The sequence below is a fragment of the Pseudomonas sp. 2995-3 genome, from assembly GCF_002742565.1.
GTDB lineage: Bacteria > Pseudomonadota > Gammaproteobacteria > Pseudomonadales > Pseudomonadaceae > Aquipseudomonas > Aquipseudomonas edaphica.
On the sequence record NZ_LJSB01000180.1, the window covers coordinates 1 to 57,671 of the forward strand.

The following is a 57,671-nucleotide window of genomic DNA, read 5'->3' on the forward strand; positions in this document are numbered from 1 at the left end:
GAAGACCTTTTGGTTACTTTTGGCTGGGCCGGCATTCCGGGCGTTTGCCAAAAGTGACCCGCTGTAAGAGCGGAACCCTACTCAGCCGTTACCGCAGCAACGGATATGTACACCAGCAAACCACCCCCCACCCCCATCAAACACTACCAACAAAAATCAATCCCGCGCCAGTGCCTCAATCGGGTCCAACCGCGCCGCATTCCGTGCCGGCACAAAACCAAACACAATCCCGATCAACGTCGAACACGCAAACGCCGTCACAATCGACCCCACGGAAAACACCATCTCCCACTCCTTCACAAACAGCGAAAACAGATACCCAATGGCGTAAGACAACGAAATCCCAAAACCCCCGCCGATCAAACACACCATCACCGCCTCCACCAGAAACTGCTGGCGAATATCCGACTGCCGCGCCCCCACCGCCATGCGAATCCCAATCTCACGGGTGCGCTCAGTCACCGACACCAGCATGATATTCATCACCCCAATCCCCCCCACCAACAACGAAATCACCGCAATCAGCGACAACAGCAGCGCCAGGGAGCGGCTGGTTTTCTGCACCGTCTGCATGATGCTATCAAGGTTATTGGTGAAAAAATCCTTGGTCCCATGCCGCTGCAGCATCAGCTTGTTAACGTTGTCTTCCACCACCTTGCTCGGCTGCCCATCCTTGATACGCACGGTAATGCTGTCCAGATGCCGCTGCCCCAACAGCCGCCCCGCCGCCGTTTCATAAGGTACCCACACGTTCAACGCCTTACTGGCAGCGAACATGTTTTTATTGTCAGCCGTCACCCCGATCACCGTACACGGCAGGTTCCCAACCAAAATCACCTGCCCCAGTGGGTCCACGTTCGGCCCGAACAGGCGATGCCGAGTGTTGTGGTCAATCACCACCACCTGCGCCTGACGCCGCGCATCACTTTCACTGAAGGCAATCCCGGCTTCGAGCTTGAGCCCTTTCACTTTGAAATACCGATCACTGACGCCATTCACCTGCGCATCCAGGTCGATATTGCCAAAGCGCAGCAACAGGTTGCGCCCTACCACCGGCGTGGCGCTGTCGACGTAATACAGTTGATTCAACGCATCCACATCCGACGGCATCAACGTCTCGATGGCCGACGCACGACTGTCGCCGAAACTGGTGCCGGAAAAGATATCGATGGTGTTGCTGCCAATCGCCTGGATGTCCTTGAGCACATAACGCTTGGCCCCCTCGCCGATCGCTGAAATCGACACCACCGAGGTAATGCCGATGACAATACCCAGCATGGTCAGCAAGGTACGCATGCGATGGGAAATCAGCGCGACCCAGGCCATATTGAAGGCCTCCTTGAACAACCCCAGGCTCGCCACCAGGCGCCGAGCGCCGCTGCGCTTGGGCTCAATCGGCGCTTCGCTGGGCAACTCCAGCCCCACACTGTCATTGGACTTGTCGCTGACTATTTCACCATCGCACACCTCGACAATCCGCTGGGCGTTCGCCGCCACCTTGGGGTCGTGGGTGACGATAATCACCGTGTGCCCGGCCGCGTGCAGCTCGGCGAGGATGCGCATCACCTCCTTGCCGCTGTGGGTGTCGAGGGCGCCGGTGGGCTCGTCGGCGAGGATCACCTCACCGCCATTCATCAAGGCCCGGGCGATACTTACGCGCTGTTGCTGGCCACCGGAGAGCTGGCTCGGGCGGTGGGTGGTGTGCCCCGCCAGGCCAAGGCGCGTAAGCAGGTCGCGCGCGCGGCTGTGCCGTTGGCTCTCGGGCGTACCGGCGTAGATCGCCGGCATTTCCACGTTATGCAAGGCGCTCAAGTGCGCGAGCAAATGGTAGCGCTGGAAGATAAACCCGAAGTAATCCCGGCGCAGTTCCGCCAACTGTTCATCGCCCAGCGAGCGGGTCTCAATGCCGTTGATCTTGTAGCTGCCGGCGGTGGCGTAGTCCAGGCCGCCGAGGATATTCATCAAGGTGGATTTGCCGGAACCCGAGGCACCGATGATCGCGACCATTTCGCCGGCATGAATCGTCAGGTCGATGCCCTTGAGTGCGATGAACTCGCGCTCGCCGGCCATGAAACTGCGGGTAATGCCCTTGAGCTCCAACAGGGGTTGGGTCATGGCTCAGTTCCCCGCCACAGCTGGGCTGGCGTCGCCGATCACGACTTTGTCGCCCTCGGCCAGGCCCTCCAGGATCTGCACCTTGACGTTGTTATTGATGCCGGTCTTCACATCCCGCGACAGCGCCTTGCCCTTGGCGTCCAGCACCCGTAACGGGTAAGTGCCGTCGTTATTGCGCGCACCAAGCGCCGCCACCGGCACTATCAAGGCCGCCTGGGCAGTGTCGAGCACAATACGCACCTGGGCGGTCATGGCGATGCGCAGACGATGGTCCGGGTTAGGCACGTCGAACAGCGCGTTGTAAAACACCGCGGTGTTCTGCTTGGGCGTACCGGCGGTCTGGGTTTCGAGGAAGTTCTGCGGCGCCGGCTCCGTGCCACGCAGCTTGGCGTAGTAGCGCTTGTCGGCTTCACCCAGGATGGTGAAATACACCTGCTGGCCGGGGCTGATATGGATCACATCGGCCTCCGACACCTGGGCCTTGACGGTCATGGTGTCCAGGTCGGCCAGCTTGAGCAGCACCGGCGCCAACTGGTTGGCGATCACGGTCTGGCCTTCCTGCGTGACGATGCCGACTACATCGCCGTCAATGGGCGCGACGATGCGCGTGTACGCCAGATTGACCTTGGCGGTATCGATCTGGATATGCGCGCTTTTGATCTGCGCATCCAGCGACAACAGGTTGGCCTGTTGCACCTGGAAAGTGGACTCGGCATCTTCAAAATCCTGACGCGATACCGACTCATCCACCTGCAAGCCCTTGTAGCGCTCATACACCGACTTGGCCTGCTTGAGCTGCGCCGCCGTGGCGCGGCGCTGGGCCTGCAGGTTTTCCTCATCCACCTGGGCCTTGCGCAAGGTGTTCTGCAGGATCAGCGGGTCGATTTCGGCCAGCCACTGGCCCTTCTTCACCTTGTCGCCGACCTTGACCTTGAGCGACTTCAACTGCCCCGACACCTGCGCGCCAACATCGACCTGCTTGATGCCCTCAAGCAAACCGGTGGCCAACACCGCATTCTCAATATCACCGCGTTCAGCCGTGGCAGTGAGGTACTGCGGCGCATCGGCAGGAGCCTGCACCGTGTACACCACCAGGCCAATGGCAACAGCCAACACCGCGAGCATTCCAATTTTGCGAAACTTTGACTTTTCCATAAATGACCATAAAAAGATGAAGAGGGCCTAAAACGGCACGGTCCAGTGTGGGAGCTGGCTTGCCTGCGATAGCATCAACTCGGTGTGCCTGATGTACCGAGGTGTCTGCATCGCAGGCAAGCCAGCTCCCACAGAAAAGCAGATCCCAGGTATATGCAACTCCGCTTTTCGCTTTTGATCTAACCACTCAGGTCGGCTACTAGGCCGCCGTGCTCTGCTTTTGATCTTGATCTGAGGCGCCCCGTTAACCACGATGGCCGAACGCAGGCTTGAATCCGTGGGTAACCCGGCAGGACGCCGGGTTAGCCGCGCTGGGCCAAGGATGGCCCATCGCGGCGGCCCACGGATTCAAGCCGGAGTGCGGGCATGCCGAGCCTAGGCGAGGCACCGAGTGGTGGGGCACAGACCTTTTGGTTACTTTTGGGGCGTTTGCCAAAAGTGACCCGCTGTAAGAGCGGAACCCTAAGTCGCCATCACAAAAACAACGGATATGTACCCGGCATTCCCCCCTCACGACACCACCTCCCCAACCACCACCCCCTCAAGCCACCACCGCGCCAACCCCAAAACATTCGGCGCCTTAAGCAACGTAAAGTGATTCCCCGCGCCATACCAAACCTGCAACCCGTTCCCCTGGCGCCGCCACCCTTCCACCATCAACCCCTGCTCACGCTGATTACCCGCCGCATCCAACGCCGGATCCTGCGCCAGCACCAACCGCACCACCCCGTTGAACCGCTGCGCCGGCCGATACACCGTGCGCAACGCCGCCGCATAAGTACGCGCCGGCCCCGCCATCGCATCCACACTGGCACGCCCCGGCAACAACCCCACGCTCACCATCCCCGCATGCAACCACTGCTGCTGCGCCACCTCATCGCGCCCGGCAAACTCCACCCGGTCAATGCCCAGCGACTTGCCCGCCGACAACTGCATGGCCTCAATCAAGCGCAACAACGCGGCCGTGGTCGAATAAGGCTTGCCCGCACCGCCCGGCGACTCACTGTCGATCACCGTCAACGACGCCACCTCACGGCCCATCGCCTGCAAGCGCAGCGCCATCTCCAGCGCGACCCAGCCACCAAATGAATGCCCGACCAGATGCACCGGCCCACGCGGACACTCGTGCGCCAGCGCCGCCAGGTAACACTGCGCTGCCGCTTCCACCTGGCTATGGGGCACCGCCTCTCCATCCAGCCCGCGCGGCTGCAAACCGAACAGCGGCCAGTCGCGCCCGAGTGCCTCGCCCAACCCCACAAACCCGGTGACGCTGTCACCCGCTCCCGGCACACAAAACACCGGCGCAAACCCCGCACGCCCACTCTGAATGCGCAGCACCGGTTGATGCACCGCTTCCGTCACCGGCGCACTCGCGGCCAGGGCCTGCGCCATCGCCGCGCCCAAGCCTTGAATATGCGGCGCCTGCATCATGCTTTGGTGATCGCCCGGCACCTCGACCCGGCGCAATTGCCCAGGCGCCAAGGCGTCTTCCCAGCCCAGCGACTCACTGCGCCGCGACAGCTCGGTCGGCCGTTCGCGGGCACTGAACAGATGCACCGGCACCGGCAGCGGGAACAGGCTGTAGTGCGCCAGCGCATGCCCATGGCCGACTTCACGCTCGATAAAACTCAAGAGGTCCGCGTCCGTAGCCGCTGCCATTTGCGCGTATAGCAGACCTTGATCGCGACAGCGTTGCAGCAAACCCGCAAAGTCCAGCTGTCCAATGCCCGCCTCAAGCTGTTCAAGGCTCGCCAGTTCATCCACACCTCCCTGTGCTTTCCAATACGCCGTGCACTGCAACAGCAAATGCCGCTTAAGCGCATCCGGCCCACTCCAGCGCGCCTTGCCTTGGTCGGTCATGCGCGGCACGTAGCTGTCGATCAGGCCGAGGAACGCTACCGGTTCATCCAGCCCCAGCAATTGCATCGCCACTTCATAGGCCAGCACGCCGCCAAACGACCAGCCCGCCACGCGGTAGGGCCCGTGTGGCTGAACCTCGCGGATCAGGCCGACCATGCGCGCCGCCAAGCCTTCCATGGTGTTCAGGTGCGGCTCGCCCAGTGCCGCGCCCGGCAGGCCGTAGATCGGATAGTCGCCGGGCAAGTGCTGACCCAACGCCGGGAAATACACGTCCATGCCACTGAACTCGTGCACCAGAAACAACGGCGGCTGCGAGCCGCTGCTGCGCACGGTAATCAGCGAGGTGTCGCGCACCGGCTCGCCGGTGCGCTGGCGCAACATCGCCGCCACCGAGGCCACGCTGACGTGCTGGAACAGCTCGGCCAGCGACACCTGCAAGCCCGCTGCCTCCATCAGGTTGACCAGTCGAATCGCCAGCAAGGAATGCCCGCCCAGCTCAAAGAAGCTGTCGTGACGCCCCACTTGCTCAAGTTTCAACACCTTGGCCCACAGGCCGGCGAGCGACTGCTCCAGTGCATCGGCCGGCGCCTCGAAGTCGCGGTTGAGCAAGGCCTCCAACGCCGGAACCGGCAAGGCTTTGCGATCGATCTTGCCATTGGCCGTCAGCGGCAACTGCGCCAGCGGCACATAGGCCGACGGCAGCATGTAGTCCGGCAACTGGCCGTGCAGGTGCGCACGCACACTGTCGACGTCTACGGGCTCGCCAGCCCAGGTGAAATACGCCACCAGACGCTTGTCACCCGGCACGTCCTCACGGGCCAGCACCACTACGTCCTGGATGCTAGCCAAGGTCGCCAGGCGCGCTTCGATCTCGCCCAACTCGATACGGAAACCACGGATCTTCACTTGGTCGTCGTTACGCCCGATGCACTCCAGCAAGCCGTCCGCTGTCCAGCGGCCAAGGTCGCCGGTGCGGTACATCAAGGCGCCTGGGTTGAACGGGGCGTCGACAAACTTCTCGGCGGTCAGCTCCGGCCGGTTCAAATAACCCTTGGCCACGCCGTCACCGCCGATGCAGATTTCGCCGATCACGCCCACCGGCAGTGGCTGCAAGTACGCATCCAGCACATGAATCTGCGTGTTGGAAATCGGTCGACCGACCGCCACGCTGTCAGCATCGGCGGCAATCGCCTGCACCTCGTAAGTGGTGGCGTAGGTGGTGGTTTCAGTCGGCCCGTAGCAATGCACCAGGCGCAATCCCGGCGCCTGCGCCAGCAGGCTGCGGAACGCCGCCGGGTCGGCACGCTCGCCGCCGCAGAGCAAAATGCGCAAGCCGGCCAGGGCTTCGGGGATCATCTGCACGTACTGGTTGAACAACGCGGTGGTCACGAACAACACCGTCGCACCGTGCAGCGCACGGCCGAATGCAGCGGGGTCGAGCAACGTGGAATGGTCGATCACCTGCACCTGGCCGCCGTTGAGCAGCGCGCCCCACACGTCCATGGTGCTGGCGTCGAACGCCGGGTTGGAGGCAAACGCCACGCGGTCGGCGGCGTTGAAGTCGGCGTAACCGTTGTTGAGCACCAGCCGTGTGATGCCGCGATGAGGCACCAATACGCCCTTCGGTGTGCCCGTGGAGCCGGAGGTGTACATGATGTACGCCACGCTGTCCGAGGACTGCGACAGGTCAGGGTTGTGGCTCGGTTGCGGGTCCAGGGTCAGGGTGTCCAGATCCAGGCGCCGCGCCGGGAACTCAAGCGCCGCGTCACTGCGGGTCAACAGCCAGCTCGCGCCGCTGTCCTGCAACATGAAGCCCTGGCGTTCGGCGGGTGCGTTTATGTCCAGCGGCACATAGGCCGCTGCACACTTGAGGATCGCCAACTGGCTGACCAGCAGGTCCAGGGAACGCGGCAGCAGGATCGCGACGTTATCGGCCGGGCGCACACCCAGGCTCATCAGGTGATGGGCCAAGCGGTTGGCGCGGGTGTTGAGTTCGCCGTAGCTCAGTACCGCGTCAGCGTGCAACGCAGCCACCGCGTCAGGCCGTGCGTGGGCCTGGGCTTCGAACAAGCGCTGCACCGTGTGCTCGCGGGGGAACACACGGGTGGTGGCATTGAAACCTGCCAGCTGTTGACGCTCGGCCGCCGGCAGGATTGGCAAGCGGCTGATGCCCCTATCACTGTGGTGCTCCAGCGCCTCAACCAGTTGCTCAAGGGCAATGTTCAGGTAATCACACAAACGCCGGGCGCCCTGCCCCATGGCGGTCAGGCTGAAACCCTCACCAAGGTCATCGACACTCACCGACACCCCGTAATTGGTCTGCTCCTCGGCACTGAGCAGCGCAATCCCCTGCCATGCCTCAGCCACGCCACCACTGTGCGGCGCGCTGTGGCGGTAGTTGAACAGCACGTTGAACAACGGCGTACCCACTGGCACGCCGCTGCACTGCTGGGCCAATGCCAGCGGCGCGTGCTCATGGCTGAGCAATTGGGTCAGGCGCGCATGGGTGGCACGCAACGCCGTGCGTACCGCGCGTTCACCCAGGTCAACGCGCAGCGGCAAGGTGTTGATAAATACGCCCATGGCGCGCTCGGCACCTTCGCCGCCTTGCAGGCGGCCGAGCATTACAGTGCCGAACACCACCTGTTCGCGGCCACTGACCTTGCCCAGCACCTGCGCCCAGGCCAGGTGCATCAGGCTGGCGGCACTCACGCCTGCCTGGCGGGCCTGGGTGCGCAGGCGCAGGCTCAACTGAGGGTCGATGGCCAGATGCGCGTGTTCATCGGCGCCCAGGTATTGGACGTCGGTTGGCTCGTCGATTTCACCGAGCATTTCGCGCAAGAAGGTTTCGTGGTCGTCAACGCCCAGGCGGGTCTGGGTCGCAGTCTGGGCCACATAGTTGCGATACGGCACGGCCGCGGCCAGGGTGTGCTGACTACCGAGCAGGAACGCCTGCATTTCATGCTGCAGGATGTCCAGCGCGACGTGGTCCATCACCAAATGATGGAACAACAACGTGGCGACCACGCGCTGCGGCTCCTCGGTATAGACCAGCCGCATCAACGGCGCTTGCGTCAGGTCCAGGCGCTGCGGCACAGCACCGGTTTCAACGCTGAGCAAGGCCTCACGCCAAACCACTTGCACCGGTTCTTCCAGGCCCTCCCAATGGAAGGAGGAACGCAGGATGTCATGCCGCTGGATCACCGCCTGCAATGCATGGGCAAAGGCGTCCAGGCGCAGACGGTTGTCGAAGGCAAACTGCGCCCGCAACAGGTAGGCATCGCCTTCAAGCACAGCCCGATGGTGATACAGGATGCCGGCCTGCAACGGCGCCAGCGGGTAGATATCCTGCACATTCGCCGCACCGCCGGGAATGCACGCGACGATGCGGTCGACGGCAGCCTGGTCCATCTGGATCAAGGGCAACATAGCCGGGGTGATGTGCCTGCAGCCTTCGGCGATGCCATTGGCCGGCACCGCCACTTCGCGCCCACTGCCCAGCGCCGCCGCCAACGCCGAGAGCGTCGGCTGGCCGAACAGCACCTTTACATCCGCCGACAAGCCCAGGCGGCGCATGCGCCCCATCAGACTGACGGCCAGCAGCGAATGCCCGCCCAGTTCAAAGAAGTTGTCGTGACGGCCCACGCGCTCAACATTGAGCAGTTCGGCCCACAGGCTGGCCAAGGCCATTTCGGTATCGCCCTGGGGCGCTTCGTACTCGCGCACCACCACCGAATCCAGGCCCGGCGCCGGCAGCACCTTGCGGTCGAGCTTGCCGTTGGGGCTGAGCGGCAACGCCTGCAGATGCACGAAAATCGCCGGTACCATGAACTCCGGCAGATGCCGCAGCAGATGGCTGCGCAGTGAGTCGATTTCGCTCGGCGTGCCGGTGTAGTAGGCCACTAGCCGCTCTTCACGGGCGACCACGGCGGCTTCGTTAACCTGCGCATACTCGAGCAGCCGCGCCTGGATTTCACCCAGTTCGATGCGCAAACCACGGATCTTCACCTGGTCATCATTACGCCCCAGGTACTCGATATTGCCGTCCGGCAAGTAACGCCCGACATCACCGGTGCGGTACATGCGCCCCTGCCTGAAGGGGTCGTCAAGGAAACGCTCGGCGGTCAGTTCCGGCCGGTTCAGATACCCGCGCGCCACTTGTACGCCCGCGATAAATAACTCGCCCACCACACCCAGCGGCACCGGTTGCAACTGGCTGTCGAGCAGGTACATGCGGGTGTTGGCGATGGGTTTGCCGATCGGCGTGTTGTCCGGGGTTACCAGACCGGCACAGTTCCAGGCGGTGACGTCGACCGCCGCTTCGGTCGGCCCATACAGGTTATGCAATTGGCTGCCCGGCAGTTGCTGCTTGAAGCGCCGTACCAGGCTGCCCGGCAAGGCTTCGCCGCTGCACATCACCCGCGCTAGCCCTATGGCCTGGCTGACATCGCCGTGGGCCAGGAACACATCGAGCATCGACGGCACAAAGTGCAAGGTAGTGATCTGTTCGGCCTCGATCACGTCGCACAGGTATTCGGGCTCTTTGTGCCCGCCGGGGCGCGCCATCACCAGACGCGCGCCGGTAAACAGCGGCCAGAAGAATTCCCACACCGATACGTCAAAGCTGAACGGGGTTTTCTGCAGCACCGAATCCTGCGCGTTCAGGCCGTATTCGTCCTGCATCCACAACAGGCGGTTGACTACCCCGGCGTGGTCGTTGATCACGCCTTTGGGCTGGCCGGTGGAGCCTGAGGTGTAGATCACATAGGCGCTCACGCCCTGGACGTGAGGGTTGCCTGCGGGCAGATGCTGCCAGGTGGGCTGGTCCAGGTCGACTACCGCCACTGCGCCGAGCAAGCCACGTGTTGCGCCTTGGGCCAGCACCACCAGCGGCGCACTGTCTTGCAGCATGTAGGCCAGGCGCTCTTGCGGATAAGCCGGGTCCAGCGGCACATACGCCGCGCCGGCCTTGAGGATCGCATACAGGCCAATGACCATCTCCAGGCTGCGCTCGACGCAGATCGCCACCCGCGAATCCGGCTGTACACCCAGCGCCAGCAGGTGATGGGCCAGCTGATTAGCCTGCGCATTCAGCTCAGCGTAAGTCAGTTGCCGCTCACCCGCCTTCACCGCAATCGCGTTCGGCGTGCGCATCACCTGCGCTTCAAACATCCCGTGCAGTGTCTGGTCGAGGTTGTAGTCCACCGCGGTGGCGTTGAAATCGACCAGCAGGTGCTGACGCTCACACTCATCCAACAACGGCGCATGTTCCAACACCGCCTGGTCGTTATCGACCATTGCCTGCAAGGTGCGGGTGAAATACCCGGCGTACCGCTGCACGGTCGACTCATCAAACAGCGCCACGGCAAATTCCAGCGCGCCGAGAATGCTGCCCTGCACTTCACCCAGGTTCAGGGACAGGTCGAACTTGGCAAAGTGGCTGTTCTCGACGATGCCTTCCAGGGCCAGGTCACCCAGCGCCAGGGTCGGCGCGCTGCTGTCCTGCCAGCTCAGCAGGGTCTGGAACAGCGGGCTGTGGGCCAGGCTGCGCACCGGCCGGGTGATTTCCACCACCTGCTCGAATGGCAAGTCCTGATGCGCCTGGGCCGCCAGCGTCAGCGCCTTGACCCGTGCCAGCAAGGCCTCGGTGCTCAGCTCGCCCGAGGTGTCGATGCGCACCGCCAGGGTGTTGACGAACAGGCCGATCAGCCCTTCCACCTCGCTGCGGGTACGGTTGGCCACTGGCGTGCCGATCACCAGGTCGTGTTGCCCGGACAGCCGCGCCAGCAGGGAGGCCCAGGCCGTCATCAAGGTCATGTACAGCGTGGTGCCATGGCGTTGGCTCAAGGCTTTGAGCCCGGCGGTCAGGCGTTCGTCCAGGCGCACTTCGACGCTGTTGCCGGCGTAGTCCTGCTGCACAGGGCGTGGGCGATCGGTAGGCAGCGTGAGCAAGGCCGGCGCACCGGCCAGTGCCTGTTGCCAATAGGTACTTTGGCGCTGCAGCACTTCGCCGCTCAGCCACAAACGCTGCCACACGGCGAAGTCGCCGTACTGAATCGGCAGGCTTGGCAATGGGTCAGGCATGCCGTGGCTGAAGGCTTGATACAGCGCCATCAACTCACGGGTGAGCACGCCCATCGACCAGCCATCGGAAACGATATGGTGCAGGGTCAGCAGCAGCACATGGTGATCGTCGGCCATCACCACCAGGCGCCCACGCAGCAACGGGCCGCGCTCCAGGTCGAACGGTGCCGAGGCTTCGCCCTGAATCAAGGCATCCAGCGCCTGCTGCGGTTGCGGGTGGCGGCGCAAATCCTGCACTTGCAGGGGCAGCATGTCTTCAGCCGGTACGATCAGTACCTGGGCTTGGTCGCCCTGTTGGGCAAAGCGGCTGCGCAGGGTTTCATGCCGCGCAACAATGCGCGCCAGCGCCCGTTGCAGCGCCTCGACATGCAACTGGCCACGCAAACGCAGGCCGATGGGAATGTTATAGGCGGTATTGGCGCCTTCCATCAGCGCCAGAAACCACAGGCGCTGCTGGGCGAACGACAACGGCACGAGCTCATCACGATTGGCCGGCAGAATATCCGGCAAGGTGCTGCGCCCTGACTGCGCCAGCACTGCGGCGACCGCCGCCAGCTCCGCATTGGCAAACAAGTCGCCCAGCACCAGTTCCACCCCCAGGCGCTGGCGCACTTGCGAGACCATGCGCATCGCCAGCAACGAGTGCCCGCCCAGTTCGAAGAAATGGTCGTGCCGCCCGACACGCTGCACCTGCAGCACATCGGCCCAGATCTGCGCGAGCACGCTTTCGATCTCGCCCTCGGGCGCTGCGTATTCGCGGGTAAACACCGCGGCCATGTCCGGCGCTGGCAAGGCCTTGCGGTCGAGCTTGCCGTTGGCGGTGAGTGGCAACGCCTCGAGCTTCACATAGGCGACCGGGACCATGTAGTCCGGCAGATGCGCAACCAGGTGGGCGCGGATATCACCGACCGCCAGCGGGTCGAGTTGCGGGCTCTCGGTGAAATAGGCGACCAGTCGCTCCTCGCGCACCAGCACCACCGCTTCCTGGATCCCAGGCAGTTGGCCGAGCTGGGTTTCAATCTCGCCAAGCTCGATACGCATGCCACGGATCTTCACCTGATCATCGTTGCGCCCCAGGTATTCAAGCGTACCGTCCGGCAACCAACGCGCCAGGTCGCCGGTGCGGTACATGCGCCCCGGGTTGAACGGGTCGTGCAGGAAGCGCTCGGCGGTCAGGTCCGGGCGGTTGAGGTAACCACGCGCCACGCCCTTGCCACCCACGTACAGCTCACCGGCTACCCCCAATGGCACCGGCCGTTGTTGTTCATCGAGCAGGTACACCGTGGCATTGGCCACCGGTTTGCCGATATGCAACGGCTGGCCTGCTTCGACCTTGCCGGAAGTGGCAACCACCGTGGCTTCGGTGGGGCCGTAGTTGTTGATCAGCTCAAATCGCTGTGCCCGCGCAAACTGGCGCAGGCGGTCACCGCCGATGAGCAAGGTGCGCAATGTAGGGTGTTCGATGTGCTGGCTGAACGCGTATTCGGCCACCGGCGTGGGCAGGAAGCACACGTCCAGTGGCTGCGCGCACCACCAGCTCAGCAGCGCGTCGATATCTTCGGCGCCGTCCGTGGCGGGCGGCAGGTGCAGGGTCGCGCCGACACACAGCGCCGGCCACACTTCCCAGGCCATCGCATCAAAACCAAAGCCGGCAACACTGGCGGTGTGGCGCCCGGCGCACAAGTCAAAGGCGCGGCAATGCCAGTCCACCAGGTTGGCCACCGTGTGGTGCTCCACCATCACCCCTTTGGGCAGGCCGGTGGAGCCGGAGGTGTAGATCACATAGGCGAGGTTCGAAGGGCTGACGGCGGCTTTTGGATTGCTGGCTGAATGGTGCTGCCAGGTGTAGCGGTCCAGCTGGATCACCGGCACGTCCAGCGCCGGCAAGCGCTCGAGCTGTGCCTGTTGGGTCAGCACCGCCACCGGGGCGCTGTCGCTCAGCAGGTAGCTCAGGCGCTCGGCCGGGTGCGATGGGTCCACCGGCACATAGCAGGCGCCAGCCTTGAGGATGGCCAGCAACCCGGCCAGGGTGTCCAGGCCACGCCGCGCGACGATGGCCACGCGGTCATCGGGTTTGACCCCCAGCGCCAACAGGTGATGGGCCAGCAGGTTGGCTTGCTGGTTGAGTTCGGCGTAAGTCAGTTGGCGGCCCTGCTGCACGGCGGCGATCGCGTCCGGCGTGAGCGCGGCCTGGGCTTCGACGCGGCCGTGCAAGGTGCTGCCGTGAGCGAAATCGACCTGGGTGGCGTTGAACTGCTCAAGCAGCAACTGCCGCTCGGCGGCGGGCAGCACCGACAGCTGATTGAGCGCGGTGTGCGGTGCTTGCTCCAGCGCCGTCACCAGGTTCTCCAGGGCGGTTTGCAGATAGCTGCACACGCGCTGCGGATCGACCCGCTGGCTGGCCAGCAGGCTCAGGCCAAAGCCTTCACCCAGGTCATCCACACTCAGGGTCAGCGGGTAGTTGGTGCGTTCTTCGGCGCTGAGCGCCGCGATCCCGTGCCAGGCCGACACGGCTTCGGCGCTGGCGGCCGGGGCGCTGTGGCGATAGTTGAGCAAGGCGCTGAACAGCGGCGTCGGCGCCACCACCCCGCTGCAGCGTTGGGCCAGGGCCAGCGGCGCGTGTTCATGGCGCAACAAGGTGGTGAGCCGCGCGTGGGTGGCCTTGACCCCGGTGCGTAGGTCCTGGGCGTCCACGTCGACGCGAAACGGCAAGGTGTTGATGAAAATGCCCAGCGCCCGATCCGTGTCATGGCTGCCTTGCATGCGGCCCATCAATACGGTGCCGAACACCACCTGCTCTTTACCGGCCAGCACCGCCAACACCTGCGCCCAGCCCATATGGAACAGGCTGGCGGCACTCACGCCCAATTGCCGGGCTTGCGCGCGCAACCGCCGGCTGAGTGCTGCGGGCAAAGGCAGGCTGACTTCGCTGATGCCACGGGCATCGCCCTGCACGTCCTGCAAGCCGTATGGCAGGGTCGGCTCGCTGATATCGCCGAGCATCTGGCGGAAGAAATTTTCGTGTTCCGGCTCGCTGATACCCAGGCGTGCCTGCGCCACATAATTGCGAAACGGCACGGCCTGGCCAAGCGCCGCGCCCTGCCCCAGCAGGCACGCCTGCATTTCATGGCACACCACTTCGAGGGCGCTGTGGTCGAGGGCCATATGGTGGAACAGCAAGGTGGCGACAATGCGCTGGTTCAGCCGGTCGTCGGCCCGCACCAGGCGCAGCAGCGGCGCCCGGGTCACGTCGAGGCGATAGTGGCGGGCATCGAACAGCCCGTGCAGTTGAGCGGCAATATCGCCGTCGGCCGGGTTCAATTGCAGCGCCTGCACCGGCAGGCGTGCCTGGCGCCACACCACTTGCGAGGGTTGCTGCAAACCGTCCCAGACCACCCCGGTGCGCAGGATATCGTGGCGGTCCATCACGCGCTGCAACGCTTGGGCAAAGGCCTCGAAACGCTCCAGGCTGTCGAACGCGAACTGCGACTGCATCACGTACGGGTCGCCCTGCTCGGCGCTGACGTGGTGGAACAGAATGCCTTCCTGCAACGGCGCCAGCGGGTAAATGTCCTGGATATTCGCCACACCGCCGTCGACCGTGGCCACGATGCGCTCGATCTCGTCCTGGCTCAACGTCGACAGGCTCAGCATCGCCGGGGTGATGTGCTCGGCACCTAGCGGGATGCCATTGGCCGGCACCTGCACTTCGCCGGCCTTGGAGGCCGAGTATTCACCGGCCTTGATCAGTTCGATCAAGGCCGCTTTGTGCTCGCGCAACGCCGCCAGGATCAAAGGGTCGCTCAGCGTTTGTTTGTTGCCTTGCACCGACAACTGCTCGCCCTTGAGCGCCAGTTGCACGTCCTTGGTTTTCAGCGTGCTCAATAACTCAGAAATGCTCACAGGACGATCTCCATTCGTTCGGTAATAGCGGCGTAGCCGGCCAGGCTCGGCTGTTCGAACAGCGCCCGCACATTGGCTTCCAGGCCTTCCTGGCGCAGGCGTCCGATCAAGCTCACGGCCAGCAGCGAGTGCCCGCCCAGCTCAAAGAAGTTGTCATGGCGCCCAACGCGCTCAACGTTGAGCAGTTCAGCCCACAGCGCTGCCATAAGGATTTCGGTGTCGCCTTCGGGGGCCGCGTATTCGCGCACATTCAGTGCGTCCATGCCCGGCACCGGCAACGCCTTGCGGTCGAGCTTGCCGTTGGGGCTCAGTGGCAATGCCTCCAGGTGCACAAACACCGCAGGCACCATAAAGTCCGGCAAGTGCTGCAACAGGTGGGCGCGCAAGCGGTCGATGTCGGTGTGTGCGCCGGTGTAGTACGCCACCAGGCGCTCTTCACGGGCGACCACGGCGGCCTCGTTGACCTGCGGATGCTCCAGCAAGCGCGCCTGGATTTCGCCCAGTTCGATGCGCAGGCCACGGATCTTCACCTGGTCATCGTTGCGGCCCAGGTACTCGATATTGCCGTCGGGCAGGTAACGGCCAACGTCGCCGGTGCGGTACATGCGCCCGTCGGTAAACGGGTCCTTGAGGAAGCGTTCGGCGGTCAGTTCCGGGCGGTTCAGATACCCGCGCGCCACTTGCACGCCGCCGATGAACAACTCGCCCACCACCCCCAATGGCACCGGCTGCAACTGGGCGTCCAGCACGTACATGCGTGTATTGGCAATCGGCTTGCCGATCGGCGTGTTGTCCGGCACGTCGGGCCGTGCGCAGTTCCACGCGGTGACATCGACCGCCGCTTCTGTCGGGCCATACAGGTTGTACAGCCCAACCCCCGGCAGTTGTGCTTTGAAGCGCCGTACCAGGCTGCCCGGCAAGGCTTCGCCGCTGCACATCACCCGCGCCAGCCCTTTGGCCTGGCTGACATCACCATGGGCCAGGAACACATCGAGCATCGACGGCACGAAATGCAAGGTGGTGATCTGCTCAGCCTCGATCACCTGGCACAGGTACTCCGGCTCTTTGTGCCCACCCGGGCGGGCCATCACCAACCGTGCGCCGGTAAACAGCGGCCAGAAGAACTCCCACACCGACACGTCGAAGCTGAACGGGGTTTTCTGCAGCACCGCGTCATGGGCCTTGAGGCCATAGGCGTCCTGCATCCACAGCAAGCGGTTGACCACGCCAGCGTGTTCATTGATCACGCCTTTGGGCTGGCCGGTGGAGCCGGAGGTGTAGATCACATAGGCCTGGTGCCGGGCGGTCAGGCCCGGCACCTGCGGGTTGCTCGCGCTCTGCTGTTGCCAGGTGACGTGATCCAGGTCCAGCACCGGCACGTCGCCCAACAACTGGCGGGTCGCGTCTTGCGCCAACACCACCACCGGTGCGCTGTCTTGCAGCATGTAAGCGATGCGTTCGAGTGGATACGCCGGGTCCAGCGGCACATAACCGCCACCGGCCTTGAGGATGGCGAACAGGCCGACCACCATGTCCAGGCCACGCTCGACGCAAATACCCACGCGCGAATCCGGCTGCACGCCGAGTTCGCGCAGGTGATGGGCCAGGCGGTTGGCGCGTTCGTTGAGTGCCCGGTAGGTCAACTGCTGGTCACCGGCCTTGACCGCCACCGCATCAGGGGTGCGTTCGACCTGAGCCTCGAACAGGCCGTGCAGGGTCTGGTCGAGGTTGTAAGCGACCTCGGTGGCGTTGAACGCTACCAGCAGTTTTTGGCGTTCCTCGGCGCCCAGGATCGGCAGGCGATTGAGCGCCTGGTGCGGTGCCTGCTCCAAGGCTTCGACCAGCCCGGCCAGGGCGTTCTGCAGGTAACCACACACCCGTTGCGCGTCAACCTGCGCCAGGGCGGTGATATCGTAACCATCGCCCAAGTCATCCACGTTGAGGGTCAGCGGGTAGTTGGTGCGGCCATCGTTGACCAGCGTCTGCATGCCTTCCCAGGCGTGTTGCGCCTCGGCAGAACGCGTCGCGGCGCCGCGATGGCGATAGTTGAGCATCGAGCTGAACAACGGCGCCGGGGCCGCCACCCCGCTGCAACGCTGGGCCAGGGCCAGGGACGCGTGCTCATGGCCGAGCAACGCGGTGAGCCGCGTGTGGGTGGCACGCACGGCATCGCGTGCGCCTTGCGCGTCGATATCCAGGCGCAGCGGCAAGGTATTGATAAACACCCCGAGCGCACGATCAGCGCCCTCACCGCCTTGCAATCGGCCGACCAGCACGGTGCCGAACACCACGCTGTGGCGCCCCGAAGTGGCCGCCAACACTTGGCCCCAGGCCAGGTGGAACAGGCTCGCCGTGCTCACACCGAGTATACGTGCCTGGGCCCGCAGGCGGCGGTTGAGGTCGTTGTCCAGGTGCAGGCTGTGTTCCTCAATCGCGCTGCCGTCGCCGCGCACGTCCTGCAAGCCGAACGGCAAGGTCGGTTCATCGACATCGGCGAGCATCTCGCGAAAGAACGCCTCGTGCTCCTGCTCACTGACGCCCAATCGCGCCTGGGCCACGTAGTTGCGGTACGGCATCGGCGCCGCCGTCGGGGCGGCGTGCCCCAACAAATGCCCTTGCATTTCACGCAGCACCACGTCGAACGCGGTGTGGTCCAGCGCAATATGGTGATAGAGCAACACCACCACCACGCGCTGGTTGGCCGGGTCCTTGGCGTACTTGAGGCAGATAAGCGGCGCCTGGCTGATGTCCAGGCGGTAACGCCGCGCATCAAAACGCGCGTGCAGGCCGGCGAGCACATCGCCCTGCAACTGCAGCTCTTCAAGCGGCAATCGGGCCTGGCGCCACACCACTTGCAGCGGTTGCGCAAGGCTTTCCCAGACCACACCCGTGCGCAGGATGTCATGGCGGTTGATCACCTTTTGCAGCGCGTGGACGAAGGCCTGCAGGCGCTCGAGGCTGTCGAAGGCCAGGTGCGATTGCAGCAGGTACGGGTCGCCCTGCTCGGCGGTGAGGTAGTGGTAAAGAATGCCCTCCTGCAACGGCGCCAGCGGGTAGATATCCTGCACATTGGCGGCGCCACCGGGGATGCGGCTGACGACGTGATCGAGGGTCGACTGGTCGATATCAACCAAGGGCAGCATGTCCGGCGTGATGCGCAGGCAATCGGCTGCGATCCGGTTGGCCGGCACCTGCACTTCGCGGCCACTGCCCACGGCAGCCGCCAGCGCGGCCAGGGTCGGCTGGCTGAACAGCACACGGACATCCGCGCTGAGGTCCGCTTGACGCATGCGTTCGATCAGGCTCACGGCCAGCAACGAATGGCCGCCGAGCTCGAAGAAGTGGTCATGACGGCCGACCTGTTCGACCTGCAACACCTCGGCCCAGATCCGCGCCAGGGTGGTTTCCACTGCGCCCCGGGGCGCTTCAAAGTCGCGGCTGAGCACCGCCGCCTGGTCAGGTTCCGGCAAGGCCTTGCGATCCAGCTTGCCGTTGGCGGTCAGGGGCAATGCGTCGAGCTTGATGTAGGCCACCGGCACCAGCGCGTCGGGCAGTTGTGCTTGTAGCTGCGAACGCAGGGTTTCAATCGCCAGCGGGTAGTTTTCCGTGAACCAGGCCAGCAAACGGCCTTCGCGCACCAGCACCACGGCCTCGCCAACGCCTTCCACTGCCGCCAGGCGACTTTCGATCTCGCCCAGCTCCACGCGTACGCCACGCACTTTGACCTGATCATCATTGCGGCCCAGGTACTCGATATTACCGTCGGGCAACCAGCGCGCCAGGTCGCCAGTGCGGTACATGCGCCCTGGGTTGAACGGGTCTTGCAGGAAGCGTTCGGCGGTCAGGTCCGCACGGTTCAGGTAACCGCGCGCCACGCCGCTGCCGCCCACATACAGCTCACCGGCCACGCCCACCGGCACCGGGCGCAGCTGTGCATCGAGCAAGTAGGTGCTGGCATTCGCCACCGGCCGGCCGATATGCAGCGCCTGCCCGGCACGAACACGGCCGGAGGTGGCAACCACCGTGGCCTCGGTCGGCCCGTAGTTGTTGATCAGCGCAAAACGCCGCTCCTGGGTGAACTGGCGCAGACGGTCGCCGCCAATCAGCAGGATGCGCAAGGTCGGGTGTTGCAGGTGCTGGCTGAAGGCGTATTCGGCCACTGGCGTGGGCAGGAAGCTGACGTCCAGCGGCTGCGCCAGCCACCAGGCGAGCAGTTCGTCGATGTTTTCATTGCCCACCGTGACAGGCGGCAAATGCAGGGTCGCACCGGCACACAGCGCCGGCCAGACTTCCCAGGCCATAGCGTCGAAGCCAAAACCGGCGACACTGCTGGTATGGCTGCGCGCGTCCAGGCCGAAGGCTTCGCAGTGCCAGTGCACCAGGTTTTCCACGTTGCGGTGTTCCACCATCACGCCTTTGGGCTGGCCGGTGGAGCCGGAGGTGTAGATCACATAGGCCAGGTGCGCCGGGGTCAGCGCTGCGAGCTGGGGATTGCTGACCGCGTGGTGCTGCCAGCTTTCGCCCAGCAGGTCGACTGTGGCGAACGCCCCCAGCAACGCTTGCGTACTGGGCTCGGCCAGCACGGCCACCGGCGCACTGTCCTGCAACAGATAGGCGATACGCTCGGCGGGATAGGCCGGGTCGATCGGCACATAACCGGCGCCGGCCTTGAGTATGCCCAGCAGCCCGATGAGCATCTGCGGGCCACGACGGCAGCAGATCGCCACGCGATCGTCCGGCCGTACGCCGAGCGCGAGCAGGTGATGGGCCAGTTGGTTGGCGCGTTGATTGAGTTGCTGGTAGGTCAGCGACCGTTCGCCCTGCTGCACCGCAATTGCGTGGGGCTGGCGCTCGACCTGGGCTTCAAAGGCACCGTGCAGGGTGTGCCCGGTGGGGAAATCTGCAGCCGTCGTGTTGAATTCACGCAGCAGGGTGTCGCGTTCGGCCGACGGCAGTATCGGCAGGCGGTTGAGCGCGGTATCGGCGGCGTTTTCCAAGGCCTCGACCAGTTGCTCCACGGCGTTATGCATATAGCCGCACAGGCGCTGGGCGCCGATCTGCGGCAGCGCCAGCACGCTGAGGCCAAAGCCTGCGCCAAAATCATCCACGCTCAAGGTCAGCGGGTAGTTGCTGCGCTCTTCACCGCCCAGCAGTTGCACGCCTTCCCAGATACCTTGGCCATCGCGGGCCATTTCGTCGGGGCGGCTGTGGCGGAAATTGAGCAAGGCGCTGAACAGCGGCACGCTGGTCGGCACGCCGCTGCAACGCTGGGCCAGCGCCAGGGACGCGTGTTCGTGCCCGAGCAAGGCGCTCAAGCGCGAATGGGTGGCCTTGACCGCCACGGCGGCGCCGGCCGCGACATTCACCCGCAGCGGCAAGGTGTTGATAAACATGCCCAGCGCCCGATCGGCACCCTCACCTGCCTGCATGCGCCCCATCAATACAGTGCCAAACACCACGTCATCACGCCCGGACACCAGGCCCAGCACTTGCGCCCAGGCCAGGTGCATCAGGCTCGCCGCACTTACGCCCAACAGGCGCGCCTGCTCACGCACGCGCATGGCCAGCGCCGCGTCCAGGTGCTGCTCGGCCTCTTCGATATCACGGCCATCACCCTGCACGTCCTGCACGCCAAACGGCAAGGTCGGTTCGTCCACATCGGCGAGCATGGCGCCGAAGAACTGTTCATGCTCGGCCACGCTCACGCCCAGGCGTGCCTGGGCCACGTAGTTGCGAAACGGCGCCGCCACGGGCAGCGCGTCCGCCTGGTTGAACAGGAACGCGCGCATCTCCTGGCCCACCACTTCCATGGCCGTATGGTCCAGCGCCAGGTGGTGGAACAGCAGGATCGCTGCGACTCGGTTATTCGCCGGGTCCTGGGCGTAAACCATGCGCAGCAATGGCGCCTGGGTAATGTCCAGGCGGTAGTGACGGGCATCGAAACGTGCGTGCAATTGCTCGATGATGCCGCCCTCGGCCGGGTCCAGGATCACCTCCTGCACACTCAGTTGCGCGTCGCGCCAGACCACTTGCACCGGGCTGTCCAACCCTTCCCAGACCACGCCGGTGCGCAGGATGTCGTGACGCGCTACTACCTGTTGCAGCGCGCCCATAAAGCCGTGCAAACGCTGCAGGCTATCGAACGCCATGCGCGATTGCAGCAGGTACGGGTCGCCCTGTTCGGCGCTGATATGGTGATAAAGAATGCCTTCCTGCAACGGCGCCAGCGGGTAGATATCCTGCACATTGGCCGCACCACCGGGCACGTTGGCGACGATGCGTTCGATGGCCGGTTGATCAAGCTGCACCAGGGTCAACATCGACGGCGTGATCTGTGTGCAACCCGGCGCAATGCCATTGGCCGGCACCACAATTTCACGCCCACTGCCGACTGCCGCCGCGAGTGCCGCCAGGCTCGGCTGGCTGAACAGCACGCGCACGTCCGCGCTCAGGCCGACCTGGCGCATGCGTTCGATCAGGCTGACCGCCAGCAACGAATGCCCGCCCAACTCGAAGAAATGATCATGGCGCCCGACGCGTTCGAGCTTGAGCACGTCCTGCCAGATCTGCGCCAGCACGGTTTCCACTTCACCTTCCGGGGCTTCGTAGCCACGGCTGAGCAGCGCACTTTGATCCGGCACCGGCAGGCCTTTGCGGTCCAGCTTGCCATTGGCGGTAAGCGGTAACAGCTCAAGCCACATATAAGCCGACGGCACCATGTAATCCGGTAGCTGGCCTTGCAGATGGCCGCGCAGGGCTTCGATTGGCAACGCTGCCGAGGCGGTGTAGTACGCCACCAGGCGTTTGTCGCCGGGCTCGTCTTCGCGGGCCACTACCACAACATCGCGCACGTCTGGGAAGGTCGCCAGGCAGCTCTCGATTTCGCCGGGCTCGATGCGGAAACCACGGATCTTCACCTGCAAATCATTGCGCCCCTGGTACAGCAAGGTACCGTCGGCCTGCCAGCTGGCAAGGTCGCCGGTGCGGTACAACAGGCCTTCACCGAACGGGTTGAGGATGAATTTTTCGGCCGTCAGTTGCGGCTGGTTCAAGTACCCCTTGGCCACGCCTGCACCGCCGATGTACAGCTCGCCGACCACACCCAACGCCAGCGGCTGCTGGCGCGCATCCAGCACATAGGCCTGTGCATTTGCGATAGGTCGGCCGATAGGCACAGCGCCCGCGCCCGGCGTGGTGATTTCAAACGTGGTCGAGAAGGTGGTGGCTTCGGTCGGCCCGTAGCCGTTTAACAGGTGTTGCGGCTTGCCGTGCTTGAGCACCCGGCCGATCACCAGCGGGTCAAGCACATCGCCGCCGACGATCAGGTAGCGCAACTGGCGCAGCACCGGCAGCAACGCGTCGGCGTATTGATGGAACAAGCCTGCCGTCATCCACAGCACGCTCACGGCCTGTTCCTGCAACAGCTCGGCAAATGCGGCCTGGGACAGCAGCACCGCATGCTCGACCCCCCCCACGCAACCGCCATTGAGCAACGGCGCCCACACATCCAGGGTACTGGCATCGAACGCCGGGTTGGAGGCGAAGGCCACGCGGTCGCGCTCGTTGAAATCGGCATAGCCGTTGTTGAGTACCAGCCGCGAGACGGCGCGGTGCGGCACTTGCACGCCTTTGGGCGCGCCAGTGGAGCCGGAGGTGTACATGATGTACGCCACCTCGTCCGAAGACTGCGCAAGCTCCGGGTTGCGCGGCGACAGGCTATCCAGGTTCAGGTCGGCCAGGGTATGGAGTACATGCCGCGCTCCGCTGTCCTGCACCATAAAGGCCTGGCGTTCGAGCGGCGCGTTGATGTCCAGCGGCACATACACCGCTGCGCACTTGAGGATCGCCAGTTGGCTCACCAGCAAATCCAGCGAGCGTGGCAACGCAATCGCCACGTACTCACCCGGTTGCACGCCCTGGTTGATCAGGTGATGGGCCAGGCGGTTGGCACGGCGGTTGAGGTCACGATAGCTCAAGGACAACGCACCCTGCACCGCCGCCACGGCTTCGGGCCGCGCCAGTGCCTGAGCTTCGAACAGCTGGTGCACAGTGAGCTGCGACGGGTATTGGCGCGCGGTGGCGTTGAACTCGACCAACAGCTGGTGACGCTCGGCCGCCGGCAAAATCGACACCGCCTGCAACGCGGTGGTCGGCGCTTGTTGCAGCGCGGTCACCAGGTGGCTGAGCGCGGTGAGCATGTAGTCGCCCACGCGCTGCACATCCAGACTGGCCACGCCTTGTACGGTCAGCGCAAAGCCGGTGCCGAGGTCATCGACGTTGAGCACCAACGGGTAGTTGCTGCGCTCCTGGGAACTGAGAATCTCGATACCGTGCGTGGCAAACGGGCTGTCTCCCGGTGCCTCGTCCGGGGCGCTGTGACGGAAGTTGAGCAAGGTACTGAACAGCGGCAACGAACCCGGTACACCACTGCAACGCTGGGCCAGGGACAGCGAAGCGTGCTCGTGCCCAAGCAACTGCGCCAGGCGCGCATGGGTGGCGCGCACGCCGGCCTGCACGCTGGTGGCGCCCAGGCTGACGCGCAGCGGCAAGGTGTTGATGAACATTCCCAGCGCCCGGTCGGCGCCCTCGCCGCCTTGCATGCGCCCCAGCAGTACGGTACCAAACACCACATCCTGCTGGCCGGAGACCTGGGCCAGCACCTGCGCCCAGGCCAGGTGCACCAGGCTCGCGCTGCTGACACCCAGCTGTCGCGCCTGTTCGCGCAGGCCCTGGCTGAGCGCCGGGGCCAGCGGCAAATGCGCCTCGACGATGCCGCTGCCGTCGCCGTTGACATCCTGCAAACCGAACGCCAGCGTGGGCTCGTCAATATCACCCAGCATGTCGCTGAAAAAGGCTTCGTGTTGCGCCTGGGTCACGCCCAAACGCGCCTGGGCCACGTAATTGCGGTATTGCACCGCCGGCGGCAGTTGCGTGCTGTGGCCGGCCAGGCTGGCGCTCATCTCCTCCACCAACACCTGCAGGGCGGTGTGGTCGAGCAGGATATGGTGCAGCAGCAGGATGCCTGCAAAGCCATCCTGTTGTTGCGCATAACCGAAATGCATCAGCGACGCGCGGCTCAGGTCGAGGCGGAAATGGCGTGGGTCAAAGCGCTGTTGCAGCTGCGCCAGCGCATCATCAGCCGGCACGTCGAGGCGCTCGACGTGCAGCGGCGCCTGGCGCAACACCACTTGCACCGGCTCATCCAGGCCTTCCCACAGAATGCCGGTGCGCAGGATGTCGTTACGCTCGATCACACAGTGCAAGGCGCGGGTAAACGCGTCCACCGCCATTTGGTCGGCAAAATTGAACTGCACCTGCAACACGTAGGGGTCGCCCTCGGTCGTTGCCAGGTGGTGATACAGGATGCCGGCCTGCAACGGCGCCAGGCCGTAGATATCCTGCACGTTGGCGATGCCGCCGGGCACGTGCTGGAGGATGTGGTCGATGGCCGCCTGGTCCAGCGTCACCAGTGGCAGCATGTCGGGGCTGATGTGTGCGCTGCTCGCCGTGATCATATTCGCCGGCACCTGCACTTCCTGCTGCCCGCCCACCGCCGCGGCGAGTGCGCGCAAGGTGGGTTGGCCGAACAACACGCGCACGTCGCAGCTCAACTCCACCTGGCGCATGCGTTCGATCAGCTTGACCGCCAGCAGCGAGTGGCCGCCCAGCTCGAAGAAGTTGTCGTCGCGCCCGACGTTGTCGAGTTTCAACAGCGACTGCCAGATGCCGGCGATGGTGCTTTCCACAGCGCCTTGCGGGGCGGCGTAGTCTCGCCGCGCCAGGGCGTCGGCATCCGGCGCGGGCAAGGCTTTGCGGTCGAGCTTGCCGTTGGTGGTCAGCGGGAATTGGTCCAGCAGCACGAAGGCGCTGGGCACCATGTATTCGGCCAGGCTCAGCAGCAGATGGTCGCGCAGTTCAGCGGCACCGAGTTCGCGCTCGGCGATCACGTAGGCCACCAGGCGTTTGTCACCGGGCTCGTCTTCACGGGCGATAACCACCGCGTCACGCACGCCGTTGGCGCTGGCCAGAGTGGCTTCGATTTCGCCCAGTTCAATGCGGAAGCCGCGGATCTTCACCTGGTCATCGTTACGGCCCAGGTATTCGACGCTGCCATCGGCCAGCAGGCGGCCGAGGTCACCGGTCTTGTACATGCGCAGGCCGGTGGCCGGGTCGGCCAGGAAACGTTCGGCATTCAGCTCGTCACGGTTGAGGTAACCGCGCGCCACACCGGCGCCGCCGACATACAACTCGCCGACCACACCCATCGGTAACGGCTCACGACGCGCATCCAGCACATACAGCTGCAGGTCGGGAATGCGCACACCAATCGGGCTGACGCCAACCAACTGCGCATCCGCCGCTTCCAGGGCGCGGTAGGTCACGTGCACGGTGGTTTCGGTGATGCCATACATGTTGACCAATTGGGTGCCGGCGTTGATGGCGCGGGCGTACCACGGTTTGAGCATGCCCGGTTCCAGGGCTTCGCCGCCGAAAACAACCTGGCGCAGTGAATGCGCCTGGGCGCTCTGGGCCGCGATCAACTGGCGAAATGCGCTGGGCGTCTGGTTGAGGATGCTCACACCTGCGTCACAGATCAGCGCGTAGCACTCATCCGGCGAGCGGCTGACCAGTCGCGGCACGATCAGCAACTGGCCGCCGTGCATCAGCGCGCCCCAGATCTCCCAGACCGAGAAGTCGAACGCGAAGGAATGGAACAGCGCCCACACATCATTGGCGTTGAAGCCAAACCAATTCTCGGTGGCGGTGAACAGCCGTACCACGTGGCGGTGTTCGATCATCACGCCTTTGGGCAGCCCGGTGGAGCCGGAGGTGTAGATCACATAGGCCAGGTTGGCCGGGCTGAGCGCAACGCGCGGGTTGACGATGGATTCTGCACGCAGGCTGTTGAGGTCGATGCGGGTCAAATCACCGACCAGATGCTGCGTGTCGGCTTGTACCAACACGGCCACTGGCGCGCTATCGGCCAGGGTATAGGCGATGCGCTCCAGCGGGTAAGCCGGGTCGATGGGCACATAACCGGCGCCAGCCTTGAGGATACCCAGCAGACCAATAATCATCTCCGGGCCACGCTCGACGCAGATCGCCACGCGATCATCAGGGCGAATGCCCTCGGCCAGCAGGCGGTGGGCGACCTGGTTGGCACGTTCGTTGAGTTGGCGGTAGGTGATGCGCTGGGTGTCAAAACGCAGGGCGATGGCATTGGGTTGAGCGGCGGCGTGGGCTTCGACTTGCGCGTGGATCAGGGCAGTGTCGCTGTAGTGCGTTGGGCTTTGATTGAGGCGGTGCAGCAGATGGTGACGTTCGGTGTCAGGCAGGATATTCAGGCCGCAGAGCGGCATATCCGGTCGCTGTTCCAGGGCCTCGGCCAGGCTGTGCAGGGCCGTGTGCAGGTAACCGGCGACCCGTTGCGCGCCGATGGACGCATCGACCATTACCGTCAGTGCAAAGTCTTCACCCAGGTCGTCGACGTTGACCGTCAGCGGGTAGTTGGTGCGCTCTTCGGCGCCCAATACCTGAATGCCTTCGGCCACCTCGATCACCGCCGCTATGTCGGTGGCGGCACTGTGACGATAGTTGAGCATCGCACTGAACAGCGGCGTCGGCGCCGCCACACCGCTGCAACGCTGGGCCAACGCCAGGGATGCATGTTCGTGATTGAGCAAGGTGGTGAGGCGTTCGTGGGTGGCCTTGACCCCGGCGCGCACGCCCTGCTCGCCTACATCCACGCGCAACGGCAAGGTGTTGATAAACATACCCAGCGCGCGTTCACCGCCATCGCCGGCGCCCATGCGGCCAAGCATCACCGTGCCGAACACCACGGCATCGCGCCCGGACACCACGCCCAGCACGCGCGCCAGGGCCAGGTGCATGATGCTCGCCACGCTGACGCCCAGTGGCCGCGCCAGGCTGCGCAGGCGGCGGCTCAGGCTGCTGTCGACGGGCACCCGCACTTCATCGATGCCGTGCCCATCGCCTTGCACATCCTGCAGGCCGAAGGGCAAAGTCGGCGCATCGATATCCGCCAGCATCTCGCGAAAGAACGCCTCATGCGCCTGTTCGCTGACGCCGTGGCGCACCTGGGCGATATAGCTGCGAAACGCCACCGGCTCGGCGGCCTGGGCTTGCTCACCGGCCAGATACAGCTGGATTTCATGACGTACCACGTCCAGTGCGGTGTGGTCGAGGATGGTGTGATGGAACAACAGCATCGCCACCACGCGCTGGTTGGCCGGGTCATTGGCAAACACCAGGCGCAGCAGCGGTGCCTGGCCCAGGTCCATGCGATAGGCGCGGGCGTCATAGCGCGCGAGCAACTGCGCCAGGCGGTCGCCGTCGGCAAAATGCGCTTCTTCGCAGGCCAGGGTTGCCTTGCGCCACACCACTTGCAGCGGTTCGTCCAGACGCTCCCAGGCCATGGACGTGCGCAGGATATCGTGGCGGTCGATCACCCATTGCAGCGCCTCGGCAAACGCGTCAAGGCGCGCGCGGCTGTCGAACACAAACTGCGCGTGCAACACGTAGGGGTCACCCTGCTGCGCCGATAGGTGGTGGTACAGCATGCCCTCCTGCAGCGGCGCCAGCGGGTAGATATCCTGCACATTCGCCGCGCCACCGGGGATGGTGGCGACGATGCGGTCGATGGCCGGCTGGTCGAGCGTGACCAGTGCCAGCATGTCGGGGGTAATGCGGTAAGCCGGGCTTAGCCAGTCACCGCCGTGTTCAGCCACAAAGGCAAGCAATTGGGGTTTGTGCGCGATCAGTTGATCCCACAGATCGTCATCCAGGGCTTCGTCATCGCCGAGGATAATCAGGTCGCCTTCTTCCAATTGAAGACGGATCGCATGGGTGGAAATCGCTGCCAATAATTCACTGAACTGCATGGGGTAACCTGCCTGATAAGTCACGGTTGAGTAGAACGTCCGTATTCAGCTGCCGTTTGAAGCGGGTGTGCTGGCGCCGGGAAAAAATCGCGGGCACAGCCGAGGGCCTGGAGTGGCGTCCGGCAGGCTTGGAAAATTAAGGGATTTGGCAGGCAGGGGGTGACATGGGAAGCGGGGACAAGCGGGAATCAGGCAGCGTTCAGTTTTATCAAGCCTACAAACTATCGATAGGCCGATAGTCCAGATGCAGCTCAAGCGCCAGCTGTTTTGCGCGGCCCAGCCTGATCGGGCCGCGCTCGATATCCACCAGTAGCCCAGGACAATCGAGCACGGGCAACCCAGCGATAGCCTTGAGCCGCCCATCGGTAATCACCAGCAGCCGCTGCTGCTCGGCCGGGTAACGCCGGCGGCGCGCGTGCAGCCATTGGCCAGCTTCGGACAACGCCGCCAGCAACGGTGTGCCGCCACCGGCGCCCAGCTGCGCCAGCCAGCCACTCAAGCCTTTGGCGGCCTTGAGCCCCTGCACCTGCCATTTAGGCGAGTGCCCGCTGGCGGTCAATAACGCCATGCGCGCCCGCTGCCGGTAGGCGTCGTCAAACAGCTGGGCGAGCAGGCCTTTGGCGTCGCTCAGCGCGCCATGGCGGCGGGTGGACGCCGAGGCATCGACAATCACCAGCCACAACTCATGGGCCGCGCGGCTGCGCAGGTGATAAAGCAGATCCTCACGGCACTGCGGCCGGCCACCGAGCAAGGTGCCCGGCCAATTGATCGCGCCACGCTGGGCGCTGCGCGCCTTGCCGTGCCTGCCATGTTCCAGTCGCCCTGCCTTGGGCCGGGCATCCGCCCCCGCGTCAGGTCGAGGGCGAATGCCTAGGGCTTTTTTGGCCAGGCGGGCACTTCCCGGCGGGCGCCCGTGGGCAATGCGGGCGCGGGCATATCGCCCCACTGGCCCTGGCCGGGTGATGGGTCAGACGGTTTTGCAGCCTGGCCTGGATCGGGCGGGCTTGTCGACGGCGTTTGCGGTTGGCGGCGATGACGCAAGGCGAACTCGGCCACCGCTTCGATATCTTCCTCGGCGATGGCACTCGCGCCGCGCCAGGCAGCATGGGCGCGCGCGCCACGCAACCAGACCAGGTCGGCGCGCAAGCCATCGACGCCAGCGGCAAAGCACCGCTCGGTGATCTGCGCCAGGGCCTGGTCGTCCAGTTCAATACTGTCGAGCCGCTGGCGCGCCTGGGTGCAACGCTCACGCAACGCCGCCTGCGGTTCGGCCCATTGGCGGCAGAACGCCGCCGGGTTGCTGTCGAAATCCAGGCGGCGCCGGATGATCTGCCCGCGCTCGCTCGGCAAAGTCTGCCCGCTCAGCGCCACATTAAAGCCGAAACGGTCGAGCAGTTGCGGGCGCAACTCGCCCTCCTCCGGGTTCATGGTGCCGATCAGCACAAAACGCGCCGAATGGCGATGTGAGATGCCATCGCGCTCAATCAGGTTGGTGCCGCTGGCGGCCACGTCCAACAGCAGGTCGACCAGGTGATCGGGCAGCAAGTTGACTTCATCGACATACAACACACCACCATCGGCCTTGGCCAATACGCCGGGGGAAAACTGCGCCCGGCCCTCGCCCAGCGCGGCGTCCAGGTCCAGAGTGCCGACCAGGCGCTCTTCGGTGGCGCCCAGCGGCAAGGTGACGAACTGGCCGCTGACCAACAGATCCGCCAGGCCACGCGCCAGTGTCGACTTGGCCATGCCACGCGGGCCTTCGATCAGCACACCGCCGATTTTCGGGTCGATGGCGGTCAGGCACAGCGCCAGTTTCAGCTCATCGGCGCCGACCACGGCGGACAGCGGGAAATGGGGGATATCAGTCATGCCTGCTCTCTTTAAATTGGATCGTTCCCACGCTCCCGCGTGGGAACGCCTCACTGGACGCTCTGCGTCCGCTTTTGTGACGCGGAGCGTCACTGGCTGCATTCCCACGCGGAGCGTGGGAACGATCGGTCAGCTGTCTTCTTCTATGTCCAGCAACAGGTTTTCCAACGCCTCGCGGTACGCGCCCGGCTCCTGCCACATGCCGCGTTGCTGGGCTTCGAGCATGCGTTCGGTCATGTCGCGCAATGCCGCCGGGTTGTGCTGCTGCACAAAGGCGCGGGTGTCGGCGTCGAGCAGGTAAGCGTCGGCAAGCAAGGCGTATTGGTGATCGTCGATCAGTGCAGTGGTGGCGTCGAACGCGAACAAATTGTCCACCGTGGCCGCCATCTCGAATGCGCCTTTATAACCGTGGCGTTTCACCCCGTCGATCCACTTGGGGTTGGCGGCACGGGAGCGGATCACCCGGTTGAGCTCTTCCTTCAAGGTGCGGATCTTCGGCAGGTCCGGCTGGCTGTGGTCGCCATGGTAGCTGGAGGCTTTGTCGCCACTCAGGGTTTCCACGGCGGCGAGCATGCCGCCCTGGAATTGGTAGTAATCGTTGGAATCGAGCAGGTCGTGTTCGCGGTTGTCCTGGTTGTGCAACACCGCCTGTACCTGGCTCAGGCGCTGGGCGAATTGGTCGCGGGCGGCGGTGCCTTCGTCGGCGCCCCCATAGGCGTAGCCACCCCAGTTCAGGTAGACCTCGGCCAGGTCTTCGCGGCTTTGCCACAGGCGGCCGTCAATCGCGCCCTGCACACCCGCGCCATAGGCACCGGGTTTGGCGCCAAAGATGCGCCAGCCGGCCTGCTTTGCCGCGGCCGCTTCATCCAGGCCCGACTCGAGCAACGCTTCACGCTCACTGCGCACCTTGGCCGCCAGCGGGTTCATGTCGTCTGGCTCATCCAGCGCCGCCACCGCCTGCACCGCCGCATCGAACAGGCGGATCAGGTTGGCGAACGCATCGCGGAAGAACCCGGACACGCGTAGCGTCACATCCACCCGTGGGCGATCCAACAAGCTGATCGGCAGGATTTCAAAGTCATCCACACGCTGGCTGCCGGTGGCCCATACCGGGCGCACGCCCATCAGCGCCATGGCCTGGGCGATATCGTCGCCGCCAGTGCGCATGGTGGCGGTGCCCCATACAGAGAGACCGAGCTGGCGCAGATGGTCGCCGTGGTCTTGCAAGTGCCGCTCAAGGATCAGGTTGGCGGATTGAAAGCCGATGCGCCAGGCCGTGGTAGTGGGCAGGTTGCGCACATCCACGCTGAAGAAATTACGCCCGGTAGGCAGCACGTCGAGGCGCCCGCGACTTGGCGCACCGCTGGGGCCGGCAGGTACGAAACGGCCACTCAGGGCATCCAGCAGGCCGCGCATTTCGGCGGGGCCGCAGGCGTCCAGGCGCGGCGCGACAACAATGCGCAGGCCTTCGATGACCGACTTCACGTCCTCCCAACCGGGTTCTTCGAGCTGTTCGAGCGGCCCTTCCAGTGCCTGCTCGATCAGTCGCGCGGCATACAGTTCCAGACGTTCGCGGGTGTCACCGGCGGTACGCCACAGCTGCGCGTCGATCTTCTGCAGCACTTCGGGGCGGCGCCCGGTCCAGGGCTCGGACAGGGCACAGTCCAGCGGGTCGAAACCCAGGTCGAAGGCTTTGGCCAACACCCGCAGCAGGCTCGATTGCGGGCCACGCCCATCGCCACGGGGAATGCGCAGCAAGGCCAGCAAGGTGTCGATGCGCAGGCGGCCTTCGGGCGACTCGCCAAAGATATGCAGGCCGTCGCGGATCTGCGACTCCTTCAAGTCGCACAGGTAGGTGTCCAGGCGCGGCAGCCAGACCGCCGCGTCAGCGTCGTTGTCCAGCTCAAGTTCCTGGTCGATTCGGGTTTCGCGCACCAACTTGAGAATGTCTTTTTGCAGCTCGAGGGCACGGCGTGGGTCAAGCAACTGCGCTTCGTAATATTCGTCTGCCAACAGCTCCAGGTTACGCAGCGGGCCATAGGTTTCGGCGCGGGTCAGCGGCGGCATCAGGTGGTCGATGATCACCGCCTGGGTGCGGCGCTTGGCCTGGGCGCCCTCGCCTGGGTCATTGACGATAAACGGGTAGATATTCGGCAATGGCCCGAGCAGCGCATCCGGCCAGCAATGTTGCGACAACCCGACACCCTTGCCCGGCAGCCATTCAAGGTTGCCATGCTTGCCCACATGGATCACGCCATGGGCGCCGTAGGTGTGGCGCAACCAGAAGTAGAACGCCAGGTAGCCGTGGGGCGGCACCAGGTCGGGGTCGTGGTACACCGCGCTGTGGTCCACCTGATAACCGCGTGCCGGCTGAATGCCGACGAAGGTCAGGCCCAGGCGCAGGCCGGCGATCATCATGCGCCCGTCGCGGCACATCGGGTCGTGGTGCGGCGCGCCCCAGCGCTCCAGCACGGCCTGGCGATTGGCTTCGGGCAAGCGCTGGAACATCGCCTCGTAGTCGTCCAGGCTCAGGCTTTGATGGCACGGGCGCAGGTCGAGGCTGTCGAGGTCGTTGGTGACGCCGCCGAGCAATTCATGGATCAAGGCAGTGCCGCTGGCGGGCAACTCACTCGGCACCGGGTAACCTTCGGCTTGCAGCGCACGCAGGATATTCAGCGCTGCTGCCGGCGTATCCAGGCCCACGCCATTGCCGATGCGGCCGTCGCGGGTCGGGTAATTGGCCAGGATCAGCGCAATGCGTTTGTCGGCATTGGGTACTCGCGCCAGTTCGACCCAGCGCCGCGCCAGTTCAGCGACAAAATCCATGCGTTCCGGCGCTGCGCGGTAGCACACCACGTCGGATTGGCTGCGCTCGCTGCGCCAGGCTAAATCTTTAAAGCTGATGGGCCGGCTGATAATGCGCCCGTCCAGCTCCGGCAAGGCAATGTGCATGGCCAGGTCACGCGGGCCAAGGCCCTGTTCACTGGCCTCCCAGCCAGGTTGATTGTCCTGGGCGCAGATCGCCTGGATCACCGGGATATTGCGGCGAAACGGCCGCAGGTGCGGGGCTTCCGGGCTGGATTGGGCAAAGCCGGTGGTGTTCAAAATCACCGCCGCCTGCACTGCATCCAGCAAGTCCTCGACCACTGTCAGGCAGCCGGGTTCTTTCAAACTGGCCACCGCCATCGGCAGCGGGTTAAGACCCGCCGCCTGCAAGCGTTGGCAGAACACATCGATAAAACCGGTATTGGCCGCCTGCAAGTGCGAGCGGTAGAACAACACCGCCGCCACCGGCCAGTCGGCGTGCCAATCGGTCTGCCAGTCGTTCAGCCGTGGGTGGGGTTTATGCGGGTGATAAATCGCCGTGCGCGCCAGGGTTTGCGGCTCGTCCCAGGCGTAATCGCGGCCCAGGTGGCTGCTGGCCAGGCAACGGTAGAAATCCAGCGCATTGCCCAAACCGCCCTGGCGCAGGAAGTGCCAGAGGCGGTCGCGCTCAGCCATGCCAACGGTGCTTAAGCCGCTGAGTTCCGGGTCGGGGCGATCATCGCCCGGCACCAGAATCAACTGCACGCCGCGCTCGGCCAACTCCACCAGGCGCTCGATGCCGTAGCGCCAATAACCGATGCCACCGTGCAGAGAAATCAGGATGACCTTGGCGTGGCGCAGCACCTCGTCGACGTAGAGGTCGACCGAGGCGTGGTTTTGCACCTGCATGGGGTTGGCCAGGCGAAAGCTGGGGTAGTCATCGGGTAACTGCTGGCCGGCCTCGGCCAACAGTGCAAGGCTGGAATCACCGCTGCACAGGATCACCAGCTCGGCAGGGGTTTGCCCAAGGTCGGCAATATTGTCGTCCGAAACAAAACCACCCGGCTGAGTCCTGAGCAGGTGCATGGGTTAAACGCTGAGCGCTGCGCGCAGCTGCGCTTCGAGGCCCGCCGCATCCAGCTCCTGGCCGATCAGCACCAGGCGCGTGATGCGCGCTTCGTCGGCGCCCCAGGCACGGTCGAAATGTTTGTCGAAACGCGTGCCCACACCCTGGATCAGCAAGCGCATCGGCTTGTTCGGGATCGCCGCGAAGCCTTTGACGCGCAGGATGCCGTGTTGCACCACCAACTGGGTCAGGGCGTCGAGCAGCAGCGCTTCGTCGGCTTGCGGCAGGTCGATGGAGATGGAGTCGAACGCATCGTGGTCGTGATCGTCTTCACCTTCATGGTGATGATCGTGATGGCTGTGGCGGCCGTCGATGTGTTCTTCGGAACCCGCGCCCAGGCCGATCAGCACGTCCAATGGCAGGCGACCGCTGCTGGCTTCGATGATTTTTACGGCCGGCGGCAGTTCTTCGGCGACTTCCAGGCGCACGCGGGCCAGGTCTTCGGCGCTGATCAGGTCGGATTTGTTGAGGATCACCAGGTCGGCGCTGGCCAACTGGTCGGCAAACAGCTCGTGCAGCGGCGATTCGTGGTCCAGGTTCGGGTCGAGTTTGCGCTGGGCGTCAACCTGGTCCGGGAAGGCGGCGAAGGTGCCGGCAGCCACGGCCGGGCTGTCGACCACGGTGATTACCGCGTCAACCGTGCAGGCGCTGCGAATCTCCGGCCACTGGAAGGCTTGCACCAGCGGTTTTGGCAGGGCCAGGCCCGAGGTTTCGATAAGGATATGGTCGAGGTCGCCGCGACGTGCCACCAGCTCGCGCATCACCGGGAAGAACTCTTCCTGCACGGTGCAGCACAGGCAGCCGTTGGCCAATTCGTAAACGCGGCCGTTGGCTTCTTCTTCGGTGCAACCGATGGAGCACTGCTTGAGGATTTCACCGTCGATGCCCAGTTCGCCGAATTCGTTGACGATCACGGCAATGCGACGGCCTTGAGCGTTGTCGAGCATATGGCGCAGCAAGGTGGTTTTACCCGAACCGAGGAAGCCGGTAACGATGGTGACGGGGAGTTTGGCCAGTGTTTTCATCGGATGCCCTTGGGGGCGGGCAGACGGGACGATAGACCCTGCGACGGCGCGCAGCAGCGGATTTCGTCACCGGATCACCCCGCCCGGTTAAGTAGAAAATCGGTTGCGAGGCAGGTCTCCTGGCTTGGGGTTTGCAGGTCTTGCGACCCGCGCTGGCTGCGCCTTCCCGCCGTTATGGCAGTGGCGTGGCAGGCAGCTGAACCCTTCACAGTTGCGGGGGCAGCCGCGGCTTGGACCGCGTTCCCTTCTTAGCTTCGGCGTGGGCCGAAGAACCTCGAAGGTGCAAGGCTACAGGGGCTCGCGCCATTTGACTACCGTCGCCCGCCCATGCTCTCCTACACATCTTGTTTCGGGTGCCCTTCACAGGGTGAAACGGGAAACCGGTGAGTCATCGCGTGATGACGAGTCCGGTGCTGCCCCCGCAACGGTAAGCGAGCGAAGCATCAAATCCACTGTGCCTGTGCATGGGAAGGAGATGCTTGATACGGCCCACCTCTTTTCCCAAGAGCGCCCCTCGCAAGCCCGGAGACCGGCCCGAAAAAATCAGATAACAAACCCGCGGTGGGCGGGCGCTGTTCAGAACCCTGCGCGCCTGCCTCGCGGGGTTTTCATGCGCCTGCGTCACCCTGAACCCCTGAAGGGACGCGCCATGTCGATCATCAGCAGCACTTCGCACACCGCCAGCAGCACCACTACCTTGAGCCAACGCCTGGGCGCCGCCATTGGCGCGTCGATCCTCGGCGCGTGCCTGGTGTACTTCGCCGGTTTCTCGCATATCGAAGCGGTGCACAACGCCGCCCACGATACCCGCCACAGCGCCGCGTTCCCGTGCCATTGAGGCCTGCCGACATGATCAAGCGTATTGCCCAAACCGCAGGTTTCACTGGCCTGCTGGCCGCCCTGTTGCTGACCCTGCTGCAAAGCTTTTGGGTCGCCCCGCTGATTCTGCAGGCGGAAACCTTTGAAAATGCCCCGGCCGCCGAAGTGGTGCACGAACACGCCGCTGGCGCCGCAGCCCACACCCACGATGCCGAAGCCTGGGAGCCGGAAAATGGCTGGCAGCGTGTGCTGTCGACCACCGGTGGCAACCTGGTGGTAGCGGTCGGTTTCGCGCTGATGCTGGCCGGCCTCTACACCTTGCGCGCGCCGACCCGCACGGCTCAAGGGTTGCTCTGGGGCTTGGCCGGTTACGCGACGTTTGTACTGGCGCCCACCCTGGGGCTGCCGCCGGAGTTGCCGGGCACGGCTGCCGCCGACCTGGCACAACGGCAGATCTGGTGGATCGGCACCGCGGCCTCCACCGCCGCCGGTATCGCACTGCTGGTGTTTGGTCGTAGCTGGCTGCTCAAGGTGTTGGGCGTGGCGATCCTGGTCGTGCCCCACGTGATCGGCGCGCCGCAACCGCAAGTGCATTCGATGCTGGCACCCGAAGCCCTGGAAGCACAGTTCAAAATCGCCTCGCACCTGACTAACGTGGCCTTCTGGCTGGCCTTGGGCTGGATCAGCGCGTGGCTGTTTCGCCGCAACCGCGACAGTCAATACTCGGCATGACATTGGTGGTCGGCCTGGGCTGCCAGCGCGGCTGTGATGTTCACACCTTGCTCGGCCTGTTTGACGCAGCCCTCGCCGACGTCGGCATTGAACGCCAACGCATCACCGCGTTGGCGAGCATTGATCGCAAACAGGCTGAACCCGGCCTGCTGGCCCTGGCCCGACTGCTGGAGCTGCCCTTGCAGTGTTTCAGTGCTGCACAATTGGCCGGTTATGAACAGCGCTTGAGCCACAAGTCAGCCGTCGCTTTTGCGCATACAGGTTGCTATGGCATCGCCGAAAGCGCCGCCCTGGCCCTGGCTGAACAGCTCTCCCAGCGCCCTGCCCGCCTGTTGATCACGCGCAAAAAAACCGCCCAGGCCACCTTTGCATTGGCGTGCGCCGACTAAAATCCCGATAATTGCCCTCCTCGATCATGAGCAACTTTCATGCTCGCCCGTTTTTCAACAGGAATTCCCATGACCGTCTACTTTATCGGCGCAGGCCCCGGCGACCCGGAATTGATCACCGTCAAGGGCCAGCGGCTGATCCGCAGCTGCCCGGTGATCATCTATGCCGGCTCCCTGGTGCCGGCGGCGGTATTGCAAGGTCATCAGGCTGAACAGGTAGTCAACAGCGCCGAATTGCACCTGGAACAGATCATTGAGCTGATCAAGGCAGCCCACGCCAACGGCCAGGATGTGGCGCGCGTACACTCCGGCGACCCGAGCCTGTATGGCGCGATTGGCGAGCAAATCCGTTATTTGCGTGAGTTGGGCATACCGTTCCAGATCATCCCTGGGGTGACTGCAGTGTCGGCTTGCGCCGCGTTGCTGGAAACAGAGCTGACCCTGCCGGACATCGCCCAGAGTGTGATCCTGACCCGTTATGCCGATAAAACCAGCATGCCGGCGGGTGAGGCATTCGACAGCTTGGCGCAGCATGGCACAACGATGGCGATTCACCTGGGGGTCAACCACCTGGAGAAAATCGTCGCCGAACTGCTGCCGCACTACGGCGCGGACTGCCCGATTGCCGTGGTACACCGCGCAACGTGGCCGGATCAGGATTGGGTGCTGGGCACGTTGGCGGATATTGCCGAGAAAGTAGCGGCCAAAGGGTTTCGGCGTACGGCGTTGATTGTGGTGGGTCGGGTGCTGGCCAGTGATGGTTTCAGCGAATCGTCGCTGTATCGGGCGGGCCATGCGCACCTATATCGCCCCTGAAGTGTGGGAGCTGGCTTGCCTGCGATAGCGGTGTATCAGCCACCGGATTTGTTGGCTGATAGGCCGTCATCGCAGGCAAGCCAGCTCCCACAGTTGATCTACTTTGTTAAGTAGACTTCGCAAGACACTGAATTTAAAGCATAAAAAACGGCGCTCACGGGGCGCCGTTTTTTTCTTCGCAGTGAACACCTTACTCAGTAGTAGGCGTTTTCTTTCTGCGTATGGTCGGTCACGTCACGTACACCCTTGAGCTCCGGGATACGTTCGAGCAAGGTGCGCTCGATGCCCTCACGCAAGGTCACGTCCGCCTGGCCGCAGCCTTGGCAGCCGCCGCCGAACTTGAGCACGGCAATACCGTCTTCGACCACATCGATCAAGCTGACCTGACCGCCGTGGCTGGCCAGCCCAGGGTTGATCTCGGTTTGCAGGTAGTAGTTGATGCGCTCGTTGACCGGGCTGTCGGCGTTGACGTTCGGTACCTTGGCGTTGGGCGCCTTGATGGTCAACTGGCCGCCCATGCGATCGGTGGCGTAGTCGACCACGGCGTCATCGAGGAAGGCTTCGCTGAAGTTGTCGATGTACGCAGTGAAGCTTTTGAGCCCCAGGGCGGTGTCTTCAGGTTTCTCTTCCCCGGGCTTGCAGTAGGCGATGCAAGTCTCGGCGTACTGGGTGCCGGGCTGGGTGATAAAGACGCGGATGCCGATGCCTGGGGTGTTCTGCTTGGACAGCAGGTCAGCCAGGTAATCGTGGGCGGCGTCGGTAATGGTTATGGCAGTCATGGAAACTCCTCACAGGCTTGCCGGCAGTTTACGCCAAAATATTACGCAGGTACAAAGTCCGAGTAATTTTGTCGGAAAAGGCCCAACCAACTCATCAGAGATTCTCATACCGATTCATATCCAGCACCCCGTCTTCCAACGGCGCAGTCTCGCGGATGTACTGCGACAGGTCGTGAAAGTATTGCCAGAACAACGGATGACTGCGCCGCACACCCCACCGATCAACAATCTTCTCGAACGGCTTGGCATCCCTGGCGTTTTCCATGGCCGCCACAAACTCGGGCACCTCTCGCGCAGGGATATTGAAGATGAAGTTCGGATAACTGCTAAGCACCCCCGGATAGATCGTCACCGTATCCAACCCCGGCTGATAGCGATAAGCCTCGCCCAGCAGGAACGCCACATTACTGTGCGCGCGGTTACGCAGCAGGCTGTAAACCACGCGCTTGCCGCTGGCGGTCTCGATACGCAGCATGGTCGCCTCAGGCAACTGATCAATCACCTTGAGCCCCGCCGCCGGGCGTGATGTCAGCCGGCTCAATGCCTGCTCCGCGTCCTGCAACGCCGGGTCGATACCATCGCGCGAGCAATAAGCACCCGTGCAGCGGTTGATCGGATCCGGGCTGGCATTCAAATTGCCGTAACGCGTCAATAATTGGTTGGCGAAGTCACGTTTCGGGTCTTTTTCATCCAGATGCAAGCCGCTTGGCTTGTCGTCGTCAATCGCCTCGTAGTCCAGCCACAGCTTGAGCTTGCCGCTGTTCTGGTACCAATCATCCATAAAGTCATCGCGGGTATCGGCCGGCATCAGGCGCAGGAAGTTCTGCTCGGCGCCGTTGCGGATCAGGTCGAAATACAGCCGGGTCTGGGCCTGGTGCGACACATTGCCGAACACATCGAAATTCACCGCCAACTGGTAATAGGTGCGCTCCAGCAGCGGATAGTCGAACAACCACATCGTCTGCGGTACTTCGCCAATCAAGCCTTTGGTCACCGAAGCACTGTCGAAATGCCGGAAAATCGTCAGCAAGGCGTTGTCATTACCCGCCCACAAGGTCGACCAGCTCGGCGGCGGCACGTCCGCGTAGCTGTCACGGCGCAAGGCTTCGTATTGGTTGCGCTTGTCGCGATAGGCCAGCCACAGGCTCAGCACACTGCCCACGTCATCGTTCTGCCCCGGCATCGCCAGCAGCGGAGTAGCCTGGCCGCGATAGCGTGCATCGGTGATGTACAGGTCGTGGTCCGGGTCCTGGAACAGGGTCCAGAAGTTATCGCGAATCACGTCCGTGGCGATCTGACCACGACAGACCGGCCCGCGAATGAAGGTGCGTACAAAATACTCGGCGTTATCGAGCATGAACTGGTAGCGCGCCTTGGCCGGGATGGCTTCAAAGGTTTCGAACGGGTTGGCACGACGACCGGGGCCATAGCCCGGCAAGGCACTCACCTGCCAGTCGCCGGAATAGAACAGGTCTTTGATCCGCGCCATTTTCGCCGCGCTGAACGGGTAAGTGATGTGGGTTTTATGCACGATCACGCCCTGCACCGGCCACAGGCGGTAATACACCTGGGTGCCCGGGTCATCGTTGGGTCGACGGGTGGCGATCAGGTCGATGGGCTGGCCACTTGGCGTGCGCGAACGCACCCATTGGAAGAAATGCCCCGGCTCACCGTTTTCGAAATAAATATGCGCCAGGTACAAATGCTCGTACAGCCAGCGCGCCACCAGGCTTTCACGGGCGCCAGGCTGGTTGAACAGGTTTTCCCACTGCTGTACTTGCAGGGCTTCCCTGGCACTTGGCGCCAGGCCTTGCTCGTCAATCGGCGCACCGGAGGCGAGCCAGCGCTGCAAGGTTTGGTATTGCTGGTCGGTCAAACCGGTGACCGCCAGCGGCATGCCTTCCTTGGGATGGCTGCCGGCGTAGGCATTGAACTCGCCGGGCATGGCGCACATGTTTTGGCGGTTGAGGCCCAACACAATCTCATCGGGCAACTTGGCATTGGGTTGCAGCGGCGCGTTATGCCCCAGCTCCAGCATGCGCGCCATCAATGCGGCCTGGCTGCCTTGGGCGTCGAGTACCGAATAGAAGCCTTTTTGTTGCCAGGCCTGTTTGCCGAATGCGTCGTAGAACAAACGCGTGGTCGGCGTGGCCTGGCTGCGCTCGCCGTCATACACCGGGGTTTTGCTCGCGCCACGGGACGCACCCTCGGCGCTGCCCAGGTTTAATTGGCACGCGGAGTCGTAGCAGGCATGGCAGGCCACGCACTTTTCGGTGAAGATCGGCTGAATGTCGCGGGTATACGAAATCGCCGGGGCGGGTCCGTTGGCCTGTGCAACGCAGGCGACCAGTGCCAGGACGGCGCTGGTGAGTAGACGAAGTGACATGTATCCGGTCCCGATTCAATGCGTGCGCTATAAGTGCCGGCAATTCTACCGGGCCAAGACCCGCACCAACATGAACGATATTCATGAAAAACCAGGACATGCTCTAAATCGGCACAGGTTTGTTATGATTCACGCCCTCCGAAATGCCTGACCAGAGTAGCCCCATGTCCGACCGTAGCGTTCGTCTGCAAGCCCTTCATCAAGCCCTCAAGGACCGAATCCTGATCCTCGACGGCGGTATGGGCACGATGATCCAGAGCTACAAGCTCGAAGAGCAGGATTATCGCGGCAAACGCTTCGCCGACTGGCCGAGTGACGTCAAGGGCAACAACGACCTGCTGGTACTTACCCGCCCGGACGTAATTGGCGGTATCGAAAAGGCTTACCTGGATGCCGGCGCCGACATTCTGGAAACCAACACCTTCAACGCCACGCGTATTTCCATGGCCGACTACGGCATGGAAGAACTGGCCTATGAACTGAACGTAGAAGGCGCACGCCTGGCGCGCAAGATCGCCGATGCCAAGACCCTGGAGAACCCGGCCAAGCCGCGTTTTGTCGCCGGCGTGCTTGGCCCGACCAGCCGCACCTGCTCGCTGTCGCCGGATGTGAACAACCCCGGCTACCGCAACGTGACCTTCGATGAACTGGTGGAAAACTACACCGAGGCCACCAAAGGCCTGATCGAAGGCGGCGCCGACCTGATCCTGATCGAGACCATCTTCGACACGCTCAACGCCAAGGCCGCGATCTTCGCCGTGCAAGGCGTGTTCGAGGAATTGAATGTCGAACTGCCGATCATGATTTCCGGCACCATCACCGACGCCTCCGGCCGTACCCTGTCGGGCCAGACCACCGAAGCGTTCTGGAACTCGGTGGCGCACGCCAAGCCGATTTCGGTCGGCCTCAACTGCGCCCTGGGCGCCAGCGAACTGCGCCCGTACCTGGAAGAGCTGTCGAACAAGGCCAACACCCATGTGTCGGCGCACCCGAACGCCGGCCTGCCCAACGAGTTCGGCGAGTACGACGAACTGCCGTCGCAAACCGCAAAAGTCATCGAAGAATTCGCCCAGAGCGGTTTCCTCAACATTGTCGGCGGCTGCTGCGGCACCACGCCGGGCCACATTGAGGCCATCGCCAAGGCGGTGGCCGGGTATGCGCCGCGCCAAATTCCGGACATTCCCAAGGCCTGCCGCCTGTCGGGCCTGGAGCCGTTCACCATTGATCGCAGCTCGTTGTTCGTCAACGTCGGCGAGCGTACCAACATCACCGGTTCCGCCAAGTTCGCCCGGCTGATCCGTGAAGACAACTACACCGAAGCCCTGGAAGTCGCCCTGCAGCAGGTGGAAGCCGGCGCGCAGGTGATCGACATCAACATGGACGAGGGCATGCTCGATTCGAAGAAGGCCATGGTGACCTTCCTCAATCTGATTGCCGGCGAGCCGGACATCTCCCGTGTGCCAATCATGATCGACTCCTCCAAGTGGGACGTGATCGAAGCCGGCCTCAAGTGCATCCAGGGCAAGGGCATCGTCAACTCGATCAGCATGAAAGAAGGCGTCGAGCAGTTCATCCACCACGCCAAGCTGTGCAAGCGGTATGGCGCAGCGGTGGTGGTGATGGCCTTCGACGAAGCCGGCCAGGCCGACACCGAAGCGCGCAAAAAAGAGATCTGCAAACGTTCCTACGACATTCTGGTGAATGAAGTCGGCTTTCCGCCGGAAGACATCATTTTCGACCCGAACATCTTCGCGGTCGCTACCGGTATCGAAGAACACAACAACTACGCCGTCGATTTCATCAACGCCTGTGCCTACATCCGTGACGAGCTGCCGTATGCACTGACCTCCGGCGGCGTGTCCAACGTGTCGTTCTCGTTCCGGGGCAACAACCCGGTGCGTGAGGCGATCCACTCGGTGTTCCTGCTGTATGCGATTCGCAACGGCCTGACCATGGGCATCGTCAACGCCGGCCAGCTGGAGATCTACGACCAGATCCCGGCCGAGCTGCGTGACGCGGTGGAAGACGTGGTGCTTAACCGCACGCCGGAAGGCACCGACGCCCTGCTGGCGATTGCCGACAAGTACAAGGGCGACGGCAGCGTCAAGGAAGCCGAGACCGAGGAATGGCGCGGCTGGGACGTCAACAAGCGCCTGGAACACGCGCTGGTCAAGGGCATCACCACGCATATCGTCGAAGACACCGAAGAATCGCGCCAGTCGTTCGCACGCCCGATCGAAGTGATCGAAGGCCCGTTGATGTCCGGCATGAACATCGTCGGCGACCTGTTTGGCGCCGGCAAGATGTTCCTGCCTCAAGTGGTTAAATCAGCCCGGGTGATGAAGCAGGCCGTGGCGCACTTGATTCCGTTTATCGAGCTGGAAAAAGGCGACAAGCCGGAGGCCAAGGGCAAGATCCTGATGGCCACGGTCAAGGGCGACGTGCATGACATCGGCAAGAACATCGTCGGCGTGGTGCTCGGTTGCAACGGCTATGACATCGTGGACCTGGGTGTGATGGTGCCGGCGGAGAAGATCCTGCAGGTGGCCAAGGAGCAGAAGTGCGACATCATCGGCCTGTCCGGCCTGATCACGCCGTCGCTGGATGAAATGGTGCATGTGGCCCGTGAGATGCAGCGCCAGGACTTCCACCTGCCATTGATGATCGGCGGCGCCACCACTTCCAAGGCGCACACGGCAGTGAAAATCGAGCCCAAGTACAGCAACGACGCGGTGATCTACGTCACCGACGCCTCGCGTGCCGTGGGTGTGGCCACGCAGTTGCTGTCCAAGGAGCTGAAGGCCGGTTTTGTCGAAAAGACCCGCCTGGAATACATCGACGTGCGCGAACGTACTGCCAACCGCAGCGCGCGCACCGAGCGCCTGAGCTATCCGGCCGCCATCGCCAAGAAGCCGCAGTTCGACTGGAGCAGCTACACACCGGTCAAACCGACCTTCACCGGCTCCAGGGTGCTGGACAATATCGACCTCAAGGTGCTGGCCGAATACATCGACTGGACGCCGTTCTTTATCTCCTGGGACCTGGCCGGCAAGTTCCCGCGCATCCTTGAAGACGAAGTGGTCGGTGAAGCCGCCACTGCGCTGTATGCCGATGCCCAGGAAATGCTCAACAAGCTGATCGACGAAAAGCTCATCAGCGCCCGCGCCGTGTTCGGTTTCTGGCCGACCAACCAGGTGCAGGACGATGACTTGGAGGTGTATGGCGACGATGGCCAGCCGATTGCCAGGCTGCACCACCTGCGCCAGCAGATCATCAAGACCGACGGCAAGCCGAACTTCTCCCTGGCCGACTTCGTCGCGCCTAAAGACAGCGGCGTGACCGACTACATCGGTGGTTTTATCACCACCGCAGGCATCGGCGCCGAAGAAGTCGCCAAGGCTTATCAAGACGCTGGCGACGACTACAACTCGATCATGGTCAAAGCCCTGGCCGATCGCCTGGCCGAGGCCTGCGCCGAATGGCTGCACCAGCAAGTGCGTAAAGAGCACTGGGGTTACGCCCGGGACGAACAGCTGGATAACGAGGCACTGATCAAAGAGCAATACACCGGTATCCGCCCTGCCCCCGGCTACCCGGCATGCCCGGACCACACCGAGAAAGCCCAACTGTTCCAACTGTTGGACCCCGAGGCCCAGGAAATGCACGCCGGGCGCAGTGGTGTATTCCTTACCGAGCACTACGCCATGTTCCCGGCGGCGGCCGTCAGCGGCTGGTACTTCGCCCACCCGCAGGCGCAATACTTTGCCGTGGGCAAGATCGACAAAGACCAGGTCGCCAGCTACACCGCGCGCAAAGGCCAGGACCTCAGCGTGACGGAGCGCTGGCTGGCGCCGAACCTGGGGTATGACAACTGAGGTCAATCAGCGGGCATACCATTCGACCCAGGTAATGGTCATCTCAGGGACGTGATGACCGACCGGTTGAGGTGAAAGCGGACATTGCACCAGCCCCCCGGCTGACTGCCTGCCAGACGCTGATGCGCCGTGCGGCATACCTCCATCAATTTCTGTTTGCGGGCCATAAGCTTTTCGACTCGAACCGCCCGAGCGCTTCATAGTCCAGCTGGTGGCTATTGGCGTCCGAGCGGTAGATGACTGGTGTATGCCAGGATGTGCCGCTCGCCTAGGGTGGTACAGCGCGTCGGTGGTACTCCTGTAACGCCTTCACCGCGACCAAATCCGATTTCCTGTTGCTTCCCCATCAAACAGGCAAAAGGATTTCATCATGCCCACCCCGAGTTCCTCCACGGCCCTGAGCCAGCTACCCGCCCAGGCCATCCATGCGCATTTCGCTACGCGCCCGGCCTTGTATTCCGTGGTGTTCAATGCGCTGCGCAGCCGCATCCTGGAACGCTATCCGACACTCAAACTGGACCTGTCCACGCTTAAGCTGGCTATTCCACACCCGGAGGGTGTGTACACCTACCGACCGCTGATGGAAGTCGCCATCACCCATGTGCTCAACCCGCAGTTGCTCGACCTGCGGCCCAAACGCGAACTGGCGTACTATCTGACGCAACAGATCCCCACGATCCTCAAGCCTGATGCCCCGACGCTGATCGACATGCAGGCAATCGCAAGCATCATTGATGACCTGCCCGAATCGATTCACCTGTATTTCCAGGCGGCGCTGGCCGACTATTGGAGCGAAACCGACAGCCATGGCAGCAGCCGCTGGCAGTGGCTGGGCGAGTTTCTCAACGGCCGGATGACCGCGAGTGCCACGAGCGGATCGAGCTTGAACCCGACCCAGCAGGACATGCTCAGGGTCGTCGCCACCTGGCCGACACAGACCGAGCGTCTCCCCAAATCTTCGCCCGCCACTTATGTCTATTTTGTTGAGAACACACTCGTCAATGCCGACCAGGAAGTTCGCCTGCTGACACCCGACCTGCTGCTGGTGCGCGACAAGCAGGTGCTGCTGTACAGCGTGGCCGGGGATATTCAGGTGTTTGACGACCTGGATGAATTCGGCCAGGCCTGGGCAACCAGCATGCAGACGCGGTTCCAGTTCGACAGCCTCACCTGGCGACGCAATGAACCCGATGGCAACGTGTTCGAGCAACAGGCCGGCCTGATCCTCAATCAGCAACTGGAAGACCTGGCGACGTTGAAGTTTCAGGGCCAGGACGAAGTGACCCTTGGGCGACGCCTGGAAAAGCTCACCGATCCGGCGCTGCTGTTTACCCAGGTGCCGACAGCCGCAACGGCGACCTTGCAAAAGGTCGATGAGCACCTGCCACCGTGGCTCGCTCAAGCCAACGACGCTGACCGTTTTGCCTACCATCGCCACCTGCAAGACATGGCACAGGTGATGCGGCAAAACCAGGGTCAGGCGTTCAATGAGGGCATAGAAAACATCTACAGCTTCAGTCGCGATGCGTTGCGCAAGCAGATGCAAACCGATCATGGCGACTGCGACCCCGATGAGGTGGTGCTGGACTTTGCCGTGGCTGCCGGCTACCCAGGCGGCGCTGGCATTATCGAGCATGTGCGCATGTCGCTGACGGAACTGGCGCTGAAGAACCTCGCCGGCAAGCCAAAAGGCACACTCACGCTGTTTTCCAAAAATGCAACGCCTCTTCCAAGCTGGCTCAACGCGGACTATCTGTTGGGCAGTACCGGGCTGATCCAGCGCGTCGATATCGGCACCATGTACCCACAAACAATCAAAGACACCTTGTTGTCCGACACGGTTGACGCACGGCGCCGGGAAACCCTGTTTACCCGTGAACTCAAGGTCAAGCTGCCGATGCAGGCACTGGAATACAAGATCCGCGGGCAGCATGGCGTCACCGTCACCGGTTATCGCTACGTGAAGGCGTTGATGGGCGAGATGCCCTCGGACAGGGTCGTCGACGAGCAGGAGATTGTTTTGCGCCCATTGGCCCTGTGCCGCAAACCCGGCGCTGCGCCAGATGAAGTCAATAATGCGTTTATTATCGAACCGCGCGATGCGCGTGTCGGCCCGCACCTGCTGTACCAGCCGCTGTATGCCGACGCCCTGCATGAATACCCGACCCGCCAGGCCCTGCTCGACGCACTGGCCGCATCCGGCGCGCTGCAAGACACAGTGCTGGCGTGGCTGAGCGACAAGGTCCGCCCCATCTACGAGCATGGCGGCATCAAGGAACCGCACATCATTCGCTTCCTGCCTGGGGACGAATTCAGCCTCCCTGAAAATCCGGCACCTGCGACCCTGGCCGTGGATGAAGGGGCAGGCGAATGGCTGCAATCGCAAGTCAACGGTCAACTGCTCAATCATCTGTTCGGCAGCACGGCACGGGCCCTGGTCGACCTGGCGGACCGCGAGTCGGTGTCCAACCATGAAAGCCGCTGGGCCGTGGTGATGGAAGGCGCATGGCTGCTGTTCAATACCCTGCTGTTACCGCTGGTGCAGGGCCCGGCCATGCTGGCCGGCTGGTTCCTGGTGCTGGTCAGCAGCCTGGAGCAGGATTTGGCCGGCCTGGACAGCGATGACCCCACCACCCGCGAGCTGGCACTGATCGATCTGTTGCTCAACACCGCGATGGTGCTGCTGCACGCCACTGCTCCTTCCGATCGATCTCGACAGCCGCTGTCGGAGCCTTCCGCGCAGGAGCACGCCCTGCAACTGGAAACGTGGCGACGCCCGATGGGACTGCCCGCTGCGCAAGAAGCGCGCATAGTGCGCCATGGCCCAGTATCGCTGCCAGGTGAACCACCGGCGACCGGCCACACAGCCTTGGATTTCGCCCACTCGATTGCCAGCCCTCAAGCCGGTGCCAAGTTGCTCAAAGCGTTGCTCGATGTGCAGGTGCCGTGGCCCACCCCGCTACCCTCCGCGCTACCACACGGAGTTCTCAAAGGGCTGTACTGGATTGACGGCAAGTGGCACGCCAGCGTCGGTGGATTGTTGTTCCAGGTGAACGTGGTGCCGGGCTTTAACGAGGTCTATCTGGTGCATCCGGACCATCCCCAGCATCCCGGCTTCAAGGTGGTCAGCGATGGCCAAGGGCATTGGCGGCTGGACCGGCATGCCAGGCTGGAGGGCGGCATGCCCAGACAAAGAGTGGCTGCGTTAATCGATCGCAAGAAACAACGGCTGGCACAACTGAACCCAATGCTGGAAGTTCATAGCCGTGAATTAACGCCGATGGCGAACCATCTGCAGCAGCTTCTTCAAGCCGTGACCATGGCGCGCACTCAATTGGCTGAACAGAAACTCGCCCTCAGAAAGGACTGGGAAATGCTCAACAACCCCGGACTGTTGCCGGCATTGCAACCCCGGATCGCCGAGCGCCATGCGCAACGCCAACGCTCCACGGCGCGCGCCAGAGTTCAATGGGATATCGCCGTCGACAATTACCGCACAAATGCGCAGGGGCTTCTAACCGGGCTGCAACAGAGCGAAGCCATGGCGACGGAAATGATGGCGCTGGACAGAACAGAGCCGACATACAAAGAGGCACGCGATAACGCGACGTCGAATATTTACAAGCACTGGTTGGCGACTTATGCGCACCAGCATCAAAAAATCGCCGACACGCTGGAGACCCAGCGCGGCGAAAGCTTTTCAGCGTTGCTCAAACGTATCGACAGGGAACTGCCCAACTACATCACTGATGGCTATGACGAATATATCAGCGCCGCAACGCAGCGACTGGAGGCGCTCAATGAACTGCTCGAGAGCGCAGAAAAATGCGAAGCCATCATGCAACAAGCCAGCCCGGCACTGCGTGAAAGCTTGTTGAAAGAGCATCCAGAATTCCAAAACATTTCCTCGCTCGTCATCAAGCAGCACATCCTGTTATCGCTGGTCGAGGTGCTGCTCAATCGCGCGCTTGACGCCGATAAACCCCAAGAGCGTCCGTTCCTGGAACTCCTCGCCGACCGCCAGATCTACGCTACTGTCAACGCACACACGGAAATGCGCAGGACTGCCGGTTACTCCGAGACTGAGCAAATCAACGTACTCAAGGATGTGCTGCAGCACTATGAAAGCCTGGAAAACGCCGTTCTCTCGCTGACGGACATGGGCTGTGCGCTGCTGCGAGAGCAGTACCGCGCGCTATTTGTGCAGCAACTGAGCGAGGCCCGCACCAGCCTCGAAGCGCAATTGGCCAACTTGATCCTGGTTGAAGAACGGCTGGCCCCCAGGCCCGCCCGCGACAAAGCCAAGCGACAAAAACCGGCCAGCCGACGGGTCATCAAAACCGCCGACAAGAAAAGCCTGGTCGGCGACGTGCGTACCGGCCAGGCTGATGAACCGGGCAATTACGTCGACATTGTCGACACGCTTACCGGCGCCATCGTCGCTACGTACCACGAACACGCCAGCGAAGGCGTGTGGAAAATCGTCGAGCCCGCAAGCGTGCCGACCAAAGCGCCCACGCCCGCGGCTCGCCCATTGAGAAGAATCAGGCCAGATGCCCAAGCCATCAAGGCTCAGCGCGCAGGCATTGATGCCAGCATTCGCTTCCAGCAGCGCAAACTGTTGGAGCCCAGTCAACGTGAGGAAGTCGATCCCCATGATTGGGATGTAATGTTGAGCCAGCACGCGGCCAAATTCGAAGCACTTGCCGAGGAACTCAAAAGCGCGACCGACGAACCCGCCATTGACTTGAGGAACAGCTACCGCGAAGAGGCCAGAGCCGCAACAGCCCAGGCTCGGCAGCTGTGCGCCGAAGGTTACCTGCTGCAACGCCCCAAAGCCGCTAAGGTCGACTATCTGCACACTCATGGTTTTGTCGACATCAACCTGGTGAAAAAACGCGTGCCGCTGAAGGCCGGCGACTACCTCACCGAATATGTCATACGCGACAAGCGCAAAATCAAGCCCGGGCAACGGTCGGAAGATGCGGACCTGTGGTTCGCGCATTTCCATTACCGATCCGTCGAGTCGCCGGCATCAAAACCTGACTTCGGCCACTTGAAGACCTCGGCGGAGCGGCGCTTTACCCGCAAGGAACTGATTGATCAAGCCAGGGCAAACAACCGCGCCGTGATCAACCTGGACAAGGCCCTGATTGAGGCGCCGCTGGATCAGAAACTGTTCTTGATCCTGGAAGTGTAAGGTTGTTCTGATCGTTCCCTCCCGTGGGAACGATCAAAAAGCAGAGTTCAGAGGGATGATACAAGCCAGTCGCAGGCGGCCCGATTGTCTATGCTCTGTAGGACAGCCTTGCGGACGAGGGATTTATGAACGATCCAGCCAACAACAAGCCGCCGACCTTCTGGCAGATGCTGCACAGCATCATGGCGGCGGCCTTCGGTGTACAAAGCGGCAAAAACCGCGCTCGAGATTTCACCCATGGCAAACCCAGTCATTTTGTCGTACTGGGTATTGTGTTTACGGCGGTGTTTGCGCTGACGTTATTTGGCATCGTCAAGCTGGTACTGCACCTGGCCGGGGTTTAATGCAACAGCAGTTGCAGGCTGAACGGGTAACGGTAGGACACGGGCTTACCCACGGCTGACAGTGCGCGGAAATCCACCGCTGGCATTGGCCCTGACAAACGTTTTGATTGGTTGACATCAATCAGCTGGAATAACGCCTCTTTACGGTCACGCCCGCCGTAGGCGCCAATATCAAGCCCTTTGGCGTCATCATTGATCAGCACCATCGCCCAGCCGCCCAGGGTGAAATGCCCCGCGACCAAAGTACTCAGGCGCCCATCCAGGCGTGCCTTGAGGATGTCGGGCGAGCTATTGATCGCGCTGAACAGCGCGTCCTTGCCAGGCACACGACCGCTGTCTTGCAGCGCCTGCATGGCGCCCAATGCCATCTCATCATTGGCCGACCACACCAGCGCCGTCTGTGGGTAGCGTTTGAACAGTTGCGTGGCTTGTTCAAAGGCGCGCTGGCGGCTCCACTCGCCGTAGACCAACTGGCGCAGGCGCACTTCGGGGTGTTCGGCCAAGGCGCGGTGCAACCCTTGTTCACGCAACTGTGCGGCTGGCGTGTTCTTGGCGCCGGAAAACGCCAGCAGGTCCAACGAAGTGCCCGGCGTCACCGGGCCGTGGTTGCGCAACAAATCGGTGAGCATCAGGTAACCGGCTTGCTCGTCGTCGGCCACCAGGCTGCCGATCCAGCGGGCATCTTTATGCGCATCGAGCAATTGCACCTGATCGGCAGTCAGTGCGTTATTCACGATCAGCAACTTGACCCCACTGCCCTGGGCCAAACGCAATATCTGCGGGGCGACGTATTGCTCGTTGACCAGCACCAGGTAATCGGGCCGCTCGCTGCCTTGCAGTGCTTCGCGGGCCTGGGCCAAGGTGTTAGCGGCGCTGCGCTCGGAATAACGCACGCGCAAATCCAGGCCGAGGTCCTTGGCAGCGGCCTGCATAAATTGCGCATAGCTGACCCAGAAGCTTTCAGTGGACGTGCCCGGGTTGAGAAACACCACTGAGGTTGCCTGGGCCATCGCCCCATAGGCCACGCCCAGCAACCCCACACACGCAATCAGAACCTTCAGCATGGTTGTTTGTGCCTCGAATGTTGATCGCCATCATAATGGCAATGAGACAGTCAATCGAGGTTCAATCAACCTTCTTTATTGGTGGCTAACCCAGAACACGGCGGTTCCAACCACCAAAATTATCAGAAACAGAATGGCCCAGGCATCAACGGTACTGTCAGGTTTACGTGCTTTGGTTGAATTGCTCATCGCATCGCCTCTTGTCGGTTTTATAGGTGATTGCACTAAGACTCGACGACAGTAAAGATCATGATTGCCCGCATGACAAATGTGGGTATCGCGATAACGGTTCTCATTAGTCAATTTGGTTATTTACATATACTCAAACATCACTTTTGCGCATAAACGCAAACTGGTATCGTGCGCCGGCTCCGTTGGGAGTGCGCGGCCGTGCGCGCAGATTTGCCGAGAACAGGACCTATATGTACGTATACGACGAATACGATCAGCGCATCATCGAGGACCGCGTCAAGCAGTTCCGTGATCAGACCCGACGCTACCTAGCAGGTGAACTGAGCGAAGAAGAGTTCCGCCCTCTGCGCCTGCAAAATGGCCTTTATGTTCAGCGCTTTGCGCCGATGCTGCGGGTTGCCGTGCCTTATGGCCAACTGACTTCGCGCCAGACGCGCATGATGGCCAAGATTGCCCGCGACTTCGACAAAGGCTACGCCCACATCAGTACCCGCCAGAACGTACAGTTCAACTGGCCGGCACTGGAAGACGTGCCGGACATCCTGGCTGAGCTGGCCACCGTGCAGATGCACGCCATTCAGACCAGTGGTAACTGCCTGCGCAACGTGACCACCGACCAATTTGCCGGCGTTGCCGCTGACGAGCTGATCGACCCACGCCCGTGGTGCGAAATCGTGCGCCAGTGGACCACCTTCCACCCGGAATTCGCCTACCTGCCGCGCAAGTTCAAGATCGCCATCAATGGCTCGACCTCGGACCGCGCAGCGATCGAAGTGCATGATATTGGCCTTGAGCCCGTGCACAACGCCGCCGGCGAGTTGGGTTTCCGTGTGCTGGTAGGTGGCGGCCTGGGCCGTACACCAGTAGTCGGTGCGTTCATCAATGAGTTCCTGCCGTGGCAGGACCTGTTGAGTTACCTTGACGCCATCCTGCGGGTCTACAACCGCTATGGCCGTCGTGACAACAAGTACAAGGCCCGGATCAAGATCCTGGTCAAAGCGCTGACCCCTGAGGTATTTGCCCAGAAGGTCGACGCCGAGATGGAACACCTGCGCGGCGGCCAGACCACCCTGACCGAAGCCGAAGTACACCGTGTAGCCAAGCACTTCGTCGACCCTGAGTACAAAGCCCTGAGCAATCAGGACGCCGAACTGGCTGCCCTCGACCAGCAACACCCAGGTTTCGCCCGCTGGCGCACGCGCAACACCCTGGCGCACAAAAAGCCGGGCTATGTGGCCGTGACCCTGTCGCTCAAGCCAACCGGTGTTGCCCCGGGCGATATCACCGACAAACAGCTGGACGCCGTCGCCGATCTGGCCGAGCGCTACAGCTATGGCCAACTGCGCACCTCCCACGAGCAGAACATCATTCTCGCGGACGTCGAGCAGAGCCAACTGTTCACCCTGTGGGGCGAACTGCGCGAAGGCGGTTTTGCCACGCCGAACATCGGCCTGCTGACCGACATCATCTGCTGCCCGGGTGGCGACTTCTGCTCCCTGGCCAACGCCAAGTCGATCCCGATTGCCGAATCGATCCAGCGCCGTTTCGACGACCTGGACTACCTGTTCGACATCGGCGAGCTGGACCTGAACATCTCCGGTTGCATGAACGCCTGTGGTCACCACCACGTCGGCCACATCGGCATCCTGGGCGTGGACAAGAAAGGCGAAGAATTCTACCAAGTGTCCCTGGGTGGCAGCGCCAGCCGCGATGCGAGCCTGGGCAAGATCCTCGGCCCGTCCTTCGCCCAGGAAGCCATGCCTGAGGTGATCGGCAAGCTGATCGACGTGTACATCGAACAGCGCACCGAAGATGAGCGTTTCATCGACACCTACCAGCGCATCGGCATCGACCTGTTCAAGGAGCGCGTCTATGCAGCGAATCATTAAGAACAACGAAGTCCTCGACGAAACCTGGCACCTGCTGCCCAAGGACGCGAGCTTCGACGGCATCTCCAACTGTGACGACCTGATCGTGCCGCTGGCCCTGTGGCGTGAACACGGGCACGCCCTCAAGGCCCGCGACGGCGGCCTGGGTGTGTGGCTGGACGCCGACGAGGAAGCCGAAGAGATCGGCGACGACGTGCAGCACTTCCAGGTGATCGCCCTGAACTTCCCGGCCTTCACCGACGGGCGCAACTATTCCAACGCGCGCCTGCTGCGTGACCGTTATGGTTACAAGGGCGAACTGCGTGCGATTGGCGATGTGCTGCGCGACCAGCTGTTCTACCTGCGCCGTTGCGGGTTCGATGCCTTCGCCCTGCGCGCCGACAAAGACCCGTATGAAGCGCTGGAAAGCCTCAAGGACTTCTCGGTCACGTACCAGGCTGCCACGGATGAACCGTTGCCGCTGTTCCGTCGCCGCTGAGCCTGCTGCTGTGAAAAACCCTGGCTTGCCAGGGTTTTTTTATGGGCGGCGTTTAGTCGGCCCCGTGACGCAATCTTCACATTTTAGGGTGAACATCCGCGGTGTTCGAACTGTCCTCTACTGATCAGCAGCCTTTAACCTCACTGACGATTGGAGTTCTTCATGGCGAAAATCAACCTGGCCCAGCAGTTGGCGACCACCCTTGAACAGGCGGGCATCAAGCGCATCTGGGGCCTGACCGGCGACAGCCTCAATGGCCTCACCGACGCCCTGCGCACCATGGACAGCATCGAGTGGATGCACGTGCGCCACGAAGAAGTGGCCGCCTTCGCCGCCGGCGCCGAAGCAGCCGCCACCGGCGAGCTGACGGTATGCGCCGGCAGCTGCGGGCCAGGCAACCTGCACTTGATCAATGGCCTGTTCGACTGCCATCGCAACCATGTGCCGGTGCTGGCTATCGCGGCGCAAATCCCCTCCTCCGAGATCGGCTTGAACTACTTTCAGGAAACCCACCCGCAGGAACTGTTCAAAGAGTGCAGCCACTTTATCGAGCTGGTCACCAACCCTGCGCAGATGCCCCAGGTGCTGCACCGCGCCATGCGTTCAGCGATCCTCAACCGCGGCGTGGCGGTGGTGGTGATCCCAGGCGATATCTCGCTGCTGGAAGTCGAAGACAAACTCAAGCCCTGGCCGGCCCTGCACGCACCGCGCACTTTGCCGGCGGAACAAGACCTGCAGCGCCTCAGCGAGATCCTGCACAGCAGCGAGAAAGTCACCCTGCTGTGCGGCAGCGGCTGCGCCGGCGCTCACGACCAGGTGGTAGCCCTGGCCGATGCTTTGGGCGCGCCAGTGGTGCACGCCTTGCGCGGCAAGGAGCATGTGGAGTGGGACAACCCGTTTGATGTGGGCATGACCGGCCTGATCGGCTTCAGCTCCGGTTACCACGCAATGCTCAACTGCGACACGCTGATCATGCTCGGCACCGACTTCCCCTATCGCCAGTTCTACCCGACCGACGCCAGGATCATCCAGGTCGACCGCAACCCGCAGGCGCTGGGCCGTCGCGCCACCCTGGACCTGGGCATCGCCGCCGATGTGAGCGAGACCATCGATGCGCTGTTGCCACGCCTGACGCGCAAGGCCGACCGCAGCTTCCTCGACACCTCGCTCAAGCACTATGAAAAAGCCCGCCAAGGCCTGGATGACCTGGCGCAGCCATCGAAGGCCGACCGGCCGATTCACCCGCAGTACGTGGCGCGCTTGCTCAGCGAGCTGGCCGACGACGATGCGATCTTCACCGCCGACGTCGGCTCGCCCACCGTCTGGGCTGCGCGGTATTTGAAGATGAACGGCAAACGCCGCCTGATCGGCTCGTTCAACCACGGCTCGATGGCCAATGCCATGCCACAGGCCATTGGTGCACAGGCAGCGTTTCCTGGACGGCAGGTGATCTCGATGTCCGGCGACGGTGGCTTTGCCATGTTGATGGGCGACTTCATCTCGCTGGCGCAGTTGAAATTGCCGGTGAAGGTCATTGTGTTTGATAACTCGTCACTCGGGTTTGTCGCCATGGAGATGAAAGCCGCCGGTTACCTGGACACGGGCACCGAGCTGAAAAACCCGGACTTTGCCGCCATGTCCAACGCCATGGGCATCCTCGGCATTCGCGTGGAGCAGTCCGAAGACCTGGAACCGGCCTTGCGCCGCGCCCTGGCCCATGACGGCCCGGTGCTGGTGGACGTGGTTACCGCTACCCAGGAACTGGTGATGCCGCCGACCATCAAGCTTGAACAGGCCAAGGGGTTCAGCCTGTATATGCTCAAGGCGGTGATGAGCGGGCGTGGCGATGAAGTGATCGAACTGGCGCGCACCAACTGGTTGCGCTGAGCCTCAGTGCCGGCGAACAGCGCCGTAGCGGACCACCACCTGGGTGATGACCTCGACCAGGCGCGAGTCCGCCTCCGGGGCGCTGAACAGGCGGAACTCGGCATCGGGCAACGCGGGCAAGCCGTGTTCGGCGCCGAGTATCGCCAAGCCCGGCCCGACCTGGCTCTGCGCCATCGGTGCAATCGCAAACCCGGCCGCTGCGGCGGCATGCAGCGCCGCGTAACTGCTGCACTGCATGGCGCTGCGCTGGGCGATGCCCGCTTGGGCAAGACGCGTCAGCGCCGCCTCGCGATACGGGCAAGGCTCGGGAAACAAGGCCAGGGGCAACGGGTTCGGCAAGGCTACGAGCGGCTGCCCGGACCAGGCCCACACTAACGGCTCACGCCATAGTGCCAAACCTGGCTCACTGGATTCGCACAACGAACCCACCACCACCTCCAGCTCACCCTGCTTCATCAAACTCAACAACGAACCGGGAATGCCCACTTGCACGCTGATGTACATACCAGGGTATTGCGCCGCGACGTTTTGCAGTTCACGTAACAGGCGCGCATCCGCGAACTCCTCCGATACGCCTACGCGCAGGTTGCCTTCAAACGCCGAGCGCGTCAGCTCGGCCCAGGCGTCCCGGTTCAACGCGAGGATGCCACGGGCATAGGCCATCAGCCGTTCACCATCGGGCGTCAATTGCTGGGACCGGGTGGTGCGGGTGAGCAAGGGTTTGCCCACCTGTTCCTCCAGGCGGCGCAAATGCCCACTGACGGCCGACTGGGTCAGGTGCAGGCGCTCTGCGGCGCGGCTGAAACCGCCCTCATCGACCACTGTGACGAAGGTTTTGAGCAACAAGGCATCGAACATATTCTGATTGGTGATCAATAGATGATTTAAATACGATTTATATTTTAATGCTCGCTATGTTGCAATGCCCAGGTCAACTTTCCCGAGGCCACCATGACCACACTCCTGCACATCGAATGCTCGCCGCGCAAACAACGCTCCGCGTCCTTGGAGATCGCTCGTCAGTTTATCGCTCGCTATCAGCAGAACGCCCCGGACACCCAGGTGGTGACCCTGGATTTATGGGCGCTGGAATTGCCGGAGTTCAACGGGCCAGTGATAGACGCCAAATACGCGGGCATCGCGGGTACGCCGTTAAGCGCAGAACAAAGCGCTGCCTGGACGACACTCACAGCGCTGGCGGCTCACCTGCATCAAGCTGATGTGCTGGTGTTTTCGGTGCCGCTGTGGAATTTCGCGATTCCCTACAAGCTCAAGCACTTTATCGACGTGGTATCACAGAAGGACGTGCTGTTTGAGTTCAGCCCGGAGCATGGAGTGCGGGGGTTGTTGCATGACAAGATCGCGGTGAATGTGTATGCACGGGGGATGGATTTTTCGGCACCTGGCGCGCAGGGGATGGACTTTCAGAAGCCCTATATGGAGGCGTGGCTGGGGTTTATCGGGGTGACCGATGTGCATTCGCTATATGTGGAAAAAACTATTTTGGGGGCGGAGGTGGATCAGGTGTCGCGCCTTGAAAGTGCGGGGATGGCGCTGAAGCTTGCTGATCGATTGGGGGTTAGGGTCTGCTGAGTGTATATCCGTTATTCAGGTAACGGCGGCTTAGGGTTCCGCTCTTACAGCGGCTCACTTTTGGAAAGACCGGAATGCCGGCCCAGCCAAAAGTAAGCAAAAAGCCCTCGCCGCAACACTCGGTGCCTCGCTGTGGCTCGGCATGCCCGCAATCCGACAGCAGAGCCATACTCGGTCAAAGGTGGGAGCTGGCTTGCCTGCGATGGCATCAACTCGGCCTGCCTGACACACCGATGTGTCTGCATCGCAGGCAAGCCAGCTCCCACAGAAAAGCAGCTCTTCAGTGTATGTAAATTCGCTTTTCGCTTTTGATTCAACCACTCAGGTCGGCTTTCAGGCCGCCGTGCTGTAGATCTTGATCTTGATCTGCTTTTGATCTGAGAA

23 protein-coding genes and 2 riboswitches are annotated in these 57,671 nt (G+C 62.8%); of the genes, 11 read left to right on the plus strand and 12 right to left on the minus strand.

Translation table 11 applies throughout. The features are described from left to right. Positions 1 to 156 precede the first annotated feature (156 nt). From AOA62_RS15755 to cobW, 8 genes are all read right to left on the minus strand, one after another. Positions 157 to 2,115 carry a MacB family efflux pump subunit gene (locus AOA62_RS15755; protein ID WP_099549111.1) on the minus strand — a complete coding sequence of 653 codons (1,959 nt, stop codon included), beginning with the start codon at positions 2,113 to 2,115 and terminating at the stop codon, positions 157 to 159. 3 nt (positions 2,116 to 2,118) lie between these two features. Further along, positions 2,119 to 3,270: a macrolide transporter subunit MacA gene (gene macA, locus AOA62_RS15760; protein ID WP_017134518.1), complete on the minus strand. Its 1,152-nt coding sequence runs from the start codon at positions 3,268 to 3,270 to the stop codon at positions 2,119 to 2,121. Positions 3,271 to 3,780: 510 nt separating this feature from the next. Continuing rightward, entirely contained in the window at positions 3,781 to 15,117 is an 11,337-nt protein-coding gene (locus AOA62_RS15765; protein WP_099549112.1) for a non-ribosomal peptide synthetase, read from the minus strand. Next, positions 15,114 to 28,019, minus strand: coding sequence for a non-ribosomal peptide synthetase (locus AOA62_RS15770; protein ID WP_099549113.1), 12,906 nt, complete (start codon positions 28,017 to 28,019; stop codon positions 15,114 to 15,116). The genes AOA62_RS15765 and AOA62_RS15770 overlap by 4 nt, the downstream gene beginning before the upstream one ends. A 214-nt stretch (positions 28,020 to 28,233) precedes the next feature. Continuing rightward, on the minus strand, positions 28,234 to 28,836 hold the full coding sequence (locus AOA62_RS15775; RefSeq protein WP_099549150.1) for a VWA domain-containing protein: 603 nt from the start codon (positions 28,834 to 28,836) through the stop codon (positions 28,234 to 28,236). Between the two features lie 53 nt (positions 28,837 to 28,889). Continuing rightward, on the minus strand, positions 28,890 to 29,888 hold the full coding sequence (locus tag AOA62_RS15780; RefSeq protein WP_099549114.1) for an ATP-binding protein: 999 nt from the start codon (positions 29,886 to 29,888) through the stop codon (positions 28,890 to 28,892). A gap of 129 nt (positions 29,889 to 30,017) precedes the next feature. Continuing rightward, a complete protein-coding gene (gene cobN, locus AOA62_RS15785) occupies positions 30,018 to 33,779 on the minus strand; it encodes a cobaltochelatase subunit CobN (RefSeq protein ID WP_099549115.1) in 3,762 nt (1,253 codons plus the stop codon). A 3-nt stretch (positions 33,780 to 33,782) separates the two neighbouring features. Continuing rightward, positions 33,783 to 34,844: a cobalamin biosynthesis protein CobW gene (gene cobW / locus AOA62_RS15790; protein WP_017136909.1), complete on the minus strand. Its 1,062-nt coding sequence runs from the start codon at positions 34,842 to 34,844 to the stop codon at positions 33,783 to 33,785. Between the two features lie 91 nt (positions 34,845 to 34,935). After that, positions 34,936 to 35,136: riboswitch (cobalamin riboswitch) on the minus strand. Between the two features lie 42 nt (positions 35,137 to 35,178). Beyond that, positions 35,179 to 35,397, plus strand: a riboswitch (cobalamin riboswitch). Between the two features lie 96 nt (positions 35,398 to 35,493). On the opposite strand from cobW, the gene AOA62_RS15795 reads away from it, so the two are divergent. From AOA62_RS15795 to cobM, 4 genes are all read left to right on the plus strand, one after another. Continuing rightward, on the plus strand, positions 35,494 to 35,682 hold the full coding sequence (locus tag AOA62_RS15795; protein WP_017136910.1) for a CbtB-domain containing protein: 189 nt from the start codon (positions 35,494 to 35,496) through the stop codon (positions 35,680 to 35,682). An 11-nt stretch (positions 35,683 to 35,693) separates the two neighbouring features. Then, on the plus strand, positions 35,694 to 36,395 hold the full coding sequence (locus AOA62_RS15800) for a CbtA family protein (protein ID WP_099549116.1): 702 nt from the start codon (positions 35,694 to 35,696) through the stop codon (positions 36,393 to 36,395). After that, a complete protein-coding gene (locus AOA62_RS15805) occupies positions 36,392 to 36,784 on the plus strand; it encodes a cobalamin biosynthesis protein (RefSeq protein WP_017136912.1) in 393 nt (130 codons plus the stop codon). The genes AOA62_RS15800 and AOA62_RS15805 overlap by 4 nt, the downstream gene beginning before the upstream one ends. Positions 36,785 to 36,853: 69 nt before the next feature. Then, the gene (gene cobM / locus AOA62_RS15810; protein ID WP_099549117.1) at positions 36,854 to 37,600 is read left to right on the plus strand and encodes a precorrin-4 C(11)-methyltransferase; all 747 of its coding nucleotides are present in this window, start codon (positions 36,854 to 36,856) and stop codon (positions 37,598 to 37,600) included. A gap of 194 nt (positions 37,601 to 37,794) precedes the next feature. Here the strand turns inward: cobM and nfuA are convergent, their stop codons facing one another. Together nfuA and AOA62_RS15820 are read right to left on the minus strand one after the other, a co-directional pair. Then, the gene (gene nfuA / locus AOA62_RS15815; RefSeq protein WP_017136914.1) at positions 37,795 to 38,379 is read right to left on the minus strand and encodes a Fe-S biogenesis protein NfuA; all 585 of its coding nucleotides are present in this window, start codon (positions 38,377 to 38,379) and stop codon (positions 37,795 to 37,797) included. Positions 38,380 to 38,473: 94 nt separating this feature from the next. After that, complete coding sequence (locus AOA62_RS15820) at positions 38,474 to 40,765, minus strand: fatty acid cis/trans isomerase (protein ID WP_099549118.1); 2,292 nt, start codon at positions 40,763 to 40,765, stop codon at positions 38,474 to 38,476. 164 nt (positions 40,766 to 40,929) lie between these two features. On the opposite strand from AOA62_RS15820, the gene metH reads away from it, so the two are divergent. The 3 genes from metH to AOA62_RS15835 all read left to right on the plus strand — a co-directional run bounded on the left by metH (position 40,930) and on the right by AOA62_RS15835 (position 50,184). Further along, positions 40,930 to 44,640: a methionine synthase gene (gene metH / locus AOA62_RS15825; protein WP_099549119.1), complete on the plus strand. Its 3,711-nt coding sequence runs from the start codon at positions 40,930 to 40,932 to the stop codon at positions 44,638 to 44,640. A gap of 370 nt (positions 44,641 to 45,010) precedes the next feature. Continuing rightward, positions 45,011 to 49,840, plus strand: a complete 4,830-nt coding sequence (locus tag AOA62_RS15830) for a DUF6543 domain-containing protein (RefSeq protein WP_099549120.1) — start codon at positions 45,011 to 45,013, stop codon at positions 49,838 to 49,840. Positions 49,841 to 49,965: 125 nt separating this feature from the next. After that, positions 49,966 to 50,184, plus strand: a complete 219-nt coding sequence (locus tag AOA62_RS15835) for a DUF2970 domain-containing protein (RefSeq protein WP_017136917.1) — start codon at positions 49,966 to 49,968, stop codon at positions 50,182 to 50,184. On the opposite strand, the gene AOA62_RS15840 is transcribed toward AOA62_RS15835, so the two are convergent. Next, positions 50,181 to 51,248, minus strand: coding sequence for an ABC transporter substrate-binding protein (locus AOA62_RS15840; protein ID WP_099549121.1), 1,068 nt, complete (start codon positions 51,246 to 51,248; stop codon positions 50,181 to 50,183). The genes AOA62_RS15835 and AOA62_RS15840 overlap by 4 nt on opposite strands. Before the next feature lie 422 nt (positions 51,249 to 51,670). Here AOA62_RS15840 and AOA62_RS15845 point away from each other — a divergent pair, with 422 nt between their 5' ends. The 3 genes from AOA62_RS15845 to poxB all read left to right on the plus strand — a co-directional run bounded on the left by AOA62_RS15845 (position 51,671) and on the right by poxB (position 55,694). Further along, positions 51,671 to 53,329 carry a nitrite/sulfite reductase gene (locus tag AOA62_RS15845; RefSeq protein ID WP_099549122.1) on the plus strand — a complete coding sequence of 553 codons (1,659 nt, stop codon included), beginning with the start codon at positions 51,671 to 51,673 and terminating at the stop codon, positions 53,327 to 53,329. After that, on the plus strand, positions 53,313 to 53,807 hold the full coding sequence (locus AOA62_RS15850) for a DUF934 domain-containing protein (protein ID WP_017136920.1): 495 nt from the start codon (positions 53,313 to 53,315) through the stop codon (positions 53,805 to 53,807). Before AOA62_RS15845 ends, AOA62_RS15850 begins: the two co-directional genes overlap by 17 nt. Positions 53,808 to 53,969: 162 nt before the next feature. Next, on the plus strand, positions 53,970 to 55,694 hold the full coding sequence (gene poxB / locus AOA62_RS15855) for a ubiquinone-dependent pyruvate dehydrogenase (protein WP_099549123.1): 1,725 nt from the start codon (positions 53,970 to 53,972) through the stop codon (positions 55,692 to 55,694). Between the two features lie 3 nt (positions 55,695 to 55,697). Here poxB and AOA62_RS15860 read toward each other — a convergent pair whose 3' ends face one another. Continuing rightward, positions 55,698 to 56,552, minus strand: coding sequence for a LysR family transcriptional regulator (locus tag AOA62_RS15860; RefSeq protein ID WP_099549124.1), 855 nt, complete (start codon positions 56,550 to 56,552; stop codon positions 55,698 to 55,700). 93 nt (positions 56,553 to 56,645) lie between these two features. On the opposite strand from AOA62_RS15860, the gene AOA62_RS15865 reads away from it, so the two are divergent. Next, on the plus strand, positions 56,646 to 57,287 hold the full coding sequence (locus tag AOA62_RS15865; RefSeq protein WP_099549125.1) for an FMN-dependent NADH-azoreductase: 642 nt from the start codon (positions 56,646 to 56,648) through the stop codon (positions 57,285 to 57,287). Positions 57,288 to 57,671 lie beyond the last annotated feature (384 nt).

What these genes read in the sequence shown, in the direction of transcription:
- AOA62_RS15820 (WP_099549118.1), bottom strand. Translation starts at nt 40,765, where the DNA reads ATGTCACTTCGTCTACTCACCAGCGCCGTCCTGGCACTGGTCGCCTGC.
- AOA62_RS15795 (WP_017136910.1), top strand. Translation starts at nt 35,494, where the DNA reads ATGTCGATCATCAGCAGCACTTCGCACACCGCCAGCAGCACCACTACC.
- AOA62_RS15780 (WP_099549114.1), bottom strand. Translation starts at nt 29,888, where the DNA reads ATGACTGATATCCCCCATTTCCCGCTGTCCGCCGTGGTCGGCGCCGAT.
- macA (WP_017134518.1), bottom strand. Translation starts at nt 3,270, where the DNA reads ATGGAAAAGTCAAAGTTTCGCAAAATTGGAATGCTCGCGGTGTTGGCT.
- AOA62_RS15800 (WP_099549116.1), top strand. Translation starts at nt 35,694, where the DNA reads ATGATCAAGCGTATTGCCCAAACCGCAGGTTTCACTGGCCTGCTGGCC.
- AOA62_RS15770 (WP_099549113.1), bottom strand. Translation starts at nt 28,019, where the DNA reads ATGCAGTTCAGTGAATTATTGGCAGCGATTTCCACCCATGCGATCCGT.
- AOA62_RS15830 (WP_099549120.1), top strand. Translation starts at nt 45,011, where the DNA reads ATGCCCACCCCGAGTTCCTCCACGGCCCTGAGCCAGCTACCCGCCCAG.
- AOA62_RS15805 (WP_017136912.1), top strand. Translation starts at nt 36,392, where the DNA reads ATGACATTGGTGGTCGGCCTGGGCTGCCAGCGCGGCTGTGATGTTCAC.
- AOA62_RS15860 (WP_099549124.1), bottom strand. Translation starts at nt 56,552, where the DNA reads ATGTTCGATGCCTTGTTGCTCAAAACCTTCGTCACAGTGGTCGATGAG.
- metH (WP_099549119.1), top strand. Translation starts at nt 40,930, where the DNA reads ATGTCCGACCGTAGCGTTCGTCTGCAAGCCCTTCATCAAGCCCTCAAG.
- cobM (WP_099549117.1), top strand. Translation starts at nt 36,854, where the DNA reads ATGACCGTCTACTTTATCGGCGCAGGCCCCGGCGACCCGGAATTGATC.
- AOA62_RS15835 (WP_017136917.1), top strand. Translation starts at nt 49,966, where the DNA reads ATGAACGATCCAGCCAACAACAAGCCGCCGACCTTCTGGCAGATGCTG.
- AOA62_RS15755 (WP_099549111.1), bottom strand. Translation starts at nt 2,115, where the DNA reads ATGACCCAACCCCTGTTGGAGCTCAAGGGCATTACCCGCAGTTTCATG.
- cobN (WP_099549115.1), bottom strand. Translation starts at nt 33,779, where the DNA reads ATGCACCTGCTCAGGACTCAGCCGGGTGGTTTTGTTTCGGACGACAAT.
- AOA62_RS15850 (WP_017136920.1), top strand. Translation starts at nt 53,313, where the DNA reads ATGCAGCGAATCATTAAGAACAACGAAGTCCTCGACGAAACCTGGCAC.
- AOA62_RS15845 (WP_099549122.1), top strand. Translation starts at nt 51,671, where the DNA reads ATGTACGTATACGACGAATACGATCAGCGCATCATCGAGGACCGCGTC.
- nfuA (WP_017136914.1), bottom strand. Translation starts at nt 38,379, where the DNA reads ATGACTGCCATAACCATTACCGACGCCGCCCACGATTACCTGGCTGAC.
- AOA62_RS15865 (WP_099549125.1), top strand. Translation starts at nt 56,646, where the DNA reads ATGACCACACTCCTGCACATCGAATGCTCGCCGCGCAAACAACGCTCC.
- poxB (WP_099549123.1), top strand. Translation starts at nt 53,970, where the DNA reads ATGGCGAAAATCAACCTGGCCCAGCAGTTGGCGACCACCCTTGAACAG.
- cobW (WP_017136909.1), bottom strand. Translation starts at nt 34,844, where the DNA reads ATGAAAACACTGGCCAAACTCCCCGTCACCATCGTTACCGGCTTCCTC.
- AOA62_RS15840 (WP_099549121.1), bottom strand. Translation starts at nt 51,248, where the DNA reads ATGCTGAAGGTTCTGATTGCGTGTGTGGGGTTGCTGGGCGTGGCCTAT.